The 57671-nt window shown below is 47.0% G+C and carries 48 protein-coding genes, 4 tRNA genes and 1 pseudogene (2 of these 53 cut by a window edge); 28 read left to right on the top strand and 25 right to left on the bottom strand.

Annotation, left to right across the window (positions count from 1 at the left end; all coding sequences use genetic code 11):
* The 9 genes from ACHZA1_RS05865 to queA form a co-directional block, all read left to right on the top strand.
* A protein-coding gene (locus ACHZA1_RS05865; RefSeq protein ID WP_320054297.1) for a phosphatase PAP2 family protein crosses the window boundary here: on the top strand, positions 1 to 1226 show its 3' portion. Its footprint begins 64 nt before the window's first position; only the last 1226 of its 1290 coding nucleotides appear in the window; its start codon lies beyond the left edge, outside the window; its stop codon occupies positions 1224 to 1226.
* Between the two features lie 463 nt (positions 1227 to 1689).
* Positions 1690 to 3006, top strand: a complete 1317-nt coding sequence (locus ACHZA1_RS05860; protein ID WP_320054296.1) for a glycosyltransferase family 4 protein — start codon at positions 1690 to 1692, stop codon at positions 3004 to 3006.
* 144 nt (positions 3007 to 3150) lie between these two features.
* Complete coding sequence (gene wecB / locus ACHZA1_RS05855) at positions 3151 to 4224, top strand: non-hydrolyzing UDP-N-acetylglucosamine 2-epimerase (RefSeq protein ID WP_320054295.1); 1074 nt, start codon at positions 3151 to 3153, stop codon at positions 4222 to 4224.
* 120 nt (positions 4225 to 4344) lie between these two features.
* The gene (locus ACHZA1_RS05850) at positions 4345 to 6789 is read left to right on the top strand and encodes a YfhO family protein (protein ID WP_320054294.1); all 2445 of its coding nucleotides are present in this window, start codon (positions 4345 to 4347) and stop codon (positions 6787 to 6789) included.
* Complete coding sequence (locus ACHZA1_RS05845) at positions 6782 to 7660, top strand: permease-like cell division protein FtsX (protein WP_320054293.1); 879 nt, start codon at positions 6782 to 6784, stop codon at positions 7658 to 7660. Before ACHZA1_RS05850 ends, ACHZA1_RS05845 begins: the two co-directional genes overlap by 8 nt.
* 10 nt (positions 7661 to 7670) lie before the next feature.
* A complete protein-coding gene (locus ACHZA1_RS05840; protein ID WP_320054292.1) occupies positions 7671 to 7922 on the top strand; it encodes a DUF3098 domain-containing protein in 252 nt (83 codons plus the stop codon).
* A gap of 167 nt (positions 7923 to 8089) precedes the next feature.
* Entirely contained in the window at positions 8090 to 8935 is an 846-nt protein-coding gene (locus ACHZA1_RS05835) for an undecaprenyl-diphosphate phosphatase (protein WP_320054291.1), read from the top strand.
* Positions 8936 to 8968: 33 nt separating this feature from the next.
* Positions 8969 to 9694, top strand: coding sequence for a tRNA pseudouridine(55) synthase TruB (truB, locus tag ACHZA1_RS05830; RefSeq protein ID WP_320054290.1), 726 nt, complete (start codon positions 8969 to 8971; stop codon positions 9692 to 9694).
* 42 nt (positions 9695 to 9736) lie between these two features.
* Entirely contained in the window at positions 9737 to 10786 is a 1050-nt protein-coding gene (gene queA, locus ACHZA1_RS05825; RefSeq protein ID WP_320054289.1) for a tRNA preQ1(34) S-adenosylmethionine ribosyltransferase-isomerase QueA, read from the top strand.
* 111 nt (positions 10787 to 10897) lie between these two features.
* On the opposite strand, the gene ACHZA1_RS05820 is transcribed toward queA, so the two are convergent.
* Positions 10898 to 10971 (bottom strand) — tRNA-Asn (locus ACHZA1_RS05820).
* A gap of 63 nt (positions 10972 to 11034) precedes the next feature.
* Positions 11035 to 11108: transfer RNA gene (locus ACHZA1_RS05815), tRNA-Asn, on the bottom strand.
* 250 nt (positions 11109 to 11358) lie between these two features.
* Here ACHZA1_RS05815 and ACHZA1_RS05810 point away from each other — a divergent pair.
* The 3 genes from ACHZA1_RS05810 (at position 11359) to ACHZA1_RS05800 (ending at position 14465) form a co-directional block, all read left to right on the top strand.
* Complete coding sequence (locus ACHZA1_RS05810) at positions 11359 to 12342, top strand: adenosine kinase (protein ID WP_320054288.1); 984 nt, start codon at positions 11359 to 11361, stop codon at positions 12340 to 12342.
* Positions 12343 to 12424: 82 nt separating this feature from the next.
* Positions 12425 to 13816: an aminopeptidase P family protein gene (locus ACHZA1_RS05805; RefSeq protein WP_320054287.1), complete on the top strand. Its 1392-nt coding sequence runs from the start codon at positions 12425 to 12427 to the stop codon at positions 13814 to 13816.
* Between the two features lie 73 nt (positions 13817 to 13889).
* Positions 13890 to 14465 (top strand): TIGR00730 family Rossman fold protein, encoded by a 576-nt coding sequence (locus ACHZA1_RS05800; protein WP_320054286.1) that lies wholly within the window; start codon positions 13890 to 13892, stop codon positions 14463 to 14465.
* Between the two features lie 475 nt (positions 14466 to 14940).
* Here the strand turns inward: ACHZA1_RS05800 and ribD are convergent, their stop codons facing one another.
* Entirely contained in the window at positions 14941 to 16035 is a 1095-nt protein-coding gene (ribD, locus tag ACHZA1_RS05795) for a bifunctional diaminohydroxyphosphoribosylaminopyrimidine deaminase/5-amino-6-(5-phosphoribosylamino)uracil reductase RibD (protein WP_320054285.1), read from the bottom strand.
* A gap of 60 nt (positions 16036 to 16095) precedes the next feature.
* Here ribD and prmC point away from each other — a divergent pair, with 60 nt between their 5' ends.
* Both prmC and ACHZA1_RS05785 read left to right on the top strand, forming a co-directional pair.
* Entirely contained in the window at positions 16096 to 16941 is an 846-nt protein-coding gene (prmC, locus tag ACHZA1_RS05790; RefSeq protein ID WP_320054284.1) for a peptide chain release factor N(5)-glutamine methyltransferase, read from the top strand.
* On the top strand, positions 16932 to 17417 hold the full coding sequence (locus tag ACHZA1_RS05785) for a regulatory protein RecX (protein WP_320054283.1): 486 nt from the start codon (positions 16932 to 16934) through the stop codon (positions 17415 to 17417). Before prmC ends, ACHZA1_RS05785 begins: the two co-directional genes overlap by 10 nt.
* A 27-nt stretch (positions 17418 to 17444) precedes the next feature.
* On the opposite strand, the gene ACHZA1_RS05780 is transcribed toward ACHZA1_RS05785, so the two are convergent.
* Positions 17445 to 17518 (bottom strand) — tRNA-Ala (locus ACHZA1_RS05780).
* Between the two features lie 199 nt (positions 17519 to 17717).
* Between ACHZA1_RS05780 and ACHZA1_RS05775 the strand changes: the two genes are divergently transcribed.
* On the top strand, positions 17718 to 18437 hold the full coding sequence (locus ACHZA1_RS05775; protein ID WP_320054282.1) for an energy transducer TonB: 720 nt from the start codon (positions 17718 to 17720) through the stop codon (positions 18435 to 18437).
* An 83-nt stretch (positions 18438 to 18520) separates the two neighbouring features.
* A complete protein-coding gene (gene hflX / locus ACHZA1_RS05770) occupies positions 18521 to 19717 on the top strand; it encodes a GTPase HflX (RefSeq protein ID WP_320054281.1) in 1197 nt (398 codons plus the stop codon).
* A 106-nt stretch (positions 19718 to 19823) separates the two neighbouring features.
* On the opposite strand, the gene ACHZA1_RS05765 is transcribed toward hflX, so the two are convergent.
* Entirely contained in the window at positions 19824 to 20819 is a 996-nt protein-coding gene (locus tag ACHZA1_RS05765; RefSeq protein ID WP_320054280.1) for an aspartate-semialdehyde dehydrogenase, read from the bottom strand.
* A gap of 122 nt (positions 20820 to 20941) precedes the next feature.
* Here ACHZA1_RS05765 and ACHZA1_RS05760 point away from each other — a divergent pair, with 122 nt between their 5' ends.
* Both ACHZA1_RS05760 and ACHZA1_RS05755 read left to right on the top strand, forming a co-directional pair.
* Entirely contained in the window at positions 20942 to 25642 is a 4701-nt protein-coding gene (locus tag ACHZA1_RS05760; RefSeq protein WP_320054279.1) for a lamin tail domain-containing protein, read from the top strand.
* Between the two features lie 60 nt (positions 25643 to 25702).
* On the top strand, positions 25703 to 27076 hold the full coding sequence (locus ACHZA1_RS05755) for a YihY/virulence factor BrkB family protein (protein WP_320054278.1): 1374 nt from the start codon (positions 25703 to 25705) through the stop codon (positions 27074 to 27076).
* 141 nt (positions 27077 to 27217) lie between these two features.
* On the opposite strand, the gene ACHZA1_RS05750 is transcribed toward ACHZA1_RS05755, so the two are convergent.
* From ACHZA1_RS05750 to sppA, 6 genes are all read right to left on the bottom strand, one after another.
* Positions 27218 to 27616 (bottom strand): hypothetical protein, encoded by a 399-nt coding sequence (locus ACHZA1_RS05750; RefSeq protein WP_320054277.1) that lies wholly within the window; start codon positions 27614 to 27616, stop codon positions 27218 to 27220.
* A 236-nt stretch (positions 27617 to 27852) separates the two neighbouring features.
* Positions 27853 to 28062 carry a hypothetical protein gene (locus tag ACHZA1_RS05745; protein ID WP_320054276.1) on the bottom strand — a complete coding sequence of 70 codons (210 nt, stop codon included), beginning with the start codon at positions 28060 to 28062 and terminating at the stop codon, positions 27853 to 27855.
* A 348-nt stretch (positions 28063 to 28410) separates the two neighbouring features.
* Positions 28411 to 29580, bottom strand: coding sequence for a metallophosphoesterase (locus ACHZA1_RS05740; protein WP_320054275.1), 1170 nt, complete (start codon positions 29578 to 29580; stop codon positions 28411 to 28413).
* A 159-nt stretch (positions 29581 to 29739) separates the two neighbouring features.
* On the bottom strand, positions 29740 to 30549 hold the full coding sequence (locus tag ACHZA1_RS05735) for a purine-nucleoside phosphorylase (RefSeq protein WP_320054274.1): 810 nt from the start codon (positions 30547 to 30549) through the stop codon (positions 29740 to 29742).
* The gene (gene lpxK, locus ACHZA1_RS05730) at positions 30494 to 31585 is read right to left on the bottom strand and encodes a tetraacyldisaccharide 4'-kinase (RefSeq protein WP_320054273.1); all 1092 of its coding nucleotides are present in this window, start codon (positions 31583 to 31585) and stop codon (positions 30494 to 30496) included. The genes ACHZA1_RS05735 and lpxK overlap by 56 nt, the downstream gene beginning before the upstream one ends.
* A gap of 199 nt (positions 31586 to 31784) precedes the next feature.
* Positions 31785 to 33452: a signal peptide peptidase SppA gene (gene sppA / locus ACHZA1_RS05725; protein WP_320054272.1), complete on the bottom strand. Its 1668-nt coding sequence runs from the start codon at positions 33450 to 33452 to the stop codon at positions 31785 to 31787.
* 210 nt (positions 33453 to 33662) lie between these two features.
* Here sppA and folK point away from each other — a divergent pair, with 210 nt between their 5' ends.
* Positions 33663 to 34160: a 2-amino-4-hydroxy-6-hydroxymethyldihydropteridine diphosphokinase gene (folK, locus tag ACHZA1_RS05720; RefSeq protein WP_320054271.1), complete on the top strand. Its 498-nt coding sequence runs from the start codon at positions 33663 to 33665 to the stop codon at positions 34158 to 34160.
* A 53-nt stretch (positions 34161 to 34213) separates the two neighbouring features.
* On the opposite strand, the gene upp is transcribed toward folK, so the two are convergent.
* On the bottom strand, positions 34214 to 34864 hold the full coding sequence (gene upp, locus ACHZA1_RS05715) for a uracil phosphoribosyltransferase (RefSeq protein WP_320054270.1): 651 nt from the start codon (positions 34862 to 34864) through the stop codon (positions 34214 to 34216).
* A gap of 95 nt (positions 34865 to 34959) precedes the next feature.
* The gene (gene radC / locus ACHZA1_RS05710) at positions 34960 to 35577 is read right to left on the bottom strand and encodes a DNA repair protein RadC (protein WP_394701076.1); all 618 of its coding nucleotides are present in this window, start codon (positions 35575 to 35577) and stop codon (positions 34960 to 34962) included.
* On the opposite strand from radC, the pseudogene ACHZA1_RS05705 reads away from it, so the two are divergent.
* Positions 35577 to 35630, top strand: a pseudogene (locus ACHZA1_RS05705) (hypothetical protein); the annotation flags it as partial. The gene radC and the pseudogene ACHZA1_RS05705 sit on opposite strands and share 1 nt — an antisense overlap.
* Before the next feature lie 1002 nt (positions 35631 to 36632).
* Here ACHZA1_RS05705 and rpsT read toward each other — a convergent pair.
* The 3 genes from rpsT to murC all read right to left on the bottom strand — a co-directional run bounded on the left by rpsT (position 36633) and on the right by murC (position 38584).
* Entirely contained in the window at positions 36633 to 36887 is a 255-nt protein-coding gene (gene rpsT, locus ACHZA1_RS05700) for a 30S ribosomal protein S20 (RefSeq protein WP_320054268.1), read from the bottom strand.
* A 25-nt stretch (positions 36888 to 36912) separates the two neighbouring features.
* A tRNA-Glu gene (locus ACHZA1_RS05695) sits at positions 36913 to 36984 on the bottom strand.
* 241 nt (positions 36985 to 37225) lie between these two features.
* Positions 37226 to 38584, bottom strand: a complete 1359-nt coding sequence (gene murC, locus ACHZA1_RS05690) for a Mur ligase family protein (protein WP_320054267.1) — start codon at positions 38582 to 38584, stop codon at positions 37226 to 37228.
* A gap of 151 nt (positions 38585 to 38735) precedes the next feature.
* Between murC and ACHZA1_RS05685 the strand changes: the two genes are divergently transcribed.
* The gene (locus ACHZA1_RS05685; protein WP_320054266.1) at positions 38736 to 39575 is read left to right on the top strand and encodes an MBL fold metallo-hydrolase; all 840 of its coding nucleotides are present in this window, start codon (positions 38736 to 38738) and stop codon (positions 39573 to 39575) included.
* Positions 39576 to 39670: 95 nt separating this feature from the next.
* Here the strand turns inward: ACHZA1_RS05685 and ACHZA1_RS05680 are convergent, their stop codons facing one another.
* From ACHZA1_RS05680 to lysS, 4 genes are all read right to left on the bottom strand, one after another.
* Entirely contained in the window at positions 39671 to 40396 is a 726-nt protein-coding gene (locus tag ACHZA1_RS05680; RefSeq protein WP_320054265.1) for a class I SAM-dependent methyltransferase, read from the bottom strand.
* Between the two features lie 287 nt (positions 40397 to 40683).
* Positions 40684 to 42024 (bottom strand): glucose-6-phosphate isomerase, encoded by a 1341-nt coding sequence (locus ACHZA1_RS05675; protein ID WP_320054264.1) that lies wholly within the window; start codon positions 42022 to 42024, stop codon positions 40684 to 40686.
* 51 nt (positions 42025 to 42075) lie between these two features.
* Positions 42076 to 43071: an NAD(P)H-dependent glycerol-3-phosphate dehydrogenase gene (locus tag ACHZA1_RS05670; protein ID WP_394701075.1), complete on the bottom strand. Its 996-nt coding sequence runs from the start codon at positions 43069 to 43071 to the stop codon at positions 42076 to 42078.
* A gap of 341 nt (positions 43072 to 43412) precedes the next feature.
* Positions 43413 to 45134, bottom strand: a complete 1722-nt coding sequence (gene lysS / locus ACHZA1_RS05665) for a lysine--tRNA ligase (protein WP_320054894.1) — start codon at positions 45132 to 45134, stop codon at positions 43413 to 43415.
* Between the two features lie 353 nt (positions 45135 to 45487).
* On the opposite strand from lysS, the gene ACHZA1_RS05660 reads away from it, so the two are divergent.
* Positions 45488 to 45892, top strand: a complete 405-nt coding sequence (locus ACHZA1_RS05660; protein ID WP_320054262.1) for a hypothetical protein — start codon at positions 45488 to 45490, stop codon at positions 45890 to 45892.
* Positions 45893 to 46088: 196 nt separating this feature from the next.
* Here ACHZA1_RS05660 and ACHZA1_RS05655 read toward each other — a convergent pair whose 3' ends face one another.
* Both ACHZA1_RS05655 and ACHZA1_RS05650 read right to left on the bottom strand, forming a co-directional pair.
* Complete coding sequence (locus tag ACHZA1_RS05655) at positions 46089 to 46847, bottom strand: response regulator transcription factor (protein ID WP_320054261.1); 759 nt, start codon at positions 46845 to 46847, stop codon at positions 46089 to 46091.
* A 2-nt stretch (positions 46848 to 46849) separates the two neighbouring features.
* Entirely contained in the window at positions 46850 to 48628 is a 1779-nt protein-coding gene (locus ACHZA1_RS05650; protein WP_320054260.1) for a histidine kinase, read from the bottom strand.
* Between the two features lie 302 nt (positions 48629 to 48930).
* Here ACHZA1_RS05650 and lipA point away from each other — a divergent pair, with 302 nt between their 5' ends.
* Genes lipA through recJ form a run of 3 tightly spaced genes read left to right on the top strand, consistent with a single transcriptional unit; the run spans position 48931 to position 52250 of the window.
* Positions 48931 to 49815 (top strand): lipoyl synthase, encoded by an 885-nt coding sequence (gene lipA / locus ACHZA1_RS05645; protein WP_320054259.1) that lies wholly within the window; start codon positions 48931 to 48933, stop codon positions 49813 to 49815.
* Between the two features lie 2 nt (positions 49816 to 49817).
* Positions 49818 to 50519, top strand: coding sequence for a lipoyl(octanoyl) transferase LipB (gene lipB / locus ACHZA1_RS05640; RefSeq protein WP_320054258.1), 702 nt, complete (start codon positions 49818 to 49820; stop codon positions 50517 to 50519).
* Positions 50520 to 52250, top strand: a complete 1731-nt coding sequence (gene recJ / locus ACHZA1_RS05635) for a single-stranded-DNA-specific exonuclease RecJ (RefSeq protein WP_320054257.1) — start codon at positions 50520 to 50522, stop codon at positions 52248 to 52250.
* A 4-nt stretch (positions 52251 to 52254) separates the two neighbouring features.
* Here recJ and ACHZA1_RS05630 read toward each other — a convergent pair whose 3' ends face one another.
* The 3 genes from ACHZA1_RS05630 to purE are packed head-to-tail and all read right to left on the bottom strand — an operon-like array spanning position 52255 to position 55644.
* Entirely contained in the window at positions 52255 to 54243 is a 1989-nt protein-coding gene (locus ACHZA1_RS05630) for a helix-hairpin-helix domain-containing protein (RefSeq protein ID WP_320054256.1), read from the bottom strand.
* 15 nt (positions 54244 to 54258) lie between these two features.
* The gene (locus tag ACHZA1_RS05625; RefSeq protein ID WP_320054255.1) at positions 54259 to 55125 is read right to left on the bottom strand and encodes a hypothetical protein; all 867 of its coding nucleotides are present in this window, start codon (positions 55123 to 55125) and stop codon (positions 54259 to 54261) included.
* A gap of 6 nt (positions 55126 to 55131) precedes the next feature.
* Positions 55132 to 55644 carry a 5-(carboxyamino)imidazole ribonucleotide mutase gene (purE, locus tag ACHZA1_RS05620; RefSeq protein WP_320054254.1) on the bottom strand — a complete coding sequence of 171 codons (513 nt, stop codon included), beginning with the start codon at positions 55642 to 55644 and terminating at the stop codon, positions 55132 to 55134.
* 77 nt (positions 55645 to 55721) lie between these two features.
* Between purE and hpt the strand changes: the two genes are divergently transcribed.
* From hpt to obgE, 3 genes are all read left to right on the top strand, one after another.
* The gene (gene hpt / locus ACHZA1_RS05615; RefSeq protein ID WP_320054253.1) at positions 55722 to 56261 is read left to right on the top strand and encodes a hypoxanthine phosphoribosyltransferase; all 540 of its coding nucleotides are present in this window, start codon (positions 55722 to 55724) and stop codon (positions 56259 to 56261) included.
* 25 nt (positions 56262 to 56286) lie between these two features.
* Positions 56287 to 56865: an adenylate kinase gene (locus ACHZA1_RS05610; protein ID WP_320054252.1), complete on the top strand. Its 579-nt coding sequence runs from the start codon at positions 56287 to 56289 to the stop codon at positions 56863 to 56865.
* Between the two features lie 62 nt (positions 56866 to 56927).
* A protein-coding gene (gene obgE / locus ACHZA1_RS05605) for a GTPase ObgE (RefSeq protein WP_320054251.1) crosses the window boundary here: on the top strand, positions 56928 to 57671 show its 5' portion. Its footprint extends 246 nt past the window's final position; only the first 744 of its 990 coding nucleotides appear in the window; the start codon lies at positions 56928 to 56930; the stop codon falls past the right edge of the window.

The raw sequence follows: 57671 nt of genomic DNA, 5'->3' as shown, positions 1-57671 counted from the left end.
GGCTGTTTGTGCTTGCCGATATTGCCTGTCAGGATGACAACTCTGTTCGAACCTCTCGGAACTTTAACATCCCTCAGTTTAGCTACCACTACGACGACTATCTGCAGTATGCCCCAGGGATACTGACCTATGCGCTAAAAGCGTTTGGTGTAGAGGGGCGTAGCTCTTGGGGACGGCTTGCCACGTCTACCGGAATATCGTTGGCCATTATGGGGGCTACCGTAAATACGCTTAAGACAACCATTCACAAGGAGCGCCCCGACAACTCTGCCAATAACTCCTTTCCTTCGGGGCATACCTCCATGGCCTTTATGGCTGCCACCTGGCTCCATAAGGAGTATGGGGTGACGCGAAGCCCTGTATACAGCGTCTTGGGGTATGCTACGGCTACCTCCATTGCCGTTGGCAGGGTTCTGAACAACAAGCATTGGCTGTCGGATGTGCTGACAGGTGCAGGGGTGGGGATTCTTTCGTCGGAGCTGGGCTACTACTTTGGCGATATGATTTACGGCGAAAAGGGGATATCGGGTAGGGCCGTAAACCAGACGCTTCCTCCGATGGATGCTCGGCCCAGCTTTTGGAGCATATCCTCGGGGCACTCGACGCGCAACAACTCGGTAGAACTTGAAGATAATACGGTAATCAGCGTAAAAACGGGCTTCTATGTTGCCACCGAAGGGGCTTGGTTTATTACCCCTTACTTTGGAATAGGGGCTAAAATTGCGGAGCGTACCCATATCCTTGAGCCCGAAAATCCGGAGCTAATCATGAGCCGGCCTTTCCTTAATGGTTCTATCGATCATGTGGAGTCTGGCATTATGTCGGTTTACACCTTTCAGGTTGGCCCCTACTTTTCGTTACCGATAACGCGCCGATTTGCCCTTGGCTGCGATATCATCGGTGGATATTCGGGAGCAACCACCTCCTCTATCATCCTTTCAAAAAAGCCCACTTCGCCGACGGCTCCTGCTCAGACCATTGTGGCCTACCGCTCGAAGTGCAACAATAGCTTTGGGATGGAAGCGGGCATTTCGTGTAGAACTATGGTTGCCCGTAACATGGGCATTAAGTTTTTTACCAACTACTCCGTGGGGATAGCCCGCCCCCGCTATTCGGCAATTGTTGGAATGAACGATGGTACTCCAGTATACTCCAGTTACAAAAATGCTCGGGATGCCTCCCAGAACCTTATCATCGGTATTGGAATAAACGGGTACTTCTGGTAGCCGGAAAAGCTTCGTAGGGCGTAAGGCCCACTCCCTGATGGTGCATCCTCATCCCCAAGTGGTATACCCTTTTCCCCAGGCGGTATACCCCCATCCCCGAGTGGTATACCCTCGTTCCCGAGCCGTATAGCCCCATTCCCGAATGGTATACCCTCATCCCCAAGTGGTATACCCTCTTCCCCAGGCGGTATACCCCCATCCCCGAGTGGTGTACCCTCGTTCCCGACCCGTATAGCCCCATTCCCGAATGGTATACCCTCATCCCCAAGTGGTATAACCTTGCTCCCGGATCGTATGCTCTTCTTCCCGCACGGTGTTGCCTTTTTCTCCGTTGTTGCCTCGCCTACCCTGTTGGGTTGATGCCTGCTGCTGCTGGGGACGGTTTGTCTCCCATATTTGAGGATGCTGTGGCATCCCGAAGCTCTATTTTTCCTACCTTCGCAGCCTAAAGCAACAGACGCTAATGGGTTTAAAACGAGCGCTAATTCTTACCTACTACTGGCCGCCAAGCGGTGGGGCAGGGGTGCAACGCTGGCTGAAGTTCGTGAAGTACCTTCGCGAATACGGCTACGAGCCTGTGGTTTACACCGCAGCGAACGGCGAAATGCCGGTGTATGATCCGACGCTGGCCGACGACATCCCCGCAGGGGTAGAGGTCGTTCGTACGGAGATTTGGGAGCCCTACCACCTCTACAAGAAGCTGGTTGGGGGCAAGTCGAAGGAGAAGATCAATACCGGATTCCTATCCGAAACGGGTAAGCCGAAGCTCACCCAGAAGCTAGGCGTATGGATTCGCGGCAACTTCTTCATCCCCGATGCCCGATGCTTTTGGATAAAGCCTTCGGTGAAGTACCTCGCTGGCTACCTAAAGGATCATCCGGTTGATATCGTCATCTCCACCGGACCTCCGCACACCATGCACATGATTGCCCTCGGGCTCAAGCACCGGCTCAACATCCCGTGGGTGGCCGATTTCCGCGATCCGTGGACCAACATCGACTTCTACAAGGATTTGATGCTAACCCGGCTGGCCGACTGGCGCCACCACAGCATGGAGCGGCGCGTGATCCGCCATGCCGACTACGTGGTTACCGTTACCAAGCAGGATCGCGACGACTACCTGCGCATGGGGGCGAAAAAGGCTGTAACCATCACCAACGGCTACGACGAGGACGACTTTAAGGTGGATGGCGTAGCGCTCGACGCGCAGTTTACCCTCTCGCATATCGGAACCATCCCGCCATCGCGCAACCCCGAGGCGCTCTGGAAGGCCATATCATCCCTGGTAAAAAAGGATGATGCCTTTGCCCGCGACTTTCGGCTTAAGCTGGTGGGTAAGGTTGATGTCTCGGTTCGCCAGATGATTGCCAAGTATGGGCTTGATGCCAGCGTTACCTTTATCGACTACCTGCCGCATGCCGAGGCGGTGCGGCAGCAGCTGCAGTCGCGGGCATTGCTGCTGCTCGTAAACAATACGCCCAACGCCAAGGGCATCCTCACCGGGAAGTTCTTCGAGTACCTGGCAACGGGTAGGCCTGTGGTGGCCATCGGTCCTACAGATGGCGAGGTGGCAGCCGTGCTTCGCAGTACAGGTGCCGGCTTGTGCTCCGACTTCGAGGATGCCGATACGTTGGCTCAAAATATCGAGGCCCTATACCGTCAGCTTAAGGAGCATGGCGACTGCAGCAATGCATCGTCGGGTGCCAGCCAGTTCTCGCGCCGGAACCTTACCGCCGAGATGGCAAAGGTGATGGATGAGGTGGTTGGATGTAGACTTTAGACTTTAGACCTTAGACCTTAGACTTTAGATGCTAGATATTAGATGACAGCTAGAGAAAAGAGTAGATTTTCTCTAGGTCCTCCGATTCGTTTTTTGAGGGGGGCTCTAACGTCTAAACTCTAATATCTCAATACTAAATTTTGTATGAAAAAAATAGTTACCATAGTGGGGGCGCGCCCACAGTTTGTAAAGGCAGCAGCCGTTTCGCGCGCCATTGCTCAGACCAGCATTCAAGAGGTGATTGTCCATACTGGGCAGCACTTCGATAAGAACATGTCGGAGGTGTTTTTTCAGGAAATGGAAATACCCCAGCCCGACTACATGCTCGACATCCACAGCCTCAGCCATGGGGCAATGACCGGGCGTATGATCGAGAAGATCGAAGAAGTTCTTCTGAAAGAGAAGCCCGACGGGCTGATGGTTTACGGCGATACCAACTCTACCTTAGCAGGCGCCATTGCGGCATCGAAGCTGCACATCCCAATCATCCATGTGGAGGCCGGCCTACGCTCGTTCAACATGATGATGCCCGAGGAGGTTAACCGTATCCTCACCGACAGGATCTCTAGTCTACTCTTTTGTCCCACCGATGCCGCTATCGAAAACCTGAAGAAGGAAGGATTTGGTGGCTACAGCGCAAAAATCGTAAAGAATGGCGATGTGATGCAGGATGCCGCCATATTCTACGCCGCCCGCTCGGCGGAGAAGTCGAAGGCTATTGCATCGCTTGGCGTAGCGGATGGTTTTGTGCTTGCCACCATTCACCGCCAGGAGAACACCGACGATCCCGCAAAGCTCCGTGCCATTGTCGATGGCTTGAACATCATCAACCGCGAGCGTAAGGTTATCGTGCCGCTGCATCCTCGTACACGAGGGATATTGGCCGCACAGGGCATTGCCCCAGAGTTTACCATTATCGATCCGGTTGGATACTTCGATATGGTAGAGCTGCTCAAGCATTGCGCCCTGGTTGTAACCGATAGCGGTGGCGTGCAGAAGGAGGCTTTCTTCTTCGGAAAGCCCTGCATCACCGCCCGCGAGCAAACCGAATGGGTGGAGCTTGTGGAGAAAAACTTCAATATTCTCGTTGGTTCCGATACCGAAAAGATGGTGGAAGCCTACCGTCAATCCATGCAGCGCCGCTACGATTTCGACGTCAACCTTTACGGAAACGGTAAGGCTTCGGCTGTTGTTGCGCAGGAGATTGAACACTTTTAGCGGTTTTACGTCAAATCCATCGGCGTAAAACGAAATGTTTTTTACTTTTACCGACTAGTTGTTAAGATGATGCTCGAAAGAACATTATCATCAAAAATATAATTGAAAAGGAAAGAGCCAATGCATCCAATTTTGAAGAAGTCGTTGCCCCACATTGCGGCAATTCTATTTTTCTTAGTGTTATCGTACGTTTTGTTTGCGCCACAGCTACAGGGAATGCAGCTACAGCAAAGCGATAATCAGCAGTTTCAGGGAATGTCGAAGGAGCTAAACGACTACCGCGCTAGAACAGGCGAGGAGGCGCTTTGGACCAACAGCATGTTTGGTGGAATGCCCTCGTACCTTATATCAACGGTGTATAAGACCAACTACATCCGCTATGTCGATAATTTTCTTCAGCTAGGGCAGTCGCGCCCTGCCAGCTTCCTTTTCATCATGCTTCTGGGAAGCTACATCCTGATGCTTGCCTTTGGAATGAATCCATGGCTGGGAGTTGTTGGCTCGTTGGCGCTTTCGCTTTCGTCGTACTACTTCATTATTATAGCCGTTGGGCACAACTCCAAGATGATTGCCATTGCCTATCTCGTGCCGCTTATCGGGAGCATTATCTTGGCATATCGAAAGAAGCTTTGGTTGGGAGTGGCGCTGGCTAGCCTATTCCTAGGACTGGAACTCTATGCAGGGCATCCCCAGATTACCTACTACGGTGCATTCATTATTTTCTTCTTCATAGTTGCAGAGGCAATTCGCTCGTATCACGAAAAAATCCTAAAGCATTTTGCAAAGGTGTCGGCTGCACTTTGTATTGCTCTGGTGTTGGGCATAGGAGCAAATTTCTCGCACTTGTATCTCGTGTGGGATTATGGAAAGGACTCAATTCGTGGTAAAAGCGAGCTAACCCATAATGCCGAAAATAAAACGTCGGGTCTCGATAAGGATTATGCGCTAAGCTGGAGTTACGGCATTGCTGAAACCTTCGACCTGTTTATCCCAAACCTAATGGGAGGCTCATCGACGATCGGTCTTAAGTCTGATGGCGAAACAGCCAAGACGCTTACCACAATGGGGCAACCTGCCGAGATTGCCGCGCAGATTCCTTCCTACTGGGGGCCGCAGCCTAGCACCTCGGGACCTGTATATGTAGGAGCCGTTGTCGTATTCTTTTTTGTGCTGGGGCTATTCTTCATTCAGGGGGTAACCCGTTGGTGGCTTGTTTGTGCTACCGTGCTGTCCTTCTTGCTGGCATGGGGAAGCAACTTCTTGGGATTCTCCGAGTTCTTCCTCCAGCATGTTCCTATGTACAATAAGTTCCGCACCGTTTCAATGATACTGGTGATAGCCGAAATTACGATTCCAATTGTTGCGCTGCTAGGTCTGAGAAACTTGCTAGAAGGAGAAATATCGAAGGAGCGTGCTTTAAAAGGATTAAAGTGGGCGGCTGGTATTGCAGGAGGTATCGCCTTGTTCTTTGTGCTAATGGGTGGCTCGCTATTCAGCTTCATATCCGAAAACGATAAGCAGATGTTGCCTCAGGAGGCATTAAATATGCTTGGCTCCGCAATTGCCGCCGATAGGGCATCGCTGCTAACTGCCGATGCATGGCGAACATTCATCTTTGTAGCCCTATCAGCAGGTTTAGCATGGTTGGTTATTGCTAAGAAGATAAAGCCAACCTACTTTATGCTTGCACTTGGTGTTCTTATCCTAGTTGATATGGTTCCAGTTAATCATCGTTACCTAAATAAGGACAATTGGGTTCCTGAGGCTCAGGCGCAGGTGCCATTTACTCCAACGCCAGCCGATCTTCAGATTATGAAAGATCCCGGTAACTACAGGGTGCTAAATCTTTCGGTTAGCCCATTTAATGATGCATCAACTTCGTACTTCCATAAGTCGGTTGGTGGATATCATGGGGCTAAGATGCGCCGTTACCAGGAACTGATTGACTTCCACTTGTCGCAAAATAATATGGCGGCATTCAACATGCTTAATACCAAGTATATTATTGTACCGAATCAGAAGACGCAAACGTTGGAAGTACAGCAAAATCCAGGTGCTCTAGGAAATGCTTGGTTTGTGAATTCCATTAAGGTTGTTCCAAATGCTGATGCCGAAATCGAGGCGCTTAAAGGATTCGATCCTCGTCATTTGGCAGTTGTTGATAAAAGGTTCGATAAAGAGCTTGCAGGATTCACTTCAAATGCTGATACTACCGCAAAAATTGAGCTAGTAAAGTACGAACCAAACCATCTCACCTATAAGTCGAACAATAAATCGGCACAGCTAGCCGTTTTCTCCGAGATATACTACAACAAAGGTTGGAATGCGTATGTAAACGGAAAGTTGGCGCCATACCTTCGTGCCAACTACGTGCTTAGGGCAATGGTTGTTCCTGCTGGTGATAATACCGTAGAGTTTAAGTTCGAACCTAAAATGTTCAAGGTTGGCAAATCGATCGATTTGGTTAGCTCATTGTCGATTTTGCTGCTTGCATTCGGTTTGATTGGATACGAGCTTTTCAAACTACTTCGAGATCAAAAACTAGATAGCAAAACCAATGGTTAAAAGCGAAACAAAATCCATTCGAAGGGGCATTCGTAACTCCTATCTATCGTCGATAGTAAGCGTTACGCTGGTACTTTTTCTGCTTGGTACTATGGGGCTAATAATGCTTAACGCCAAGCAACTTTCCGATAATATTCGTGAGACCGTTGGTTTCAACATCTTCCTAAACGAAAACTTATCGGATGCAGAAGTTAACCAATTTAATAGGGCACTTAAAAGTAAACCCTACGTTTTTGATACCAAGCTAACTACCAAAGGTGAGGCTGCTCGTCAGTTCTCACAAGAGTTGGGAGAGGACTTTGTCTCCTTCTTGGGGAAGAATCCGCTGCCAGCCTCTATAACGGTGCAGCTTAAGGCGCAATACTTGGTTGATGCAAACCTTAAAAAAGTTCAAACTGAAATAGAACGAATGCCACAGGTGCAGGAGGTTGTTTTTCAGGATAATTTGGTTGAGACAATAAATGCTAACGTGAAAAAGGTGAGCCTGATTCTTATGGTATTTGCAGGCTTGCTTCTTTTTGTGTCGTTGGTGCTGATAAACAATACCATTCGACTAGCGGTATATGCTCGCAGGCAAATAATAAATACCATGAAACTGGTAGGAGCAACTTCGAGGTTTATACGTCGTCCGTTTTTACTTCGAGGAGTAGCCCACGGACTTTATGCAGGGATGTTTGCCGTTATGATGCTTGTTGGGTTATACTTCTTGGCAAAAGAGGAGGTTGGAGATGTAATTTATCTTAACAACATCCAGTGGATCATTATCCTGTTTGGGGCAATCATCGGCATCGGTGTTGTAATAAACTTTATTTGCACTTACTTTGCAGTGAATAAATTTCTTCGACTAAGGTCGGACGAGATACATTATTAAAACTAGGATTATGGCTAACGAAACAAATAACGAGCGCAAAAATTTTGCAGTTGGTAAAGAGAACCTAAAACTAATTCTAATAGGCTTTATTATAGTTGTTATTGGGTTTGTTTTGATGTCGGGTGGTGGTTCTTCCGATCCAAATGTCTTTGACGAGAGTATTTTTAGTTTCAGGAGAATTACGCTAGCACCAATCGTTGTGCTTGCAGGTTTTGGCTTTGTGATTTACGCAATCATGAAAAAGCCCAAAGGAGGAGAGTAGAAGTTTGATGCTAGTGAGGGAGTAGATGATGTCTTTACATAAGTCTTTTGTCTAATGTCTAAAATCTAGTGTCTATTAAAGGTATTATAGTCTTGTCATATCAACTTTCAGGTATTCCTGTTTGAGAACCTGAAAGATGGTATGGCATATTTTTTAAAATAGTATTGATGAATACTTTACAGGCAATTATTATTTCTATTGTTGAGGGAATTACAGAGTTTCTTCCTATTTCGTCTACAGGTCATATGATTATTACCCAAAAGTTGTTGGGGATAGAGAGCACGGAATTTGTAAAAGCCTTTACGGTGAATATACAATTCGGTGCTATTCTTTCGGTTGTAGTGCTGTATTGGCGTAGGTTTATACCTACATTAAAAACGCTTGGGGTTGATAGTCCTTCTCAAGAATTATCAAAATCACCAATGGAACAGCTTGTGAAATTTTACTTGAAACTACTGGTTGCTTTTCTTCCTGCAGCCGTTATTGGCTTTACGCTTAGCGATTATATTGACAGCTTGCTGGAGAATGTTGTGGTTGTTGCTATATCGCTTGTTTTAGGTGGAATTGTACTGCTGTTTATTGATAATATGTTTGGTAAAGCTGGTGACGATCAAGAGGTAACTTATAAAAAGGCACTCAAGATTGGCTTCTTTCAATGTATTGCGATGGTTCCTGGCGTATCGCGCTCTGCTGCAACAATAATTGGCGGCATGGCTTCGAAGTTAACCCGTCAAAATGCAGCTGAATTTTCGTTTTTCCTGGCAGTTCCAACTATGTTTGCTGCATCGGCATACAAGTTGCTTAAGGACTATCAAGTCCTGCTCGAGGGAAATAACTTGTATATTTTGGTTTTAGGTAACGTTGCCTCCTTTATTGTTGCAATGATATCCATAAAGTACTTGATGAAATATCTTACCAACCATGGCTTCAGAATGTTCGGTTGGTACCGTATTATTGTGGGAACGGTTATCCTTATTTTGGTGGCATTGGGGATTGACTTACAGGTAATGTAATGGCTGCAGAATTGCCTAAATGCATATTTTTTGATGATTATAAACCAGATTGATAGCACTACCAAATTCGAAGAAGGGGTAGTGATTACCATTGATAAACCTTACAAATGGACCTCCTTCGATGTGATTCGAAAAGTTCAATCTATGTTGAGGTATAAGTTAGGAATTAAGAAGATTAAGGTTGGTCATGCAGGTACGCTTGATCCGCTTGCAACAGGTTTGCTGATTGTTTGTATTGGAAAGGCAACAAAAAAAATAGAAAGTTTACAGGCGGAGGAGAAGGAGTACATGGCAAATGTTTGCTTTGGAGCAACAACCCCCTGCTTCGACCTAGAAAAGCCTATTGATGCTGAATATCCTTTTGAACACATCACTGAGGAGAAATTACAACAGATCATTCCCCAGTTTCTTGGCGAACAGGATCAAGTTGCACCGCTCTTTTCGGCGAAGTTGGTGGACGGTGTTCGAGCGTATGAGTTGGCTCGTGGAGGTTCGGATATGGAGTTGAAGCCCCACCGAATCACTATCCACGAGTTGAGGTTGCTTCAGTATAACACTCCTGTTGCCGATTTTATGGTTAGGTGCAGTAAAGGAACGTACATTCGTTCACTTGCACGCGATCTGGGATTAGCCCTTGATAGTGGTGCACACCTTACCGGTTTACGTCGAACTTCCAGTGGAAACTTTCGGGTGGAGGATGCTTATTCGATGGAAAAAATCGAAGAAATGTTTGAAGAACTGAAACAAACAAGAAATTGACACGTACAAAGGACACTTATTGTACCATATAAAGTATCACTAATGAAGCTTTCGCAATACAAATTTGATCTGCCAGCTGAATTAATCGCCAAATTTCCAACCCCAAATCGTGATGAATCAAGGTTGATGGTGCTTAATAGAAAGGATAAAACTATTGAGCATAAAGTTTTTAAAGATTTAATCGACTATTTTGACGATGGCGACGTCATGGTTTTTAATAACACCAAAGTTTTTCCTGCTCGCTTGTATGGAAACAAGGAGAAAACTGGGGCTCAAATTGAGGTGTTCCTATTACGCGAGCTAAATCGTGAACAGCGTCTTTGGGATGTGCTTGTTGATCCTGCGCGGAAAATACGTATTGGAAATAAGCTTTACTTTGGCGATGATGATCTATTAGTCGCTGAGGTAATCGACAATACCACCTCGCGTGGAAGAACTCTTCGTTTTCTTTTTGATGGAAATTACGAGGAATTTAAGGATGTACTCTACAAGTTAGGCGAAACCCCTCTTCCAAAATGGGTGCGTAAAGAGGTTGTTCCAGAGGATGCCGAACGATATCAAACTATATTTGCGAAGCATGAGGGGGCTGTTGCTGCTCCAACTGCAGGTCTTCACTTTAGCCGTGAACTAATGAAGCGTATGGAGATTAAAGGTGTTGATTTTGCAGAAATAACTCTTCACGTTGGGCTTGGTAACTTCCGTACAGTTGATGTGGAAGATCTTACCAAACATAAAATGGATTCCGAGCAGATCATTATTCCTGAGGAGGCTGTTGGTACGATAAATAAGGCAAAGGATGCAAAGAAAAATATTTGTGCTGTTGGAACTACTGTTCTTAGAACGCTCGAAAGTTCTGTTGCCACAAATGGACATCTTAAGCCTTACGATGGTTGGACAAACAAGTTTATTTTTCCACCTTACGAATTCTCTGTGCCAACCAGCATGGTTACAAACTTCCACTTGCCATTATCGACGCTGCTAATGATGGTGTCGGCATTTGCTGGTTACGATTTTCTTTTTGAAGCCTATGAAGTTGCGCTTAAGGAGAAGTACCGTTTTGGGACATATGGTGATGCAATGCTTATTCTCTAATCTTTAACGAATCGAATATATAAAAGCCCGCTGTTGCGGGCTTTTTTGTTGTATAGGGGTTGTTCGTGCGATTTGTGATAATAAAAAAAGGCGTCTATTAAGACGCCTTTGCTCCTCAACTAGGACTTGAACCTAGGACCCCCTGATTAACAGTCAGGTGCTCTAACCAACTGAGCTATTGAGGAATGTTGATGGTTTGAGTAAAACCCAATGTTGTTGCACTTTTTTAATTTGCAAATTTAGGCTTGCTCCTCAACTAGGACTTGAACCTAGGACCCCCTGATTAACAGTCAGGTGCTCTAACCAACTGAGCTATTGAGGAATAGTGTGCTTGATCTCTCAAATGCGTTGCAAATATAGCTGCTCTATTTTAATCTTGCAAACATTTAGAAAGTAAATGAGATAAGCACAATTGGTAAAATTTTTCAATGTTGCGATGTCATTCTGTTATTCAGCCCCTTGTGGTGGGGGTGAAATAGAATAAAATATGTGTCGCTAATTCTGATTTCGGCTAAAGTAAGTATCTTTGGCGCTTCTTTGATCTCGAATAAAACAGAAACAAGATTTACTAGATGACATCAGTTTTAGGCTTGGGCAATGCTCTTGTGGACATTCTTTGTGGCGTACCTAATGACGATTTTCTTAGTCAGTTTGATTTGCCTAAAGGTAGCATGCAGCTAATAGATGAGAATACTGCGCTGAAGATATCTCAGCACGTAAAAAAGTACGAGTTGCGCAAAGCGCCAGGAGGCTCGGCTGCAAATACCATTAATGGACTAGCAAAGTTGGGCGTAAAAACCGGCTTTATAGGTAAGATTGGGAACGACGAGGTTGGTACATTCTTTAAGGAAGATATGATACGAAGTGGTATCATTCCCAACTTAACAATAGGAAAAGCCCCATCGGGTAGAGCCCTGGTTTTTGTAACTCCCGATTCGGAGCGTACGTTTGCTACTTACCTAGGAGCGGCTGTTGAGCTGGTTCCTGATGAACTCGACGAGAAGGAGTTTAAGGGGCATGGATATTTCCATATTGAAGGATACTTGGTGCAAAACCACGACTTGGTGCGTCAGGCTGTTAAGATTGCCAAGAAGCATGGGCTTAAGGTTACCCTAGATTTGGCTAGCTACAATGTGGTGGAGCAAAATATGGAATTCCTTGATGAGATTATTCGCGACTATGTTGATATCGTATTTGCCAACCAGGATGAGGCAAAAGCGTTCACCGGTCTTGATCCAGAAGGTGCCTTGTCGGAACTTGCAGGTTTGTGCGATATTGCCATTGTAAAGGTTGGAAGGAAGGGATCGTTTATCCAACGTGGCAGGGAGGTTCATAAAATTGGTATCATAGAAGCAACGCCACTTGATAAAACTGGTGCGGGGGATTTGTATGCCTCTGGGTTTATCTACGGGTTAATCAATAAGTATCCGCTTAGCGTTTGTGGGGAAATTGGGTCGATTCTTTCGGGTAAGGTAATTGAGGTTGTTGGTCCTAAAATGGACGATCATATTTGGGAAAACATCAAGGAGATGATCTCTGAGGTTACGCCAAAATAAGGGTTGATCTTTGCGAACGTTTCTATATATTTGAGATGAAATGTTACTCTCAAATATTTACAAAACGTAATCTTTTCAAGCTATGTTTCCAAAAGAAGTCTATATAGAGCGTCGAAGCCGTCTCCGTAGCAAAATGCGTTCGGGAATTGCACTGTTTGTTGGTAATTTTGAAATGCCAATGAACTATCCATCCAACACCTACCGATTCCGTCAGGATAGTAACTTCCTTTACTTCTTCGGGCTCGATAATCCCGAATTGGTGGGGGTAATGGATTTTGATGCCGGTGTTGATAGCATCTACGGTAACGATATCGATATTGAGGACATCATCTGGATGGGACCTCAGCCAACTCTTAAAGAGCAAGCCGCTCAGGTAGGCGTTGCTGCGACTAGCCCTTTGGCAGAGCTTCAGGGAAAAATCAGCGCCGCCATCAAGGCTGGTCGTAAGATTCACTTCTTGCCACCCTATCGCCATCAGAATATGATGGTGCTTAGCGATCTTTTGGGCATTAGTTACAGCGTGCTGCGTGCGTATGCCTCTGTGGAATTGGTGAAGGCTGTTGTAAGCCTCCGTTCGATTAAGGATAGCTACGAGATTGCCGAAATCGATTTTGCCTGTAACGTTGGCTATCAGATGCACGTTGCCGCAATGAGGATGTGCAAGCCTGGCGTTTACGAGCGTGAGATTGCCGGATTTATAGAGGGTGTTGCGCTTCAGGGCGGCGGTGGCGTTTCTTTCCCCGTAATCCTATCGCAGCATGGCGAGACGCTGCACAACCACTACCATGGCAACTTGCTAGAGAGCGGTAGGCTGATGATTACCGATGCGGGGGCAGAGCTTGCATCGGGCTACGCATCAGATTTTACCCGTGTAACTCCTATTAGCGGTAAGTTCACCCAAAAGCAGAAGGACATTTACAACATTGTGCTTGCTGCGAATAATAATACAGCGATGCTGGCTAAGCCTGGTGTTAAGTATCAGGATGTGCACTTTGCTGCTGCCAAGACGATCACCGAAGGGCTGATGGCGCTTGGGCTTATGCAGGGCAACGCTGACGAGGCGGTGATGAATGGGGCGCATGCGCTATTCCTCCCTCATGGTTTGGGGCACATGATGGGGCTCGATGTTCACGATATGGAGGATCTTGGAGAGAACTTCGTTGGCTACGACGAGGAAACCTCGCGCATCGACCAGTTCGGAACGGCCTACCTTCGCCTAGGACGCCGTCTTGAGCCTGGTTTTGTGATCACCAACGAGCCTGGAATCTACTTCATCCCTGCTCTTATAGCGAAGTGGAAGAGCGAAAAGATCAACTCCTCGTTCATCAACTTCAGCAAGGTGGAGGAGTACCTCGACTTTGGAGGTATTCGCCTGGAGGATGACCTGCTGATCACCAGCACGGGATGCCGCCTTTTGGGCGAAAAGCGCGTGCCAATTACCATCGAAGAGGTGGAAGAGGCTGCTAAAAGCTAACGATATATTGTAGTTAATGGTGGAGAGCTGCTCGCGGTTGCGGGTGGCTCTTTGCTTTCAATCTGTAGAAATAATGAAGATTTGTGTTTACTGCGCATCGAGCAATAAGGTTGCCGAAAAGTACTTCGGCGTAGCCGAAATATTGGGCAGCCAAATGGCTAAGGAGGGGCATACCCTCGTGTACGGAGGCGGTTCGATGGGGCTTATGGGGCGCATTGCCGATGTTATGCTGGCGAATGGGGGACATGTTCGCGGGGTAATGCCCCGGTTTATGGACCAGGTGGAGTGGAGCCATAAGCGCATCAGCGAGATGGTGCTTGTTGAGGATATGCACGAGCGCAAGAAGCTCCTCGTAGAGGGTGTCGATGCCGTTGTGGCGCTTCCCGGTGGCTGCGGAACCCTGGAGGAGCTGTCGGAGGTGATTACCCTTAAGCGCTTGGGCAAGTTCACCAAGCCCATCATCATCCTTAACCTTGACGGGTTTTACGATCCGCTCCAGCTGCTGCTCGATAGGATGGTGGAGGAGCGCTTCATGCGCCCCGAGCATCAGCGCATGTACACCTTTGTTGAAAGGGCTGAGGATATCATCCCTGCCATAAAGAGCGCTCCCGTTTGGGATGTCGATGCCATAGCCTTCGCAGCGGTGTAGCTGCTGGCTGATAAGATATGGTCATCCACCGGCGGTCGAGCATTTTTTAGAGCGTTTGAGTGGTCACCCCTCAGCGGTCGAGCATTTTTTAGAGCATTTAAGTGGTCACCCCTCGGCGGTTGAGTATTTTTTAGAGCATTTAAGAGGTCACCCCTCGGCGGTCGAGCATTTTTCGGAGCATTTGAGTGGTCACCCCTCAGCGGTCGAGCATTTTTTAGAGCATTTAGGTGGTCACTCCTCGACGGGTGAGCATTTTTTAGAGCGTTTAAGTGGTCACCCCTCGACGGTTTAGCATTTTTTAGAGCATTTAAGTGGTCACCCCTCGGTGGTCGAGCATTTTTTAGGGCATTTAGGTGGTCATCCATCGGCAGCCATCAATTTTCTAGAATCTGGAGTAGCCATCAGTCCCATGGTGCCCGCATGCCAGAAGAGCCAGCACGTAAACGGGCTGGCTCTTCTGGCATGCGGTATTGGGCTACTGCTTGTCTGCAGCGGTGCTGTTGACTAGGTAGAAGAGGCGGGTGCCGTCGATCTCCTCGCTGCCAATGGGCTCTCCAACGATGGATGGCGCTTTCACCCCCTTAAAGAACAGCTTAGGGCCGTAGAAGATGCGCGCCTCGTCCCAGTAGCCAAGCGTAATTAGATTCTGCAGCGTTTTCGCTCCACCTTCGACGATGATGGACTGAATGTTTTTCTGGGTAAGGTAGTCGAGCATCTGCACTTCGGCATCCTTGGCGAAGTCGATGGACACCATTGTAAGATTGTCGATGTTTCCGAAGAGGTCTTTTCGGTTACTCGATCCCGAGTTTTTTCCGGTGAATACCACGGTTGGCTGGGAGCCATCGAAGATAGCCCTATCGTTTGGGGTAGCCAGCGTCCGATCAATAAGGATGCGGGTTGGGTTGCTCCCATGCCAGTAGCGCACGTTTAGCTGGGGATTGTCGTTAATGACAGTCTTGTTGCCTACGAGTATGCCATTTTCCTCGCTTCTCCAGCGGTGCACCAGCGTTCGGCAGGCGTTGTTGGTAATCCAGTTGGGCTCTATGGGCGAGTCTGGGGTGCGCTCGATGTCGATGAAGCCATCGAGGGTTTGCGCCCACTTTAGGATGATGTAGGGGCGCTTTTTGGTGTGGAAGGTGATGAACCTGCGGTTTAGCCACCTTGCCTCATCCTCAAGAACGCCAACGGTAACGTCTACCCCGTTGTCCCGCAGCTTTTGGATTCCGCTGCCGGCCACCTTCTCGAATGGGTCAACCATGGCAATAACAACCCTAGGAATCTGGTGCTCGATGATCAGGTCGGTGCAGGGCGGGGTTTTTCCGGTATGGCTGCAGGGCTCAAGCGACACGTAGAGGGTCGAATCGCGCAGCAGCGCCTTGTCCTCAACCGCATTTATCGCGTTCACCTCGGCATGCGCCTCCCCGTATTTGCGGTGATATCCTTCGCCAATGATTCTGCCGTTGTAAACAACCGCAGCTCCAACCATCGGATTTGGGGCCACGTTGCCCAATCCACCTTCAGCCAGCTCGAGGCAGCGCCTCATGTATTGCTCATGAACTTTGTTAGCCATCCCTTTTTATCTTACTTTTAAGAGCCGAAATTAGCAGATTTAGCAACGTAATCAAAGCCAATGAGCATAAAGAATCGCACCATATTTTGCCGCTACCAAAAGATGCTGGAAGCCATTTACCCAAGCCAGGAGGCGAAGGAGATTGTCTACAGGCTTGCCGAACATTTTTGGGGGATAAGTAGACCGAAGCTGCTCTTGATGCTCGACGAGGATGAAGATGCCGCCTTGGCTAAATATATTGATGCCTGTACAGAGCGGCTGCTCCAGCACGAGCCCCTGCAGTATGTGATAGGCGAGGTGGAGTTCTACGGATGCCGATTTAAGGTGAGCCGCAGCGTGCTCATCCCTCGCCCCGAAACGGAGGAGCTGGTGGATATCATCGTAAAGGATTGGGAGGGGAAAGCTCCAAGGATTGCCGATTTTGGAACCGGCAGCGGCTGCATTCCCGTATCGCTGGCAAAGGCGCTGCCCCATTCCGCTGTGCGCAGCATCGATATTTCTGCCGAAGCCCTAGAAATCGCCCGCGAAAACGCGCAGCTAAACGGTGCGGATGTCGATTTTGTGCTGGCAGATATGCGAGCCTACAGCGACAGCAGCAGCTACGACATCATCGTAAGCAACCCTCCCTACGTGATGAATTCCGAAAAGGAGCAGATGCGCGATAACGTGCTCCGCCACGAGCCCCATCTGGCGCTTTTTGTTGAAGATGGCAACCCGCTTGAGTTCTACATTCCGATAGCCGAATTTGCCTCCCGCTCGCTAGCTGCCGATGGAGTCGTCTATTTGGAAATAAACCAGCAGCTGGGGCCGCAAACCGCCGAGCTGTTTAGGGCAAAGGGAATGTGTGCCGAGGTGCGACAGGATATGTTTGGGGTCGATCGATTTGTAGTTGCGCGATGGAAGTAGAACGTCAGGGGAAAAGCCTCTCAAAGAAGGAGGCGCTAGAGCGCCTCGGGCAGCTGTGCTCAAAGCGCGAGGTGTGCATCTCGCAGGTAGAGGAGAAGCTCTACCGATGGAATGTAGATCTGAGCGATCGACCTAGCATCGTTGAGTTTCTTGTAGTCAATAGGTATGTTGATGATCGGAGGTTTGCCGTTGCCTTTGCCCGCGATAAGTTCCGATTCAGCAAGTGGGGCCCGCAGAAGATAAAGGTGCACCTACAGGCAAAGCGCATAGATGCCGAATACGTAGCCGAAGCGCTGCTGGAAGTTGATATGGATGAGCTGCCATCGGCTGTGGTTCGGGAGCTGCAGCGCAAGTCCGAGACGGTAAAAGCAAAGAACTCGTACGAGCTAAAGATGAAGCTGATTGCCGTAGGGTTGCGCAAAGGCTTTGCGTACGATCTTGTGAGCAGGGCGGTAGATCAAATCCTCGAAAAATAGAAAAGGCTTACCGAGGTAAGCCTTTTGTGGAGAATATCGGAATCGAACCGATGACCTCTTGCATGCCATGCAAGCGCTCTAGCCAACTGAGCTAATCCCCCATTGATTTGGTGATGCAAATGTATACCTTTTTTCGAATAGCACAAGAGGCTAGGTTGCTTTTTTTGGAAAAGGGAACTTCCGTGATGGTGCTATAAGAAATCTTGATCTATGTTTTAGCCTAAATTCTATTGCGAAGGCTGTAGAACAAAGGTATAGTACGGGCTGTTATTGGAATAAGGAGTTCTTAATAGAGCAGTCATGGAAATCAAAAAGTCACCAGTGGCAGATCTTGAGAATAAGCGATCTTTATTTCTTCAGCTAGGATTTGTTATGGCAATTGGCTTCTCCCTCTTTGCTTTCGAATTTGATTTTGGGGAGAAGCAAGACGCTCAGAACTACGAAGCCAAAGCCGTTGTGGCAGAAGAGGAGATTATTCCCCAAACTCAGCAAGAGCAGCAGGTACAGCAACAGCAGCCCCAATTTGTTCCTCAGCAGATCATGTCGGACGTGCTAAAAATTGTTCGGGATGAGGTAATGGTAAGCGATGAGATAAATCTTAACATGGAAGACACCAAGGAGGCTGCCCCAATCTCAATACCTACAGCAACTACAGTTACTGCAATAGCGGCAAAAAAGGAGGAGCCCATAGAAGAGGAGGAGGTCTTTTTTATTGCGGAGGATATGCCGTTGTTTAATGGGAAGGATGCTTCCGATAGTTTTAGGGAGTATGTGGCGAAGAACCTAAAGTATCCAGATGTTGCTGCTGAAAATGGCATTCAGGGAACGGTGTATATCCAGTTTGTTGTCGAACCTTCAGGAGCAGTATCGAATGTGAAGGTTCTTCGGGGTGTAGATCCTTCGCTAGACAAGGAGGCTGTTCGTATCGTTCAAGGTTCACCTAAGTGGACTCCCGGCAAGCAACGCGGAAAGCCTGTTCGTGTATCCTTTACCTTTCCCATAACATTCAAGTTGAACTAATCTTATAAAAGCGATACTAGGGAAAAGCGCTGAATTTCTCAGTGCTTTTTTGTTTACCTTTGTGCCATATTTAATCTGTAAGTATGGGATTTGAACCAACCAGCAACGCGCCAGTTCAGGAGACCGCCATTCTTGTTGGCGTAATTACCGACACGCAAACCGACTTCCAAACAAAGGAGTACCTCGATGAGCTTGAGTTCCTGGCTGAGACAGCCGGTGCTCGTACCATGAAAAAGTTCATCCAGCGCATGCATTATACAAACTCGAAGACATACGTTGGTTCTGGTAAACTTGATGAGATAAAGGCTTACATCGACGAGAACGAGATAGGGATGGCTATTTTTGATGATGAGCTTACCCCTTCGCAGCTAAGAAATGTGGAGCGCCATCTTAACTGTAAGGTGCTGGATCGAACCAACCTTATCCTCGACATATTTGCAGCACGGGCACAAACAGCCTATGCCAAAACTCAGGTAGAACTGGCGCAATACCAGTACTTACTTCCCCGATTGACCCGAATGTGGACGCACCTTGAGCGTCAGCGAGGGGGGATTGGCATGCGTGGTCCTGGTGAATCGCAGATTGAGACCGACCGCCGTATTATTCTCGATAAGATTTCGAGGCTAAAGGAGCAGCTGAAGAAAATAGACAAGCAGATGGCGGTGCAACGCGGCAATCGAGGAAGCCTTGTGCGTGTTGCGCTAGTTGGGTATACCAATGTGGGAAAATCGACCCTGATGAACTTGATTAGCAAGTCGGAGGTGTTTGCCGAGAATAAGTTGTTCGCAACACTCGACACAACGGTTAGAAAGGTCGTATTCGAAAACCTTCCCTTCTTGCTTTCCGATACGGTTGGTTTTATCCGAAAACTTCCACACCAGCTGGTAGAATCGTTTAAGTCTACGCTCGACGAGGTTCGTGAGGCTGATTTGCTCATTCACGTGGTGGATATCTCGCATCCAAACTTCGAGGAGCAGCTGAATGTGGTGAAGGAAACGTTGGCAGAGATCAAAGCTGGCGATAAGCCCGTTTACCTCGTGTTTAACAAGATTGATGCATATACCTACGTCCAAAAGGCAGAGGATGATCTTACTCCTGTGACAAAGGAGAACTGGAGCCTCGATGATCTTATGAATAGTTGGATGTACAAGGAGAATAATCCGGCAATCTTTATGTCGGCAAAGGAAAAGATGAACCTCGAAAAGTTCCGAACTGATCTGTATAAGATGGTGGCAGAGATTAGCCAGGGAAGGTACCCGTTTGGGAACTTCCTTTGGTAGGTTTGTTGCTTGTAATTCTTTTGAGGAAAGTAGAAAAGCAGTAGATATAAATGAAAGAAACCAGAATTCGTTAGAGTTCTGGCTTCTTTTATGGCGGTTAGTTTTGTTAAGCCTTAATAAAACCTTGCTTTAGCAGGTATATCGCAATTTGAACTGCGTTGGTTGCAGCACCTTTGCGGAGGTTATCGGCAACAATCCACATGTTAAGGGTGTTTGGGTGCGATAAGTCGCGACGAAGACGTCCAACAAACACATCGTTCTTGCCTTCGGCATAAAGTGGCATTGGGTAAACCTTGTTTGCAGGGTCGTCTTGAACAACAATGCCTTCGGTTTTCGAAAGAATATCGCGAATTTCATCAAGATCGTAGTCATTTGCGAACTCAACGTTTACCGCTTCGGAGTGACCTCCCTTTACGGGAACACGAACCGTTGTTGGAGATACGTTAATGGTATCGTCGCCTAGGATTTTACGAGTCTCGTTGATCATCTTAAGTTCCTCCTTGGTGTAGCCGCTTTCGGTAAACACGTCGATATGGGGAAGGCAGTTCATGTCGATAGGGTAAGGGTATACCATGTCGGCTTCCTCTCCGCTTCTTTCGGCAGACATCTGCTTAAGAGCTTTTGCCCCAGTTCCCGAAACGGACTGATAGGTGGAAACTACAACGCGCTTAATCTGATACTTTCTATGAAGTGGCGCCAACGCAAGTACCATCTGGATGGTAGAGCAGTTTGGATTGGCAATGATCTTGTCTTCGGCAGTTAGTTCTCCTGCATTGATTTCTGGAACAACCAACTTCTTAGTAGGATCCATGCGCCAAGCGGAGCTGTTGTCAACAACATAGCAACCGATCTCTGCAAACTTAGGAGCCCACTCTTTGGAAGCGTCTCCACCTGCAGAAAATATTGCAAGAACAGGTTTCATCCCCAAACCAGTTTGTGCATTAACTACTTTGTATGGTTTCCCTTTAAAGGTTACCTCTTTACCAACCGAACGCTCAGATGCGATTGGAATTAGTTCGCTTACCGGGAAATTCATTTCGTCGAGGACCTTGAGCATGACGCTTCCTACAAGCCCTGTCGCACCAAATACTGCTACTTTCATCGATTTTACTTTGATAGTGTGATAAATACTAGACAATTGTTTGGGGAAGTCAAAACAATTGCCGTAAATTTATGAAACTCATTAGAGGATGGAACAGTCTTAACTATATTTATTAATAACATATGGGATGTCGCTTTTTGCTGCTTGCATTACTGGGGTGTATTCCTTTCTCTTCTTTTAGCCAGTTTAATGATGATTTTTCGAAGAATTCTCTCGAAGGCTGGATTCAAAGCCCATCGAATAGGTGGAGTACGACTTTGGATAATATTAACCTTGTTCTCCATCATAGTTACGATAATTCTTCCTCTGGGCGTGACTATATTACGTCGAAGGTTACAGTTTCCTCCTATGAGAATGGCAAACTTACTTGGCGATTTCGGGTCAAGCATGGCTATTCGCCTTCTGCAAGTAACGGTTGGGCGTTTATATTGGCGTCAGATGCAGATGCTGCGCAGCTAAACGCATCTTCTCCTAGTCGAGCACTGGTTGTTGGTGTGAACCTTTCGGGTTCTGATGATTTGCTAAAGATTTGGGAGCAAACAACCTCTTCGGCAGGGAGTAAATCTGTTAAATTAATTGCAGTTACTACTCTAAACTGGGAAACCAGCATTGGAGCATCAATGTATGGTTACGTTGAGGTGGTTCGTAATGCTAATGGCGAGTGGAATGTTGGCTATTCAAAGGTGTCGTTTGAAGATATCACACGGCTAGCAGCATTCACTTATACTTCCACAATTCCTATTGGAAATCTTGGTGTTGTTTATTGGTATACCACTACTGCCGATCAAAAACTGTGGGTTGACGATGTGTCTCTTTCGTATACTGGGACGAATGTTGTCGATAAGAAGCCTGATTTTTCCAACGATACAACGTCTGTAATATCTGGCGTTGCAGTGGAAACTCTTGAGGCAACAGTTAAGAACGCACTCCCCGAAAGTGGAGTTGCCATTGCTTCCTTTAGTCTTAGTGATAGTAGCGGCGATAAGTTGCTTACTACCGTTAAATCTTTTGACCTTGCAATTACCTCCTCGAAGGTAGATGCTACGAAGGTAATTGCTGGTGCTACTTTACGGGTTGGTGATGAACGTAAGAGCTGCCGTATAGCCCAGTTGGCAAAAGATTTCTTACGAATCGAGGTCTTTGATGGTGCTCTTAAGGTTAACGAAGGCTGTAGCGCAGATGTTTCTCTTGGTCTGTACTTCAAACCTGAGGAGTTTACTGATTTAGGGAGCCTTTCCTTTACACTTAAAGGAGTATTTGCCGACAGCGCAGGTTCTATCTTCTCTACATTTAGACCAATTCATGTAAATACACTTAAGTTTCTTGTGCATGCTGATACGCTTATCTTCTCGAAAGTTCCATCGGCAGTTAAGCCCAACACCCTTTTTGATGTTACTGTAAAAGCGTGCGATAGTTTTGGTAATACTGATGCCGATTACGAGGGAAGCTGCCATCTACTTATTAAAGGAGCAAGCATTGCTCCGCAGAACCAGAAGTTTTCTTCTGGAATCGCCAAGTTTGCAGGAGTAAGGCTCTCAAAAAGTGGGGAATATTCGGTTGATGCATCTTCCGGTGATTTGAAGGTAACGAGAAAGCTTATTGTTGCTGATGACGATTCGTATTTAAAGGTGTCTTCTGCGGCGATTCCTGCTGTTGCTGCTACTTCTACATCCAGTTTCATCGATGTTCTAAAATTTTGGGTGGTGGATACAGGCTTTAGCGATACGCTTTGTACCCGTATTGCGCAGCTTACGCTACAAGCGGCAGATTCTCTCGGAAACCTTCTTTCAACACGGAGGGTAGATAGCGTGAAGATTTTTCTAAATGAAAGGCTGATTAACTTCTCTGGTATGTCTTTTACAGGAGGAAAGGTCGTTCTAAAGTTTACAGATCCGTTGTTGGTTATTCCCAACCGATCGCAGGGCGAGGTTACGGTAAAGATTAGGCTCTCGAAGCAACAGCAGATGATACCTTTCACTCTTTCGGTGCCTACCGACGGGATTGCTGTTAGCACAGGCTCTTCTCTTATTTCGAAAACTTGCAGCTACCCCATTCGCTCGTCGGTTATTCGCTACAATGTAGCTGCCGAGCGAATCCTAGTTGCTCCGCATCTTATTTTAACTACGTTGGATTCGCCAATCAACCTAAAGTGCCAGATATCCAATCGTGAGGGTGGCTTTGTTACTTCTTTTGCTGGGAAGGTGTCAACAGAACAGGTGGGCTTCCCAAAAGTGCAGCCAATCTTAAATCATGGTGCAATCAGTATTGGACCATTAAGGGCTAACAGAATTGGAGAATCTAGTATTCGAGTTGTGGTGAATGATTCTATTTCGCATAAAGCCCTGTTCTGCGTGGTTCGGCAGGTTGATACGCTGGTATCTCCTAGTGCAATTGCTGCAAAAATGGAGGGCTGGCAGCGGCAGACATTGGGTGGATACATACATTCGGGTGGCGAAGGTCAATCGCTGCTCTGCTACGCCATTCCGCCTACAGTAGGAGCGCGAAACACCCAATGGCATCTTCGCTTTAAGCTCGATAATGCGAATTTCTCCTCCGAAAACTACATGCGAATAGTTCTTCTTTCTGATAAAATGCCCCATAAGGATTCATCCTATAATGCAGTTGTTCTATCATATAAGAAAAGTGGAAGCAAGACTCTTTTTCATCTCGAAAACATTGTAAATGGACGAGTAATCAGCCGTTCCGACCCACTTTTTACCGATCGAATTGATGGAAAGGAGGCGGAAGCATACCTTCTTAAGGATGCTGATGGGCGTTGGAGTGGTGATTTCTATACGAATGGCTATTCATGTTGCCATTTTGAAAATATTTCAATGCCATTTGCTTCTGTTGCAGGATATAGCGGTGTTGAATACCATTGCTCTTCCTCGAATGTGGGGAAGATGCTGGTAGAAGCTTTTGATCTGGTAGGGTCGGAGCAGCATTTAAAAATTCTAGAAGGCTACTACTCCTCTAAGGGAAATGCCGAGTTGACGGTAAATCTGCCATTATCGGCTGGAGAGGGAGTGAAAGTGACTGCAACAGACTTGCAAGGTAGTACATCGCCAGTCTCCAATATTTCAGCAGAGGGCTGCAAACTGCATTTTCGTTTAGGCGATGCTGCTGCAATATCATCCTACAAGGTAAAGGTAATCTGTAGCGTAAATGGGCAAGCAGAATCAGATTCCGCTAACATTCATATCCGATCGGGATTAGAGTTGGGCGATGTTACCATTTCGGAGATCATGTCCGATCCTTCTCCTTCTGTAGGATTGCCCGAAGTGGAATACCTTGAGCTGTACAATCGCGTTGCCGATACGCTGCGTATCGATGGTTGGACGATTCGGGTTAATGGTAAAACGTGGCGATGCAACCATGCAAAGATAAATCCCTGCGGGTATCTTGCTATTTCTTCTACAAGTGGGGCTGCTGCTCTTGGCGCTTACTGCAATGCTGCCAGCGTCACCTATTTTGATGGACTGCCCAACGAAAAGGCTGATATTGCCATCATCAATTCACGGGGGAAGGTTATTGCTACATCAAGTTATAGCGGCGATTATCTTACAAAGGAAGGAATTCAAGGAGGTGTATCCCTCGAAAAGATTGATGTTGCCAGTATGGCAGAATGCCGAGAGAATTGGGTAGCCTCAAAGGATACACGGGGAGGTACTCCTGGCGCCGCAAATTCGGTCTCTGGAGAAATTGCAGATACGGCACCTCCTGAAGTAGAGAAGGTAACCATCGAAGGGGTAAATGTCGTGAGCCTTACCTTTAATGAGCCTGTTGTAGTAGGCGAACATTTCGCCATTCAGCTAGGAGATCGGTACGAAAAGGCTACATTCAGGCATAGTCCAGAGGCACCTCGGACGATTGTGATTACCCTGTTGAACGATTTGGAGCCGAATGTTTGTCAATTGCTTATGCTATCCGATGTTGTAGACTATTCGGGCAACACTTTTGCCTCGGAGATTCAGGTGGCGCTATGTCAGCCTCCCGTTAAGGGCGATCTAATCATTAACGAGGTGCTCTTTAATCCCGAAGGAGAATGCTCCGATTACGTTGAACTAGTAAATGCTTCTTCTAACCCTATCGATCTAGGCGAAGTCGTTCTTTGCCGAAGGAATGCAGCAGGAAAACTGGAGGAGGTTAAGCGGATTGCCGAGGCTTCGTACATTCTTCCATCGCAAGGATATGTGCTGCTTTGCTCCACTCCCGAAATTGTTGCGTTAAAGTATCCGCGAAGTAATCCAAAGTGCTTTAAAAAGCTTCTATCCATGCCGTCCTATCCTAATGAAGGGGGAGTGGTGGTGGTTGCCGATACGGCGTTAAGCGTTATCGACGAATTTGCCTACTCCGAAAAGATGCATTTTAAAATGCTTCCCACATTCGATGGCGTAAGCCTCGAGCGGATCAGCCTTTCGGAGCCGAAGTGGCAGTCGGCATCAAAGGAGTCGGGCTACGGAACACCTGGCGTTGAGAACTCGCAGCTGCTAACGTTCAGAAATACCGAGCATATTTTAAATCTGTCGTCAACAGTAATATCTCCCGATGGCGATGGAGTGAATGACTACCTCGCCGCATCGTATCTCCTGGCATCTGCCGGAACTGTGGCGGATGTCGATATCTTTACAGGCGAAGGCGTGCCGGTAAAGAAGCTCTGCCGCAACGAGCTGCTCGGAACTTCCGGGACAATCGTATGGGATGGCATCGCCGATAGCGGTGTTCGAGCATCGCGGGGAATCTATATTATGGTTACGAAGCTGGTTTATGCCGATGGACGCTGCAGCGAGGCACGGCAAGTTTTCTCGGTGGCCTATCGTTAGTCAACTTTTTTGGCCATATTTATGCTGGAATTACTCGAACATCACAATAAAGATGAATTTATGAAGATCACGTGGGCTAAACAAAAGAATAGGCGAAAACTCGGTGAACGCATTAAGGCCGCCAACCAATTCTTATTCTCGGATATTTGGAAGATATCGCTTGCCCAGCATCCTAAGCAAAAAGGTAATCGGTGGATACAATCTCTTCGGATTGCCATGCTCGCCGTCAGAGGATTTAAGGAGGATAACGTGGCGATACGGGCTTCTGCGCTTTCCTTCTTCACCACCATTGCCATTGTGCCCATCTTTGCAATGTTCTTTGGTGTTGCCAAGGGGTTTAACCTCGACAAAAATCTGGATGCCTTCCTAAGAAGCAAGTTTGAGGGGCAGCAGGAGGTGCTAACCTGGATTATAAGCTTCTCCAACTCTCTTCTTGAGAAAACAATGGGGGGGCTTTTGGCGGGAATCGGATTTGTCGTTCTGCTTTGGTCGGTACTAAGGGTGTTCGCCAATATAGAGCTTTCGTTTAATGCCATTTGGCATCTCGAAAAGGGGCGAAACCTTACCCGTAAGTTCAGCGACTACTTTTCGCTGATCCTTGTCGTGCCTATCCTGCTTATTGCATCGAGTAGCGCCAACGTCTTTTTGGCAACAACCCTGCATAGCATTGCCAAGCAGTACCAGCTTTTTGGATATGTTGCCCCCCTTTTCCTGTTTCTGCTAAAGCTGGTTCCGTATCTTTTAGTTGGCATCCTGTTCACCATTATTTATGTGGTGATGCCCAACACCAAGGTCAACTTTAAGGCAGCTTTGATAGCGGGGATAATTGCCGGATCGGCGTTTGAACTGGTTCAGTGGGGGTATATCCACTTCCAGGTGGGGATGTCGCGCAACAACGCCATCTACGGCAGCTTTGCCGCGCTTCCGCTGTTCATGGTTTGGCAGCAAACCAGCTGGATTATTGTGCTGGTGGGGGCCGAAATCTCGTTTGCCATACAAAACGCGCATCTCTACGAGTACGAGTACGAAATTGAGAATGTGAGCAACAACGATCGTAGAACGCTCTCGGTGCTGCTGATGTCGAAGATCGTAAGGCAGCACATCAACGGGGCAACACCTTACACCTGCGAGGAGCTTTCGGAGGAGCTGCAGATGCCGGTTCGAATGGTAAGGCTGCTGCTAGGCAACCTGGTTAAGGGGAACCTGTTGGTTGAGACGTATACCGATGATCCTAAGAGTAGGGGGTATGTTCCCGCCGTTTCGGACGATTCGATTACCATTTGTAGGATCTACGACATCCTCGATCACCTCGGGGTCGACGATGTTATCCAGCCCTCGGTTGAGGCGTATGCCCGAATCTGCTCCATTACCGATGAGATGGATCAAAAGATCATCAATAGCGATTTAAATGTTCGGGTGATGGATCTGAGCTAGCCCTACCCTAGGCATAAAAAGCAAAAGCTACCTGACGGGTAGCTTTTGCTTTTTATGGGGATCTTGGTTTTATGCCTGATGCCTTACGGGAAATTTTCTCCTTTCGATGCTCCGAGGCCCGCTTCTTACGAAGGAGTCGGCTTAACGGTTGTAGCTTTCCTGGCGATGTCTCTTCTCCCTAAAGTGGCTTGCAATAAAGAGGATGCCTACAACAAATATCGGGAAGGTAATCATCATGATGATGCCAATACTCATGCTAACCGAGTGGTTTATGCCGTAGTTGTGCTGGTAGATCATGGGGCTTACCGCAATGGCAGCAAGGGTAAAGATGATGCCGCCAACCAGCTCCCTCCTCCATGCGATGATGAGGAAGATTATCAGAAGGAACGTTGGCGTGAGGTTGACAAAGAAGTGGGCAAGCTGCATCAAAACGATGTCGTTGGGCGAGAAGGCATCGAATGCAAATATGCTTATGAAGATAATGTCCAGAATGCAGATGATTCGTGGAATCCAGTGAAAATTCGAGATGGAATCTTTCATAGTATTCAGCTGTTTAGTGCAACCGTTGGCTAATAACGCGAGCATGCGTGGTTTTATTTCGCTAGCTGACATAAATGTAGCAATAAAACGCAATTGGGCGAAAGCGTTAATCGTTAAATGTGATTTTTTTTGATCGCGCATGCTGCCGGCACCTATTGTAGGCATGCTGGCAAGGTGCTGATGACCTGCAAGTCGGAGGCTGTCATCCTGCCTATCCAGCGGAGATTGCCATCCAGCTAGGTAATCGACGAAACGGGCGAGCCTGCCCTGCCCCAGCTGCCACCCCCGCCGTTGCCTGCTACAGCCTCGAGGGGCAAGCGCTGTGGCTCTCGACTCTCCGTCTGAGCGACATTTTGGTTGTTGGCACGTAGTAAAAGGTGCTGTGGATGCCTAAAACCGTACTTCCGAAGTAGTAAAAAGTACTTTCCAGGTAAGATGCCGTACATCGGGAGGTATATTTCTACCTTCTCATTGCATAAATATTACATGGAAAGGTATTAAAATACATTCGTAGGTAATAAATATACCTTGGTTAGGTATATTTATACTTCCCAGAGGTATAAATATACCATGTTAAGGTATAATAATACCTCGAGAGGTAAGATTTATTACTTGCCAGGTAAGAGCGCGGCGGTTGAAGCTCTGGCTTTGATGTTTTTTCCTTCGGTTTTCTAGTTTCCAGCCGCAGCGTTGAGGTTGGCGACAACGGGCTCGACGCTTTTTGCTGCTCCGTCGAGGTTTCTAGGTACAAGCTGGTTGCTGGAAGGTAGAAAAAGGGGGTGGCCGAGCATCTCCTAGCGCTTGGCACCCGTAAAGGTGACGTCGATGACGATGATCTCTGGTCGGTTGCCGATTCTTACGGGCGGCCCCCACGAGCCGTAGCCGTTGGATACGATGATGCTGGTGTTCCCCTTCTTCAGGTAGCCGCTGCTTACTTCGAATATGGCTTTGGTGAGGTAGTTGAAGGGCCACAGCTGCCCGTGGTGGGTGTGCCCCGAGAGCTGGATGTCTACATTTGCCGCCGCAGCCTTGCCTAGCTCGAAGGGTTGGTGGTCGAGCAGGATGATGGGCTTCGAGGTATCCACCTTGTCGAGCAGTTCGGCAACCTCCTTGCGCTTGTGTCCTGTTGTTCGGGCGCTTTCCCTGTCGTCGCGACCCGCGATGTAGAACGAGCCGTCGATAAGGGCAACGGAGTCGCGGAGCACCGTTATCCCGTGGTTCTTTAGGTACATCACGGCGGCTTCGGCTCCGCCAATGTACTCGTGGTTGCCGGTTATGGCGTAAACCCCATCCTTCGCAGCGAGCTGCTCCAGCTTTCGTCCGAGGTTGCGGCGGATCACCGGACCCAAATCCTCGTCGACAATATCGCCGGCAAATAGAACGATGTCGGGCTTCTGCTCGTTAATGAGCCTAACCAGCTTGCCCACCCTCCGCTGGGCGATAATGGTGCCCATGTGGATGTCGGAGGCGGCAACAATCCGTAGCTGCTTGCGGGGGCCTCCCTCTTTTGCGATGCTGATGTTGTAGTGGCTCACCCTGGTCCATACGGCATTGATATGCCCAATAACGATGATAAGAAAAACAAGTGCTGCAGCTCCGCCCAAAGTCCATAGGCGAACGGAGGGGAGGTTGTCGCCAAAGGCTTTCGCCATCCACGGGTAGGCGACGTTGGATAGGCGGGCAATATCTACTAGTAGGACAATCAGAAAGAGGTAGAGCATGGCCGCCAGCCAAAACGAGCCAACCCAAACGACGGCATCCGTAACGGGCGATGTCCAGTAGCGCTCGACGATTCGGCCTAGCGGGAAGCAGATAGCCAGCGCCCAGAAGATCCAAACAAAGGAGGTGCGTAGCTGCGTGCCTTTAGGGAGCGCCATCAGCCCATGCCTGTAGATGTAGAAGTTTACCAAAAAGTAGATGGTAAGTACAATGGAGAAGAAGATGAGGAATGCCGATGCTTTCATGATGTGCAGCTTGTTTACTGGCGACAAATGTAGCAAATAGCCGATGAGAACCGCCTCGCGGAAATTACACTATGGCTTTAGGTCGAGAAGTTTATTTCTGGATGGTAAAGAAAAAAGGGTAGCCTTAGTGGGCTACCCTCGCTCTGTATCTAAAAGGGATTAAATCCGCTCTAGTAGCTTGGTCATAATCTGGGTCATCTTTGCCTCAGCTTTTTTGCCAACTTCCTGAACCTCCTCGTGCGATACCTCTACAATCTTGCCGGGTACGCCTAAGTCGGTAATGATGGACATCGCAAACACGGGAATGTCCATATGGCGGGCTACGATAACTTCTGGAACGGTCGACATGCCTACGGCATCGCCTCCGATGATGCGGAAGTACTGGTATTCCTTAGGAGTTTCAAAGGTTGGTCCGGTTGTTCCCACGTAGCACCCACGCATAACCCTAATGCCTAGCTCCTTTGCAATAGCATCAGCCTTGTCCATCAGCTCGTAGTCGTAGGGCTTGCTCATGTCGGGGAAACGAGGTCCTAGCTCGTTAATGTTTGATCCAATAAGTGGGTTAGGGAGCAGGTTGATGTGGTCGTTGATAATCATCAACTCACCGATCTCGAATTCGGGATTCATTCCACCGCTGGCGTTCGAAACAAAAAGGGTTCTGATGCCAAGAAGCTTCATAACGCGAACTGGGAAGGTTACCTGGTTCATGTTATATCCCTCGTAGAAGTGGAAACGACCCTTCATTGCCACTACATTTTTGCCGCCAAGCTTGCCAAATATTAGCTTCCCAGAGTGTCCTTCCACGGTTGATATTGGGAAGTTGGGTATTTCGGTGTATTCGAGTTCTTTCTCTACTTCAATTTTGGTTGCTAATCCACCTAATCCAGTACCTAAGATGATACCTACCTCTGGCTCATTTTGAATTCGTTGTTTTATGAATTCTGCCGTAGCTTGAATTTTCTCTAACATACCTTACTATTTTGTTGAGTAAAACATTATCGGTACTATCCGACAATTTTGCTTTAATCGGCACAAAATACAAATAATTTTTGACTTCTTCGGGCAGGTCTAGATCCAGAAGGCGCTTGGCATCCTTTTCGGTGGTTATCAGGTTTGCCTGCTGATCGTACTTTTTGAATGTACTTACAATAAGGTTGATGTCTTTCGGGGTGAAGTTGTGGTGGTCGGGGAATATTAGCGGTTGTACGGTTGTGCCCGCCGATTCCACATGGTTTACAAAGGGTTTTGGGGCCGCAATTCCTGCAATTACGATGGTGTTTTCGCTCGTTTTGTAGGGCGCCGCAGCTGCGAATAGCGGTTTGGGTAGGTCGTAGTCAATATGCGAGAAGAGGAGCGTCTGGTAAGGGTAAAGCTGCAGCTTCTTCGTCAGAATTCGCTTGTCCATCGGCGACAGAGTTGGCGGACATTTGGTGATGATGACCACGTTTGCTCTGTGAATTTGGTCGTAGGAGTCGCGTAGATTCCCGATGGGCAGCATGGTGTCCTCCCAAGCGGGTCGGTTGAAGTCGATGAGGATGATGTTTAGCCCTGCTGATATTTTTCTATGCTGAAAGGCATCGTCGAGTAGGATGATGTCAACATCGGGGTATGCTTCGGTGATTTGGGAAACACCTTCAACGCGATTGGCATTTACGAATACGGGGATGGATGGGAATTTTTGCTTGATCTGAAGCGGCTCGTCGCCTACTTTTGATGAGTTATCTGTCGAGAGTACCTCGCAGCTTCCCTTATGCTTCCGCTTGTAGCCACGTGAAAGAACGGCAAGCTTATAATCTTTGGAAAGAAGTTCGATGAGCAGCTCAATATGTGGAGTCTTTCCTGTTCCTCCGACGGTAAGGTTTCCTACGCAGATGGTAGGTGTCGAAGGTGCGTGACTTTTTAGAATCTTAGTGTTGTAAAGGATGTGGCGTCCTTTAACTACTAAATAGAACAACCCTGCAAGCGGTGATAGAAGTACCTTTCCTAAGCCTTTATCTCTTTCCACAATTCAGTTTTTTTTCAAATGTATCAAATATACTTGGGGAAAGGGAAATGTCATTTAGGTCTTGATAGACTTCACAATAAAAAAACACCCACCAGGTTAATACCAGTGGGCGTTTTATATCAATTGTTTATTGACGATTTAGTTTGAAATGCCGCCGTTTAACGGTATTGTGCATTTAGCAATGTTTAATTATTGGTGTTTACTTCATTTGTATCCAGAAAGGCATGCGAGTCTGTACACCCTGGTTCTTTACAAAGCTGCGGATTTCGTTGTAGCTCTCAAATGCGTCGCCAAGTTGCCCCTTTGCAAAGTAGGTGCTGATCGATTCGCCTGTGAAATCCTCAAGTATTTCCGAAAATGCATCTTTCTGTTCGGGAAGTTCCACAACTCGGTATTCTTTTACTCTGGCGAGTTTGGCAGCCTCCGCAATAGCATCGGTAAGCCCACCAATCTTATCAACAAGCTTCAGCTTTTGAGCCATTAACCCACTCCAAACTCGGCCTTGTCCAATGCTGTCGACGTAGGATGCGGGTAACCTACGTCCGGCAGATACGTGACCGGTGAAGGTTTTGTAGACACGCTCGATTTCCATCTGGATAACCTGATTCTCATTGGATGATAGCGAGCGGAATGGAGTGCCTAGATCGGCATGTTCATTGGTTTTTGCAACATCAACCGATATGCCTAGCTTATCCTTAAGCCCTTTCTGTACGTCAAAGAGAACGCCGAATACGCCAATTGATCCGGTAAGCGTTGTTGGTTGCGCATAGATAACGTTGGCAGGCGCTGTAATGTAGTATCCGCCCGATGCTGCATAATCTCCCATCGATACCACAACAGGTTTTACTTTGCGGGCAAGATCCATCTCCCTCCAAATAATATCGGATGCAAGCGCGCTACCTCCAGGTGAGTTTACGCGAAGCACGATAGCTTTGGTGTTCTCATCTTTGCGTGCTGCTCTAATCGCGTTGCTGATTTCTTTTTCCGATAGGTTTTGTGAATCAGATCCCATCACCACTTCGCCATTTGCATAGATGACGGATATTTTTTCGTGGGAGAATTTTTCATCTTTCGCTGCCACCTGATCGTACTTGGTAATGCTAATGGCTTCCGGTTCTTTGCCTTTTTCTAGCTTCGCAAAGGTGGAGAGCTTCTTGATAAGCTCATCTTTGTAAAGAAGCCCATCAACAAGCTTTGCTTTTACGGCAGATTCTCCATCGGATACTGACATGTTGTTGGCAATGCTGTTAAGTTCCTCAGTTGAGATGTTGCGGCTTTTGCCAATTTCTGAGGTAATGCTTCCCCATATCGAGTTGAGCAGCACATCGAATTGCTCGCGGTTGGCAGGACTCATCTTGTCGAGCATAAAGGGTTCAACAGCGCTCTTAAACTTGCCGTGGCGGATGATTTGAGCGTTGATGCCCAACTTTTCCAGTGCACCTTTATAAAACATCACCTGAGCCTTTAGTCCAAGCATTTCGAGGTTGCCCTCTGGGTTAAGGTAAACTTTGTCAGCCGCAGATGCTAGATAGTAAGCAATCTGGGTGTAGGTGTCGCTGTAGGCAACTACAAACTTTCCCGACTTTTTAAAGTCGAGGATTGCATTGCGGATCTCCTGAACAGTTGCAAATCCTCCAGCGTTTATGGTGGATAAATCCATGTAAACACCGACTATGTTTTCGTCGTTTTTGGCTTTCTTGAGGTTGTTGACTATTGTGTTCAGCCCAATAGACTTGTTGCTTCTTAGTCTTTTTATGTCGAGGTTCTCGAATGGATTTTTGGATGACCTTTCAACGATCGGACGATCCAGTTCCAGCTTCAGTATGGTCTTGGGGGATATTTTTACCTCCTCTTCGGCACTTGACATAATTGCACTTATGATACCTAACCCTATAAGGATCAGTAATCCGAGAGAGATTAAAACTCCTAAGCAGGAGCCTAAAAAGGCTCTAAAGAATTCTTTCATTGCGCTTAACAGTTAAGTTGTTAAATTTGACTCAATTTAGCGAATATAATTGAGTTGCTAAGTTAGGTAAGATAAGATTATTACCAAAATATAACTTGAGGAATAAAGCAGATGAAACTATACCTGCTAATTGGCGGAAATCAGGGCGATAGATTGTACATGGTGAATGAGGCTAAGCGGCTAATTTCGATTTATATTGGATCGATATTGCAGGAGTCGAAGGTGTACGAAACTGCTCCGTGGGGATTCGAGGCAGCCGAAGGTTTTCTTAACATGGCTCTGCTGGTGGATACCAACTTAGATGTTGTAGAGGCAATTGCAGCCTGTCATAGGGTAGAAGATATGCTGGGGAGAGTTCGTAATGCTGTTGAAAGATACTCTTCTCGAACTATGGATGTGGATATCATTTTTGCCGATGATATGGTGGTAAATACACCTTTGCTGCAAATACCCCATCCTCGGATGCAGGATCGGAGATTTGTACTAGTGCCGTTAAATGATATTGCGTCAAATTTTGTTCATCCGATCTTTAGGAAAAGTGTTAGTACTATGCTTGCCGAGTGTAAGGATGATGGAGATGTTGTCGTATTTGGTTCAACCCCAAAATAAGAAAAGCGCCATGATAAATATCTGGCGCTTTTTTATGGAAGAAAAAGAAATTTCTATAGTTTTTTGCCGAAGGCAAGATCGCCGGCATCGCCAAGTCCTGGAACGATGTACTTCTTTGGCGATAAAACGGGGTCTACAGCTCCTGTCCAAATGGTGACATTCTTTGGATCTGTGTTTGCTACGGTGTAGTCTAACCCATCTTTACTTGCAATAACCGAAACGATATGGATGTGCTCTGGCGTTCCGCGTTCGAGAAGTGCATTAAGGGCAAGCACCATCGATGATCCTGTTGCGAGCATTGGATCTACCAAAATAAGGTGCTTTTTATCTACGCTTGGGCTCGACAGATTGTCGAATTGAATGTGGAACGTGCCGTCTGGATTGTAAACGCGGGCTGCGGAAATGAATGCGTTCTCGGCTTTGTCGAAGTAGTTGAGGAGTCCGTCGTGAAGAGGAAGACCTGCTCTGAGGATTGAAGCAATAACTGGGGGCGGAGATGGAATCTTGACTTTGGCAATGCCTAGTGGAGTTTGAACCTCCTCGATACCCGATGGCATCGTTTTGCTAATCTCATACGCGAAAACTTCGCCAATTCGCTCTAGGTTTCTTCTAAATCTGAGGCTGTCGCCTTGGATGTTAACATCCCGAAGTTCAGCTATAAACTGGTTTAGGAGAGAACTTTGCTCCCCAAGATTGATGACCATATTTTTTTGTTGTAAAAAATCCTCCAAAGGTATTAATTTCTTGCTGCATCCATCTTGATGGTGTTAGATTGTAAGGTTTTCTAAGATAATTTCACCTAAAGGAGGCCCTCGTCAGCGAAGCTGAAGTATTGCCCATGTGCTACAATCACGTGGTCGAGCAGCTGGATGTCGAAGGTTGCCGCTGCGTGCTTAAGCTTTTCTGTGATGTTTTTATCCGCATCAGAAGGAAATCTGTTTCCCGAAGGGTGGTTGTGTATGGCGATGATGCCGCTAGCAAGGTTGTCTAGTGCTAGCTTCATGATAATGCGGATGTCGGTTACTGTGCCGCTCATGCCACCCTGAGATATCCGGTGCTTGTCGAGAATCTTATTGGAGCGATTGAGGTACATCACCCAGAACTCTTCGTGAGGGAGGTCGGCAAGTAGCGGCTGGAATATCTCTGCAACATCGCTGCTGGCGGAGATGCGCTTGCGTTCGAGGGGTTCTACGACGCTTCGGCGTCGACCAAGTTCGAGTGCTGCAACAATGGCAATGGCTCGTGCTTCCCCAATCCCCTTTACTTTGCAAAGGTCTTTTATGGATTGTTTTCCGAGCTCGGCAAGGTTGTTGTTGCAGCCGTAAAGTATCCGCTTTGCAACCTCTACAGCTGTTTCGTCTTTAGTTCCGGAACCGATAAGAATAGCTAAGATTTCGGCATCGCCAAGGGCAGAAATGCCTTTGGCGAGGAGTTTTTCGCGAGGACGATCTTCAACTGACCATTCCTTAATGCTTAGCTTTTTGGAGATGTAGCTATCGTTCATACATATTGATATTGGTATGGTAAAGATAGCATTTTCGGATCAAGCGGAAAAGTTGGGAATCAGCCAAAGAATCGCTCCCTTTGCGATTGTGGGCATACCGAACAGCTCCCCGAAGGGGCTTGTGCCGAGATGTAGCTAGGTGGTCTTTCCATCTGCAGTTCGGGAAGGAGGATGGCCTAAAAACCCTCGTCGAGGAGCCAGCTCGAATAGGTGTTTTTTTGCTGCGTTTAGGTTCGGAACCTAAACGCTTCGGCTCAGAGACGAGGCGTTTATCCAGAACGTCGGGGCATTTCGTCAAAATGTCGCAACGAATGTCTGCTGCAACCCATTCTTTCGGCTAAATGACGGTTGCTTTCGGTTCGTTGGCGCTCTGAATGGTCGAAATGATCCAACGAATCGCTGTTTTAACGAAAACCCGCGACTCGGAAACCAAACAGTCCGTTCGAACGTCGAATCATGCCGATGAAATGGAGGTTCTACCCGATGTTTCGGCGAGTCCTTTCGATAATTTGGAGGTTTACCCCGATAATGCTACGAATGGGGTCGATGAAACGGCGCTTCGGCCTCATAAATCGCCGAACATCTTCGGTGAAACACCAGAAGTGTCCGTCATCCATATGATCTGCCTGGGCTAAATGCCGAAACCGATCGGCTGGGAGTTTCTCCCCATCTACGGTACGTCCTAACGGATGGGCTCGTATCCTATAGCGAATGGCGCTGTGTCGAGGCACCAGCATGCCCGGTAACGCAGAGGACTCCCAAAATCCTTCAACGCCAAAATCAAGGTGTTTCGTGCGCAGATCGGGGGGCACGAAATATTTACTCCTTCCTGTTATGGTAAGCCAATCTACGTGTAATGCGGTAAATCCCCTGCCTTTCCGCTTGATCTATTTTTACTTGGCGCTGCACCAAAACAAGTTAGGCCGTACTTTATAGTACAGCCTAAAATTCATATTGTAAAGGGTAAGTTATGCTAACTTGTTAACGTGAAGTTGAATGCTGCTTTTAAGGTTTGCAGCCTTATTCGTATGAATCACATTAATTTTTGCTAGCTTATCAAGCATAGCGCTAACCTTTGGAAGGAGTTTTACAGCAGCTTCCTTTTCGGTAGTGTTTCTCAATGCCTTTAGAGCATTACGAGTCGTCTTAGCATAATATCTGTTGTGCAGTCTCTTAGCGATGCTTTGACGGTTTCTTTTTTCAGCTGACTTATGATTTGCCATTGTACAAAACTTGCTTTTGAATTAGTAGTCCATAGGGGAATCGAACCCCTGTTACAAGAATGAAAATCTTGCGTCCTAACCCCTAGACGAATGGACCGTTCTGTTTTTGCAATCCCTAGTAGGGCATTGCGGGTGCAAAGGTAAGTCAAAAAATTATATCTGCAAGTATTCTGATAAAAAAAATAGAAGAGGTGCCATGCGGATATTTAGGTCGACATTTCAGTTATAATGTTATCTGTATTTAATTGCAGGCTAATTCAGATGAAATGTTTATGGAGGTGTGTTAGGAGATGGATTAGTCCTAGTGTGTCTCTGTTGGGGCTAATCCATCTCCAAGTTTATTTGTTTGAGATTTCCAGAGCAAACGCCTTTAGGTCAACACCAGAGAAGTTTCCTGATGTCATAATTAGCAGGTTCGCATTGGTGTAATCTTGTTGTCTGAGTACGCCAATAAGTTTTTCGCTTTCGGTGAAAACTTCAACATTACCGCCAAACGATGCCTTTACCTCATCTGGGTTGATCTCTGGCAGTTGTTTGTGCTTAATGGTTTCTGGGTTGAAGTAAACGTAGGCAACATCCGCTTTGCTCATTGTTCCGTTATACTCTGAGAGAAAGTCCTTGTTTAAGCTGCTAAAGGTATGGAGTTCCATGCAGGCAACTAGTTTGCGGTTGGGGAATTGCTCCTTGACTGCTTTGGTTGTTGCCATCAGTTTAGATGGTGAGTGGGCAAAGTCAAGGTAAATGTTTGACGACTTGTTGGAGGCAAGAAGTTGAAGGCGTTTAGCCGCTCCAGCAAAGGTTGCTATTGCATTGTAGAAGGTGTTATCGCTAACGCCTATCGCATTGCATATAGCTTTTGCACCTGCAATATTCTGTAGGTTGTGCTCCCCAAAAATTTTGAGAGGTATCCTTAAATCTCCAGCGATAAGTTGGCAGATGCCGTCAACGATTTCGTAGGGATGCGTGGCGTAAGCCTCCGTCTTGATGGTTGATTTGGCGTTGGCAGCAATCTTCGAGAGATGCGCATCGTTGCCAAAGTAGATAAATGTACCTCCATCTTCAACTAAATCCGAGAAGATCTCGAACTGCTTAACGTAGAAATCGAAGGTGGGGAAAACGTTGATGTGATCCCATGCAATCCCGGTTACGAGTCCAATGTTGGGTTTGTATAGGTGGAACTTTGGTCGTCTGTCAATAGGAGATGTAAGGTATTCGTCGCCCTCGAAAACTGCGTATTTGGCATCGTCGCTAAGGCTAACCATGGTGTCGAATCCGTCGAGTTGGGCACCAACCATGTAGTCAAACTTTATGTTGGCGTGGCGAAGAACGTGCATTACCATTGCGGTGGTCGATGTTTTACCGTGGCTCCCTCCAACTACAATACGGCATTTATTCTTGGTTTGCTCGTAAAGATATTCTGGGTAGGAGTAGATTTTTACGCCCAACTCTTTGGCTCTAACTAGTTCCGGATTGTCTTCTCTCGCGTGCATGCCAAGGATGACTGCGTCAAGATCAGTGGTGATTCTTTCGGGAAACCATCCCATTTGAGAAGGAAGTATTCCTTTTTGTTCGAGTCTGGTACGCGAAGGTTCGAATATTTCGTCATCGGAACCCGTAATGGTGTATCCCTTTTGATGTAGGGCTAATGCGAGGTTGTGCATTGCGCTACCGCCTATGGCAATAAAATGTACTCTCATAGCTTTTGTGGAGGTTACCTTGCTGCTGCAAGTTTTCGGTTGTCAAAGATAAGCGAAACGGCAATTGGGCGGATGCAACTGCTAATATTTATCGCTGTAATTCGGTGAATAGGCTTATTTTTACCTTCAAATAAACCTAATTTTAGCGACGATGAAGCTTTTCCCTCTTAATATTACCAACTTTAAAATAGATGGTGGTGCCATGTTTGGCGTTGTGCCAAAGACGCTTTGGCAGCGAACTTATCCTGCTGACGATGCAAACCTATGCTCTTGGGCATTGCGGAGCATGGTTATTGTAGTTGGTAGGCGTGTCATCCTTATTGACGATGGCTTTGGCGATAAGCAGGATGATAAATTTTTCAGCCACTTCCACCTTTTTGGAGGAGAGGGGCTACTTGATGGTTTAGCAAAACTTGGTTATCATGCGGATGAAATTACCGATGTTGTTTTAACCCATCTTCACTACGACCATTGCGGTGGAGGAATACGAACGAATCCTATAGATGGACGCTACGAAACCGCTTTCTCCAATGCGAAGTTTCATATTTCGCGTGCTCAGTGGGAGTGGGCCGTTAATCCTAATGCTCGTGAGGCTGATTCGTTTCTTAAGGAAAATATTCTGCCTATGCATGAGTTGGGCTTGGTGAACTTCATAGATGGTCACTGTTTCTTAACCGATGAGGTTGAACTTCGGATCTTTAATGGTCATACTAAGGGGCAGATTATCCCAATTATTCACCATCCGAAAGGTAGTCTTGTCTTTGTTGCCGACTTATTTCCTTCTACTGCCCATATTCCACTTCCGTATATAATGAGCTACGATGTTGAGCCAATGGTAACGCTTCGCGAGAAGGAAGATTTTTTGGAGGAGTCGTTGTTAAAAGGGTACACCTATTTCTTTCAGCACGATTTTTACACCGAGTGCTGTACGCTGCATCGGACAAAAAAGGGGATTAGAGTCGATCGGCGATTTTCACTAGATGAATTCTAATGATGAAGCACGTAGTTGCTTTTATAAAAAGAGCCCAAGCGTTTTTCCTTTTATGAAAAATGCTTGGGCTGTACTTTTTGTGTGGAAATTCAGTTTTATCTGGCAACAAAGATAAACGAGTAACTGTCGGAAAGAAGTCCGTCTCCGTTAAATGCTCCATAGAGGTCAATGTCGTAAAAGCCGGCATTCTCAAGAAAGAATAGGGCTTCTTCTGGTAGAAGAGGGTAAAGCTTTTCTTGGTTCTCAAGAATCTTTCCATCTTTTTTAGTGAGAAGTCTTGTCTTAAAATAGAGAGGTTCCCCTGGCCCTGTAAACTGGTAGCCTCGCTCGAAGCTGATGTGCTCGTTGTCAATTGTTGGAAGACCAGTTACCATCTTGTCGAAAATGCGACGATAGTTGATGATCTGTCCGAAAAACGTACCTCCTGGTTTAAGAAGCGTTTTGGCCGTCTGGAAAAGGTTCTCGATAGCGTCTGGGTCGCCAAGATGTACCAAGGAGTTCCCAAAACTGAAAATGGCATCAAACGACTCGGCTTTGAAACTCCGTTGGAGTTTAGTCATGTCTTCAACTAAAAAGACAGGATTCTTCCCCTTAAATTTGGATTGTGCGACATCGATCATTTTGGGATCGTTGTCGATTCCTACGACTTTGTAGTCTTCTTCAGCCAACGCTATGGCTAAACTCCCTGTTCCACAACCTAAATCTAATACCGAGATGTTTTTGTCAGATGGAAATCTGTTTGTCAAAAACATCTTTTGTAGCGGATTTAGCGGGAATATGTAGTCGTAATTGTCCGCAATACTGCTATATGAGTCACTCATCGTTTTTGGTTTTAATATTTGGTCATTGGTAGCTATAAAATTTCTTCGTTAAATTAATGCAAAATTCGGCAAGATGCCATTCTGGATTAATTATTTTTTCATAATGATGATAATCATCATTGTGCGATTAAAAATTGATGCATGACTGTAACGTCATGCATGTAACGTATACAAAGGTATACCTAATTGGCTTTGATTTAAAGGGGGTGTATTACACTATATTTAAAGTTGCTGAATATTATATGTTAAATAAAAAAGGTGGCATGCGCCACCTTTTTTATTTTAGGTTATAGTCTTGCTCTAATTTTCTTTCCTTCTTCTTCAAATCCGGGCTTTTCGAGTAGCGCAAACATGTTTGCCTTGTAGGCTTCAACGCCTGGTTGGTTAAATGGGTTGACGCCAAGCATGTATCCACTGATTCCACAGGCTTTTTCGAAGAAGTAGATAAGGGCACCAAGGTTTACCTCGTCGACTTTCTCGATGTTGAGGCGGATAGCAGGAACTCCACCGTCGATGTGGGCTAGGATTGTGCCAAGTTCTGCCATCTTATTTACATAGTCGATATGTTTATCAGCAAGGAAGTTTAGCTTGTCGAGGTTTTCCTTATCGGCAGGAACACGAAGGTCGCGGTTTACGCTTCCAATGCCTAGGAATGTTTCAAATAGGATTCTTTCTCCTTCTTGGATGTATTGTCCCATTGAGTGAAGGTCGGTAGAAAAATCTGCTGCAGCAGGGAAAATACCTTTATTTTCCTTGCCCTCGCTTTCGCCGTAGAGTTGCTTCCACCACTCAGCCATAAAGTGCAGCTTAGGGTTGAAGTTTACAAGCATTTCTACTTTTTTGCCTTTGCCATAAAGTACGTTGCGGATGGCTGCATACTGCTCTGCTGGGTTTTGTGCAAACGCGACTTCTGGTTTGCATTGCTCTGCCATTTGTTTTGCACCATCAACAAGCTTGGCAATGTCGAATCCTGCAACAGCAATTGGTAGCAGGCCAACTGGGGTGAGCACGGAGTAGCGTCCACCTACATTATCTGGAATTACGAATGTTTTGTACCCTTCGGTATCGGCTAGCTGGCGAAGCGCACCTTTCGATTCGTCGGTGATGGCTACGATTCTGCGTTTTGCCTCTTCTTTTCCGTATTTTTCCTCAATATGTTGCTTGATTAGTCGGAATGCGATGGCAGGTTCGGTTGTTGTACCCGATTTCGAAATCACGATGCAGCCAGCTGACTGTGTTTTTATGTAGTCAAGTAGCTCGGCGTGGTATTCTTCGCCAATGTTGTGACCGGCATAAACGATATGTGGGTGTGCTCCCTTTGTATATTGTGTGAAGCTATTCGAAAGCGCATCGATAACCGCTTTTGCACCTAGGTATGAGCCGCCAATGCCGATGACAACCACTACGTCAACACCCTTTGAAAGGGTTGCTGCTGCCTGCTTAATGTCGGCGATGTGCTCGCTTGAAATTTCGTATGGGAGGTTAACCCATCCTAGGAAATCGTTGCCTTTTCCGGTGCCATCATGCAATGCCTTGTTGCTCTCCTTTGCAAGTTGGCTCAATCCTTCAATCTCCTGAGCAGCCGCAAATGCTGCGGTTTTGCTGAGATCTACATTGACTTTTACCATTGTGATAATCTTTTGTTTTGTTGAAAAATATGATCGCTCTTACTTTGAATTCTATTTAAGCTGGTCTACCAATCTTTTTATGGTTGGTCTTGGGTTTGCTTCTTGGTAGAGGATGCTGTAAACGGCATCGGCGATGGGCATATTTATGTGATACTTGTCGTTGATGGCGTAGATGCAGCTGCTGGCATAGTATCCTTCGGCAACCATGTTCATTTCGGCCATTGTTGCTTTAACGGTGTATCCTTTCCCAATCATGCTGCCGAAAGTTCGGTTTCGGCTAAAGTTGGAGTAGCAGGTAACCAGTAAATCTCCAAGGTAGGCTGATGTGTCGACCTTGCGCTTGCTCGGATAGGTGCCGTCGAGGAAGCGCTTTATCTCTCGCTGAGCATTTGACACCAGCACCGCTTGGAAGTTGTCGCCATAGCCTAGCCCGTGGCAGATGCCCGAGGCAATTGCATAGATGTTTTTCAAAACGGCGGCGTACTCTACTCCGTAGATGTCGGTTGTGGTGGTCGTCTTGATGAACTGGCATTCGAACTTATCGGCGAGCATTTGCGCATTGTCGCGACTTTTGCAGGCCAGCGTAAGGTAGGATAGGCGTTCGAGGGCTACCTCTTCGGCGTGGCAGGGGCCTGTTACTACCCCGATATTGTCGAAGGGTATTCCGTAATGCTGGTTGAAGTATTCGGCAATCGTAAGGTTGCAGTCGGGAACTATTCCTTTAACTGCAGATACGATGAACTTATTCTTTATAGAGCCGGTGATTTGCTTGAGAGAGTCGACCAGAAATGCCGATGGAATAACCACGATCAGCACATCCGCCTCCTCAATAATTCGGTTGATGTCGTTGGTGAGCCATACCTTCTTCGTGTCGATGTTTATCGAGCTTAGGTATTTTGGGTTATGCCCAAACTGTTCGATGTGCCTTAGGGCATCCTCTGATCTTACGTACCAGCCGAGCGAATCTATGCTGTAGCTGAGAATCTTTACGATGGCGGTAGCCCAGCTTCCGCTTCCGAGAACGGCGTAGCGCGAGGTGGGAGACAGGGATATGCTGCTTTTTCGTTGCATCAGTGTGTGTTTAGTAGTGCTTTCGTGGTTCACCAAACCGTTTGGTCTTAAACGTGGGGCAGTCGCACGCTTTCTTCTTGCTGGCAGTGCTGCTGGGGTGGGTGGCAGAGCAACCGGCTCCAACGAGAAGTGCCGCTGCCAGAATTGCTAGGTGTCGGCATAGCTGTTTGGTATGGTGTACCATTTTTGCCTGTAAATTTACGATAAAACGATCGATAAGTGGTCGAGCTGAGCCCGTAACCTTTCGTTCAACTTGTGCGAGCATTAAAAAAACAAAAAGGCACCCATTAGTGCCTTTTTGCAGCGGTAGGTATCGTTTAGGCTTCAACCCAGCCCTTAACAGCGTCGGCTGTTGGGTTGGTTAGCCCTAGCTTGTGCTTCTTGTTCATGCCGCAAAGCTCGTTGAAGAGCTTGCCTGCAGGAATTTTTTTCATCGACTCAACCGTTAGGTAGCCCATCTTCTGGATTACGGCAACCCACTCTTCTGGAACTCCGATGGCGGTGTAGGCGGCGGCATCATCTTTAACCAGCTTCTTTTCGGGGCGCATTTGTGGGAAGAAAAGAACGTCCTGAATGGATGGCTGGTTGGTCATGAGCATGGCGAGGCGGTCGATGCCGATGCCCATACCCGAGCAGGTTGGCATACCAAATTCCAGCGCACGCACGAAGTCCATGTCGATGAACATCGCCTCGTCGTCGCCCTTCTCCGAAAGCTTCATCTGATCATGGAAGCGCGCTAGCTGGTCGATGGGGTCGTTCAGCTCCGAGTAGGCGTTGCAGAGCTCCTTGCCGTTCACCATCAGCTCGAATCGCTCGGTGAGGGCGGGGTTGCTGCGGTGGCGCTTGCACAGCGGCGACATCTCGATGGGGTAGTCCGTCACGAAGGTGGGCTGGATGAAGTTGCCCTCGCACTTCTCGCCGAAGATCTCGTCGATCAGCTTGGCCTTGCCGAAGGTCTCGTCAACCTCTACGTCCAGGTTCTTGCAAACGGCTCTTAGCTCATCCTCGTTCATCGCCGAGATGTCGATGCCGGTGTACTCCTTGATGGCGTCGAGCATGGTGATGCGGCGGAAGGGCGCCTTAAAGTCGATCGTCTTGTCGCCGACCTGCACCTGGGTGGTGCCGTGCAGCGCCATGGCTACCTTCTCGAGCATCTGCTCGGTGAACTCCATCATCCAGAAGTAGTCCTTGTAGGCCACGTATATCTCCATTACCGTAAACTCGGGGTTGTGGGTGCGGTCCATTCCCTCGTTGCGGAAGTCCTTGGCGAACTCGTACACGCCGTCGAAGCCGCCCACGATGAGCCTCTTCAGGTAAAGCTCGTTGGCGATGCGGAGGTAGAGCGGTATGTCGAGCGCATTATGATGCGTGATAAATGGTCTTGCCGATGCACCTCCAGGGATTGGCTGAAGGATGGGGGTTTCCACCTCTAGGTAACCCTTCGAGTTGAAGAACTCGCGCATGGTGCTGATGATCTTGGCGCGCTGGATGAACACCTCCCTTACCTGAGGGTTCACGATCAGGTCCACGTAGCGCTGGCGGTAGCGCTGCTCGGGATCGGTGAAGGCGTCAAACACCTGCCCCTCCTTCTCCTTTACGATAGGGAGTGGACGGAGCGACTTGGAGAGCAGCTTGAGCTCGCTTGTGTGGATGGAGAGTTCTCCCGTTTTGGTGATGAAGACAAAGCCCTTAACGCCGACGATGTCGCCAATGTCCAGCAGCTTCTTGAAGAAGGTGTTGTACAGCGTTGGGTCGCCCTCTGGGCAGATGTCATCGCGGCGAACGTACACCTGGATCTTCCCCTTTTCGTCCTGCAACTCGAAGAACGACGCGCTGCCCATAATGCGGCGGGTCATCATTCTACCGGCGATGCTTACCTCCTGGAAGTTGCCCTTTTCGGGGTCGAACTGGGTGCGGATTGCTTCGGTGTTGGCGTTAACTTCGAACCGTTCTGCGGGGTATGGGTTGATGCCCAGCTTTTGCAGCTCCTCCAACGAGTTGCGGCGTATTATCTCCTGCTCGCTTAAGTCTAAATTGATCATCTTGGGATTGACAATTTTTGTTTGAATCGCAAATATAGTAATTATTAGTCTTTTTGTATTTCGAAGATGCGGCATGCCGGATTTCGCGCCTCGGATTTTCGATCTGGACGCGGTCGCCCCCAAAAGCATCGGGCGAGTAGTGCCATTAGGCGCGGGCCAAGCGGGGTGAGGCGCCACGTTTTTCAGCGGTGACGCGCTTTGGATCGGGTGCGACGCTGCCTTTCTGTCATGTAATAGGCTTTGGATCGGGTGCGTCAGCCTATTTTTGGGTTGTGATGCTGTATTTCTGACAGGTGACGGTCTTTGAATCGGTTGTGACACCGCCTTTCTGTCATGTAACGGCCTTTGGATTGGATGTGACACTGCATTTCTGTCATGTGACGAACCCTTTTTGGGGTGTGACAGACGTTGGAACGGTTGTGACGATTCATTTTCTGCCTTCGACAGTCATTGGAACGGTTGTGACAGCTCATTTTCTGCCTTCGACAGGCTTTGGGACGGTTGTGACGATTCATTTTCTGCCTTCGACAGTCATTGGAACGGTTGTGACAGCTCATTTTCTGCCTTCGACAGGCTTTGGGACGGTTGTGACAGCTCATTTTCTGCCTTTGACAATCGTTGGAGCGGGTGTGACAGCTCGTTTTCTGACATTTACGCGCTTTGGAGCACTTTTGCCGGCGGGAGACCCCCCTAAAATGATGAAAGGGCAACCTCACGGTGGCCCTTTCATGCTGGCTGTTGGATTTATTTGCTAGCAACAGATAATGGGATTTAATCTGTTGCCCTTTCTTCGTAAGTAATTCTTGAACGAAGAATAACTTAAGAGGGAATTCTTATGTTACAAAAGTAGCGATTCTTGCAATGTTTTTTCACGATTGCGACAATTATTTTGGTAAGTGGTCGGTTTTTGCCGATAACTGGTCGGTTTTTGCCGATAAGTGGTCGAAAATTCTACATTTTTGAAGTGCTCTCCAAAAAATCGGCTTTTCGCCTTCGCGAGATCTCAACTTTCGATCCGTCGCTCATAACGGCGTATCCGCCAGTGCCGTTGATGTACGCTTTGACGTGGCTGATGTTGATTATCGCAGAAACGTTAACTCGCATGCAATTGTACTCGGACAGCATTTCGTCGAGGTCTTTTAGCGTTTTTGAGCTGTGGAATATCCGATTGTCGGTGAGGTAGACGGCGGTGCTCGTGTCGTCGTATTCGCAGCGGATGATCTCCCTTATTTCCGCGAATATGGTTTGCTTTGCCCCTGTAATCGCAACCTTTTTGGAGTCGGATTTGATGTTGCGGAGGTTGTCGAGCAGGTTCCCAATCTCGGGGACGTTGATGATGCTTTCGGTGCGAAGCTTCTGCATGATCTTCTTAACGGCAGCCTCTAGCTCGTTCAGGTTTATGGGCTTTAGGATGTAGTCGATGGCGTTAAACTTGATCGCCTTCAGCGCGTAGCTTTCGTGGGCGGTTATGAACACAACATGGAAGTTGTGCTTCCCGATGTTCAGCAGAAAGTCGAAGCCGGTTCCCGAGGGCATCTCAACGTCCAGAAATACTACTTGAGGGTTGTACAGCTCCATGCACTCCATGGCTTGCGGTATCGACGTGCATTTCGCCACAACTCGGATCTCGGTGCCAAACTTTCTTTCCAGAATTAGGGATAAAGTGTCTATGCAGTTTACCTCATCGTCAAGGATCAATGCTTTTATCATGACTAGTAGATTTCTTCGTAGGGAATTAGAATTGTGGCTATGGTGCCATGCTTGCTGGGGTCGCATTCGGCGATATCCGTAATCGTAATGTGGTTGACGCTCCTGCTGCCGCTGACCTTATGCGCCATCTTAAGGCGCTCGGCGGTAATTGTCATTCCTGCTGACTCGTGGGGGGCTAGCAGCGACTTGTTCGACTTGGACTGGTTGATGCCAACCCCGTTGTCCTCTATCCGTGCAACCAAGAAGGGGCTATCCAAGGTGCAGGTTATCGTGATTTCGCCCTTGCACTCGTGCGAGATCGGTGCAATGCCGTGCCAGATCGCGTTTTCGACAAACGGCTGGATGGCAAGCGGCGGGATGGCAATGTTGTCGGGGTCGAGGTTGTGCTGGATGCTGATGCTGTATTCGAAGCTGTTCGACAGCCGTTGCTTCTCGAGCTCGAGGTAGAGCTTCAGGTGCTCGATGTCCTTCGAGAGCGGCGTGAGGTTCTTTTTCATCGACTCCATGGTTTTGCGCATGAGCATGGAGAAGTTCGACAGGTATACCGATGCCTGCTCGGGCTTGTTCGACCATATGAACTTCTGGATGGAGTTGAGCGAGTTGAAGATGAAGTGGGGGTTGATCTGCGAGCGCAGAAGCTTAAGCTCGAAATCGTTGGATGCTTGAATCGCCTTACTGGTGATTTTTCGCGAGAAAATAAAGGTGATCAGCAGCGCCAGCGTCGAGCAAAGCACCACAATGATGAGGGAGTGCTCGCTTTTCGATCGCTCTAGCTCCTTTATTCGGTTTTCGGTGATGAGCTGCTTTATCCGGGTATCCCTCTTCTCGATCTCTGATATTTGCTGCAGCTCGGCAATCTCTTTTTGCGCATACTCTCGGCTAACCGAGTCTTGGAACTTCAGGGTCTGCTCGTAGGCGTTGAGGTAAGCCGTGTGCCTGTTTGTGGATTTGTAAACTGACGAGAGAAAGCTGTAGGCCTCGTAGGCGGTGCTTTTCGACTTTATGCGTTGCCCAATTTGCGCTGCCTTTAGGGCGTTGTTTTCGCAAAGCGCATATTCCTTTTGGGCGAGGTTGATTCTAGCAAGAGCAAGGTAGAAGTTGGCAGAGTCAATAGGTATGGTTTCTCCGCTCTCCGAGAGCGCCAGCTTGGCAAAATAGATAGCCTTATCCGTCTTGTTGATCTTTAGGAAAACGTTGCAAATGTCAGAATAGCAAATGCGGATACCTCGCTTGTTGCGTAGCTGCCTGTTGATGTTGAGCGATTTGAAGTAGTGGCTGATTGCCTGCTTGTGATCTTTCTTTAGCGCGTATGCGGCTCCAATATTTTCTAGGTTTATTGCCTCGCCAAGAAGGTTTCCGCTTGAGTGGGCAATTCGTAGCGATTCATTGAATATCTCAATTGCCTTGTCAGGTTGGCTTAGCGTAAGGTGTATGTTGCCAAGCCCGTTGAGGGCGTACCCTTTTATTCTGGAGTCTCCAATTGCCGTCGCAGTCTCAAGTGCTTTTTTATGGTTGATGTAAGCGTTTTTTAAATCGTCGAGTTGCCTGTAGGATGATCCGATGCTGTTGTAGTTGATGGCAATAAGCCTGTAGTTTTTTACCAGGCGTGCATACTCAATAGATTTGATGTAGTACGATACCGCAAGGTGGTAGTAGGCTTCGTCGTATCTGGTTGACGCAATTTTAGAGTAGGCAAGAGCGGATAATGAGGTGTTTTTGAGTAGAAAGGAGCTGTCGAGTAGGTGCTGTAGATAGTCCGATTTTTGTTTAGGCGTTTTCAAGTGCGATGGAATGGCTAAGCAGCCATCGTTGTCGGTTTCAATTCCATATCCGTTTGTCGCGAAAATTAGAGATAAAAGAGCTATAGGCATTAGGAAAATGCAGAAAGTACGGGCTAGGTAGAAGGTCGGTTTATAATATTTGCGCATAGAGAAGAGAAATCGTAGTCACAAATTTAAAAGTATTTAGTTAACCTGAGAGTTTTTTACCTTGGGAAATTAACAAATTCCATTTTAAGGTATATTTAAGATAAGGGCACGTATCTATTTTTTTGTTTACTTTGCTACTTTAAAAAAGTAATAACTTGGAAAACCGCCAGCAACGATTAAAGAAACCTGAATGGCTTAAAATAAAACTTACCGAAGGCGAAAACTACGCAAGCACTAGCGAAACCGTTAAGGCGCACAACCTGCATACGATTTGTAGCAGTGGACGATGTCCAAATATTGGTGAATGCTGGGGAAAAGGCACGGCAACATTTATGGTGCTGGGTGAAATATGTACCCGATCTTGCAAGTTTTGCGCAACCCATTCGGGGCGCCCTCTTCCTGTTGATAGGGAGGAACCATCGCGTGTTGCACAGTCGGTGCGCTTGATGGGGGTAAAGTATTGCGTAATAACATCTGTAGATAGGGACGACCTCCCCGATGGAGGAGCCTCTCATTGGTCCTCCGTGATTTCGGAGGTAAAGCGCGTTAACCCCAATACAGCAGTTGAAGTTCTAATCCCCGATTTCGATGGTCGTAGCGATCTTATCGATATCGTTCTCGCTGCAAATCCCGATGTAGTTGGGCATAACCTCGAAACCGTAAAGCGGCTAACGCCTTCGGTGCGTAGTCGTGCGCAGTACGATGTCAGCCTAAAAACTCTTAGCCACATTGCAGAAAGAGGAGCGGTGGCAAAATCTTCGTTAATGCTAGGTCTTGGAGAGACGGAGGAGGAGATTTTAGAAGCCATGGACGATATGCTTGCTGCAGGCTGTCGGTTGCTAACCCTAGGGCAGTATCTTCAACCAACGCACAAGCATCTTCCTGTTCAAGCCTATATTCATCCCGATAAGTTTGCCGAACTGAAGGAAATTGCGTTGCAGAAGGGGTTTAAGTATGTGGAGAGCGGACCTCTAGTGCGTTCGTCATATATGGCAGAACGTGCCTATGTCGGTATGACAAATTCATCAATTCTTCCTTAGCGATGAAACGAGAAGTTGCATACGTAGATTTTGGTCTTATCGATTACCAGGAGGCTTGGGATAAGCAGCGAGTTCTCTTTAACCAACTCCTCAACCGGAAAGTGCATCCTACGGAGGAGGGGCATGATTGCTTTATCCTATGTGAACATTCGCATGTTTACACTCTTGGGAAGAGTGGCGTAGATGCTAATCTTCTTATATCCGATGATTTTCTTCAAAAGATAGGGGCAACTTACTACAAAATTGATAGAGGAGGGGATATAACCTATCATGGACCTGGGCAAATTGTTGGTTATCCAATAATAGATCTCGAAAAGTTCGAGGTATCGTTAAAGGATTATATCCACAAAATTGAGGATATGATTATTCTTACAATTGCCGAATATGGAATTGTAGGAGAAAGGCTTGACGGTGCAACTGGAGTTTGGATAGATTCATGCATCCCCGGTAAAGCACGCAAGATATGCGCCATTGGCGTTAAGGCTAGTCGTTTTATTACGATGCATGGTTTTGCCCTTAACGTCAATACTAACCTCGATTACTTTACCTACATAAATCCTTGCGGATTTGTAGATAAAGGGGTGACCTCAATGGAAGTAGAGTTGGGGAGAACGTTGGATTTTGAAGAGGTGAAAAAAGTAACCGCTGAAAAATTCGAATCAGTATTTAATGCAAATTTATATAATAGCGCGGAGGTAAAGTAGATGGTAAAATCTTGGGTTTTGAAGGAACAAGGCAATCCTGAAATTGTAGTTAATTTGGCTGCATCCTTGGGTATTGACTCTGTTTTAGCCAATCTACTTGTTCAGCGAGGGGTAACCAATTTCGACGATGCAAAAGCGTTTTTTCGTCCATCGTTAAGTGACTTGCACGACCCGTTTTTGCTTGCTGATATGGATAAGGCGGTAGAGCGACTTCATTCAGCAATGTTCAACAATGAGCGAATACTTGTTTATGGCGATTACGATGTAGATGGTACAACTGCAGTTGCTTTAATGTACTCGTTTCTTCGTGAAAGGTACCCTAATGTGTCGTATTACATACCCGATAGATATAGCGAAGGGTATGGTGTTTCATTTAAGAGCATTGAGTATGCTGCTCAAAATGGGTATACCCTTTTTATAACTCTCGACTGTGGCATAAAGGCTGTAGAAAAAGTCGCTCATGCTAAAACGTTGGGAATTGACTTTGTTATCTGCGATCACCACTTCCCCAGCGAGGTTATACCTGATGCTGTTGCTGTACTTGATCCAAAGCGAATCGACTGCTCATACCCATTTGGTGATCTGTCAGGTTGCGGGGTTGGTTTTAAGCTACTTCAGGCATACTGCTTGAAGTATAATATTCCATTTTCGGAATTAGAGGTATTGCTCGATCTTGTGGCAGTGAGCATTGCTTCCGACATTGTCCCTGTGATTGGTGAAAATAGGGTGCTTGCCTATTTTGGATTAAAGCGGTTGAACGAAAAACCACGCTATGGGCTTAAATCAATTATTAAGCTTTCGGGACTTGATCATCACAGTATTGCAATTGACGATATCGTATTTAAGATAGGACCTCGAATCAACGCGGCTGGTCGCATGGAATCTGGTAAAACCGCGGTGGATTTGCTTACTGCACCCAACGAGGAGGTAGCAAAGGAGATTGCGGACATCATCAACGAATGCAATAACGACCGTAAGAATGTCGATAGAACGATTACGCTTGATGCCTTTAATTTCATAGAAAGCAATCCTGAATTTGCCAAACGTAAAAGTACGGTGCTCTTTAATCCTACTTGGCATAAGGGGGTTGTAGGGATTGTAGCGTCTCGCTTAATAGAGACTTACTATAGACCTACTGTGGTGCTTACGCTGTCAAGCAATGGCTTTGCTACAGGTTCGGCTCGAAGCGTTCCTGGTTTTGACCTTTACCAAGCAGTTGAGACATGTTCTGATTTACTTGAAAATTTTGGGGGACACATGTATGCAGCAGGGCTAACGCTTAAGGTGGAGAATGTAGAGAAATTTTCTAAGCGGTTTGAGGAGGTGGTTAGCGCTATTATAAAGCCAGAAATGCTCGTGCCTCAAATTGAAATAGACTCGAAGTTAAACTTAGAGGAGATATCTCCTAAGTTCTACAGAATACTTAAGCAGTTTCAACCTTTTGGACCTGGAAATATGTCGCCTGTTTTTCTTACCGAAGAAGTGTACGATAATGGCGATGGTAGAAAAGTTGGTACAGGAGAAGAACACCTTAAGCTAGACTTAATTCAGGAGAATAATCCTTATAAGCCAATAGGAGCTATAGGTTTTGGACTTGCCAATCACTACGATAATATTAAGAATGGAATGGCGTTAAAGGTTTGCTATGCAATCGTGGAAAACCATTTTAGGGGAGTTTCTACCATTCAACTCAGATTGAAGGATGTTAAGTTGCAGAGTGAGCCGCTTTAGAACGTTACAAATCTAAGGTGGCTTGCAATCTTACATCTGTTTTCCTATTCCCGTTAATTTTATCTACTCCATCTCCTATGCTTGCTTTTGTTGATGAGTAAAATGTCTCTGCTATTTTCAACCACAGGCTAAGCTGCTTCCCTAGTTTTGCACGTAACATCAAATAGGTTCTGCTCCCTTTTTGGTGGAAAGAGGACGATGCGTACATTCCTGGTAGATCATTTTCGTAGCAGTAAAGGGCAACATCCCAAGTGGGAGCGTCGAAGGTTGCAAATCGAGTATAGAGCCTAATAGGCAATCTGTCAAAGTTGAATTGGAAGTCGGCATAGGTTAAATATCCCAGCTTTGAACTTTGTGATTCTGTAGCGTAGTAGCTAATGGCTCCGCTAAGTCTAAATTCAATCTTCTTATCGGGCACGTACCGCAGATTAGCATCACCCTTGTAACTTTTTACGCGTTCGGTAAGCGCATAATTGCCGCTTGGTTGAGGTATATCCATCTCCTTTGTCTTGTACCTAAACCTGATTCGACTCTCGATAGACGATCCAATAATACCCGAAAGGCTTATGCCTGCTTCTGTTCCATCCGATGGCTTGCTTACCCGGTATTTTGGAGCAGGCGATTGGAACATGTCAACATAGGCTAATACGGAATACTTATATCTTGGTGAAATTTTGATTCCGAGATATACCCCCTCTTCATTTGTGGCATTAGAACTTTCTCCAAAGGAGTTGTTGGATTTTATGGAAAATGATTTTGGGTATTTCCGATACGATGCTGTTAAAAGTGTTTGGTAGCTTAACTTGATGGTGGTCCCTATAAATGTTGCAATGTTCTTGTTTTGATCAACAGCAACCTCGCCAAAAGTTGAGTATTTTCCCCACTTCCCGTAAAAATCGATACTCGCCCCCTGTTCACTGCTAGAAAGTGTGCTTACGTTAGTTTCTTTAGAAAAGAGATTTAGGCTGATGACGCTTTGCTTGTACGTATAAGAAACTCTTGATGCAAGCATTTGTTGCTGTACTGCAGATCTACTTAGCAGCTCTTTCGAATTGCGGTGTAAGCCGCTTGTGGGTATTACAATTCCCAAAGAATCGGTAGTTGATGGGTGCCCGTCGAGCCATCTCTTTGATGCTGCTACTACTATTGAGATAGGCTTGTAGTTGACTTCTATAGCTGCACCTCTGTAGAAGTTAATCTCATCAAATGATTTGAACGTGTTGATGCTCGACTTTCGCCTTAGCAGGGTAGGGTCGCTACTTTTACTGGTAGAAAAGCCCGACCAGGAAAGAAGCCCCTGACCTAGATTGATGCGATAATCGCCAACGATTAATCGGCTTACATGCTTTATTGGCTCGACAGCCATAACGCTTCCTCCAAAGCTATCGAAATATGCTCTGTTGATAGTGGCACGTTCTCCTGCATCTTTCTCGGAGTGGATGTTGATGAAGATGCTTTTCCCAAGAGAAATGTTGCTGGCTAGTGCATATTGAGATTTTTTTCCTAAAAAGTGGGTGCTTGATGTATCATTAAACCCTCTTGAATTTTGGATTGTGTAGCTGCTTCGAACCATATAGTTCGAGCGAATTTTCTGTAGATCGGCTAGGGTTATGTGCTTCTTTTCGGGAATGGTTAAGGTGATGAATGGGACGATTAATTCCGATAGTTCTGTATCGAATCCGGGGACGTACTGCAGCTCATTAAGCGATTTGATCTCTCCATTTGCTGCAACGTATTCTGTGATGCTCTCTATTTGAAAATCGGATAGCACCAGTAACTTTTCGAGATGTTGGGCTGTGGGTTGGTTGATGCAGATTGGGGTGGAACGAAGAGCCTCGAAATGGTTCGATAGCTCTTCGACATCAGAAGGGGAGTCTGTATTTATATTTAGCACGTATTCCACAATCTGCTTTACAGGGTCGTGGCTGGTAACTTGTGCTTGAGTGGTGGTGATAGAGGTTGAGAAGCAAATTAGGTAGAGGATTCTTCTCATTTATGTGTTATTCGTTTATTTAGTTTTTCTGTTGAACCATATTGTTGTGGAGGCTTGTGGTGAGTAGCCTAATGTTTGATGCTTGGACACCGAGATGTCGAATGTAAGAAAGTTGGTTGTGTAGCCAAATCCAAAGCTTAGCAGGTTTGGAGAAGACCGAAATCCTGCCCGAGCGCAAAGCCCTTTATATATACTCCATTCGAAACCTGAATGAAATGCGAGTTTTTGTTCAAGCGGTTTATCAATATCCGAAAAAAGAGTAATGCCAAATGGTGATAGGTACGATATGCCAAGAACAAGCGCCGAGGGGAGCGTTTCCTTTACCTCTTTCCCAATCTTCTCGTGCGTAGGATTTTTTACGTGGGCTCCAAGCGTAATGCGGTTGGATATTTGTGCGTTGATGCCGAATTCGCCAGTAAATGCTGCAACAGAACCATATCCATCAGCAACCTGAATGAAGTTGTAGCATATCTTTCCACCGACACTGATGCTTTTCCATATGTTCTTGCCAACGATAAGTGCAGCGTTTCCTTGGTTGTAGGAGGTTATACCATAGCGCGACAGGAAGAACCCTGCGTTTAGATGCTTTGAGGCGTACGACAAGCCAACGCTCGAAAGGTTTAGCTCTTTAATAAGGTATGAGTTCTCGTAGTATACCCCAGCGGTGTATTGGTTTGTTTGGCGGGCTATGTTGGCGGGATTGTTAAGCGACGACCAAAAGTCGGTTAGCGTTACATAAGCGGAGCCAAGTGCGGTCGAGCGACTTCCGTAGGGGCTAACTTCGGTGAGGATTTGACCTTTTACTGGTAATGGAAAGAAGAAAGGGATGGCTACCGAAATAATCAGCATGCTAATTTTCGATATGCCACCCCTTGTATGCATTTGCTGTTAATTCGTTTTGTAGTCGTATTTTACTTTGGCAAGCTCGTTGTTGGCAGAACTTATTTTGTTTGCTAAATCTGCCTTGAAAACTTTAATTTTTTCAAAAATGGAGGCATCTCCTGTGCCAATAATCTGAGCGGCAAGTATGGCTGCGTTCTTAGCCCCGTCAAGAGCTACGGTTGCAACGGGAATGCCTGAGGGCATTTGAAGGATTGAGAGTATAGAGTCCCAGCCGTCTATGGAGTTGGAGGATTTGATGGGAACCCCAACTACTGGAAGCGGCGTGAGGGCTGCAATAACCCCTGGAAGATGAGCTGCGCCACCGGCACCTGCAATAACAACCTTTACGCCTCGGGTGTGGGCATTCTTGGCGAAGTCTAGTACCATCTCGGGTACGCGATGTGCTGATAATGCATTTATTTCGAACGGGATTTGCATTTCGTTTAGGAACTTTGCTGCTTCTTCCATAATCTTAAGGTCGGAAGTGCTCCCCATGATGATGCTTACTTTTGGTTGCATAGCGCGCTCAATCTTTTAAATTGAAATTAAACAATTATTCTTACTTTCGCAAGATACTTAAAATTTCTACTCTCCTTATGGAACGTATTAAACTTCACGATAAAGTTTTTGAGGTGTCAATCCCATCGGATCGAATTCAAGAGGCTGTTAGGAATGTTGCAAACCAGATTAATAGTGAGTATACCGATGCCGATTGCCCCATCTTTCTAAGCGTCTTAAATGGCTCGTTTATGTTTGCGGCTGACCTGATTAAGAACATCAACTTTCAATGCGAAATATCGTTTACCAAGCTGGCTTCGTACAATGGAACGTCATCTACCGGTAAGGTGAACGAGCTGATTGGGCTAACGAAGAGCCTTAAAGATAGGGTCGTGATTATTGTTGAAGATATTATCGATACAGGAACTACCCTAGAGAAATTGCTGGAGGTGGTAGGCGCTCAGGAGCCTAGAGAGGTGAAAATTGCAACGTTCCTCTTTAAGCCCGATGCCTATAAGAAGGATCTGAAAATAGACTATGTGGCGATGGAGATCCCCAACGATTTTATCGTAGGGTATGGGCTGGACTACCAAGAGTTGGGTAGGAACTACAAGAGCATTTACACGGTAGTAGAATAGTCAAACTTAAGCTCGCTTTTTAATCATGCTAAATGTTGTCCTATTTGGAGCTCCTGGTGCCGGTAAGGGTACGCAGGCAGACCTGCTTGCAAAAGAGTTTGGGTTGATCCACCTGTCTACCGGTGATATGCTCCGCGAGGAGATCGCCAAGGGGACGGAGCTGGGGATGCGCGCAAAAAGCATCGAGGGCGGGAATTTTGCCCCCGACGAGGTGGTGATTACGCTGCTTGAGAACGCGGTTCGGGAGAATAGGCATGGTAACGGCTTCGTTTTCGACGGATTTCCGCGTACCATTGCTCAGGTGGATGTGCTGGATGTCATTCTTGCATCGGTAGGCTCGTCGGTAACCATGATGGTGTCGCTTGATGTTGCCGAGAGCGAGCTGGTGCAGCGCCTGCTGAAGCGCGGCGAGGAGAGCCATCGGCTGGACGACCGAAACATCGATATCATAAAAAAGCGTATTGGAATCTACCACGAGCGAACCGAGGCCGTAATGGACCTCTACAAACTTGCCGGGAAGTACCACGCGGTGGACGGCATCGGAACCCTCGACGAGATCCTTAACAGGATTAAGGAGCAGGTAGGTGTGGCCGCCTCGAAATGACGGGGTTAGCTGCTAAATTTATTATTCGTACCTTTGCCGTTCAGTTTCCGAAAAAATAGCACATGCAATCTAACTTTGTAGATTACGTTAAGGTCTTTCTGCGCTCTGGTAATGGTGGCGCTGGTTCTTCGCACTTTCGTCGCGAGAAGTTTGTTGAGTTTGGTGGTCCCGATGGCGGCGATGGCGGCATTGGGGGGAGCATCATCCTTCGTGGTAGCCATCAGCACTGGACGCTTATCCACCTAAAGTACCGCAAGCACATCATTGCCGATAATGGCGATTGCGGCCACGGGCAGCGCCGTAGCGGTAAGGCCGGCACCGATGTGATTCTTGAGGTGCCGCTTGGCACTATTGCCAGGGATGCCGAAACCGGCGAGGTGCTCCTTGAGGTAACCGAAGATGGCGAGGAGAAGGTGCTTGCCCCAGGCGGGATAGGCGGCTTAGGGAACTGGCATTTTAGAACGGCAACTAACCAGGCGCCCCGCTACTCGCAACCCGGTATGCCGGGAATCGAAGGCTGGTTTATCCTTGAACTTAAGATTCTGGCCGATGTGGGGCTCGTTGGATTCCCCAATGCCGGAAAGTCGACGCTGCTTTCGGCAATATCAGCGGCGCGGCCTAAGATTGCCGACTACGCCTTTACCACCTTGGAACCCAACATCGGAATTGTGGAGTACCGCGACGGCAAGTCGTTTGTGATGGCCGATATTCCGGGGATCATCGAGGGGGCCCACGAGGGGCGCGGCCTTGGGCTTCGCTTCCTGCGCCACATCGAGCGGAACTCCATGCTCCTTTACATGGTGCCT

Origin of the sequence: uncultured Acetobacteroides sp., assembly GCF_963667355.2 — a bacterium.
Taxonomy (GTDB): Bacteria; Bacteroidota; Bacteroidia; order Bacteroidales; family ZOR0009; genus Acetobacteroides.
Note: the sequence above shows the minus strand (reverse complement) of the source record. Positions and strands in the feature narration are given on the sequence as shown.

Excerpts from the sequence above, each read along its gene's own strand:
- ACHZA1_RS05680 (WP_320054265.1), bottom strand. The coding sequence starts at position 40,396 with ATGAGTGACTCATATAGCAGTATTGCGGACAATTACGACTACATATTC.
- ACHZA1_RS05845 (WP_320054293.1), top strand. The coding sequence starts at position 6,782 with ATGGTTAAAAGCGAAACAAAATCCATTCGAAGGGGCATTCGTAACTCC.
- prmC (WP_320054284.1), top strand. The coding sequence starts at position 16,096 with ATGAGCATAAAGAATCGCACCATATTTTGCCGCTACCAAAAGATGCTG.
- ACHZA1_RS05840 (WP_320054292.1), top strand. The coding sequence starts at position 7,671 with ATGGCTAACGAAACAAATAACGAGCGCAAAAATTTTGCAGTTGGTAAA.
- lipB (WP_320054258.1), top strand. The coding sequence starts at position 49,818 with ATGAAACGAGAAGTTGCATACGTAGATTTTGGTCTTATCGATTACCAG.
- folK (WP_320054271.1), top strand. The coding sequence starts at position 33,663 with ATGAAACTATACCTGCTAATTGGCGGAAATCAGGGCGATAGATTGTAC.
- ACHZA1_RS05625 (WP_320054255.1), bottom strand. The coding sequence starts at position 55,125 with ATGCATACAAGGGGTGGCATATCGAAAATTAGCATGCTGATTATTTCG.
- wecB (WP_320054295.1), top strand. The coding sequence starts at position 3,151 with ATGAAAAAAATAGTTACCATAGTGGGGGCGCGCCCACAGTTTGTAAAG.
- ACHZA1_RS05675 (WP_320054264.1), bottom strand. The coding sequence starts at position 42,024 with ATGGTAAAAGTCAATGTAGATCTCAGCAAAACCGCAGCATTTGCGGCT.
- ACHZA1_RS05745 (WP_320054276.1), bottom strand. The coding sequence starts at position 28,062 with ATGTACGGCATCTTACCTGGAAAGTACTTTTTACTACTTCGGAAGTAC.
- ACHZA1_RS05760 (WP_320054279.1), top strand. The coding sequence starts at position 20,942 with ATGGGATGTCGCTTTTTGCTGCTTGCATTACTGGGGTGTATTCCTTTC.
- sppA (WP_320054272.1), bottom strand. The coding sequence starts at position 33,452 with ATGTCAAGTGCCGAAGAGGAGGTAAAAATATCCCCCAAGACCATACTG.
- ACHZA1_RS05800 (WP_320054286.1), top strand. The coding sequence starts at position 13,890 with ATGAAGATTTGTGTTTACTGCGCATCGAGCAATAAGGTTGCCGAAAAG.
- ACHZA1_RS05810 (WP_320054288.1), top strand. The coding sequence starts at position 11,359 with ATGACATCAGTTTTAGGCTTGGGCAATGCTCTTGTGGACATTCTTTGT.
- ACHZA1_RS05740 (WP_320054275.1), bottom strand. The coding sequence starts at position 29,580 with ATGAAAGCATCGGCATTCCTCATCTTCTTCTCCATTGTACTTACCATC.
- ACHZA1_RS05735 (WP_320054274.1), bottom strand. The coding sequence starts at position 30,549 with ATGTTAGAGAAAATTCAAGCTACGGCAGAATTCATAAAACAACGAATT.
- ACHZA1_RS05610 (WP_320054252.1), top strand. The coding sequence starts at position 56,287 with ATGCTAAATGTTGTCCTATTTGGAGCTCCTGGTGCCGGTAAGGGTACG.
- hpt (WP_320054253.1), top strand. The coding sequence starts at position 55,722 with ATGGAACGTATTAAACTTCACGATAAAGTTTTTGAGGTGTCAATCCCA.
- queA (WP_320054289.1), top strand. The coding sequence starts at position 9,737 with ATGAAGCTTTCGCAATACAAATTTGATCTGCCAGCTGAATTAATCGCC.
- ACHZA1_RS05785 (WP_320054283.1), top strand. The coding sequence starts at position 16,932 with ATGGAAGTAGAACGTCAGGGGAAAAGCCTCTCAAAGAAGGAGGCGCTA.
- rpsT (WP_320054268.1), bottom strand. The coding sequence starts at position 36,887 with ATGGCAAATCATAAGTCAGCTGAAAAAAGAAACCGTCAAAGCATCGCT.
- ACHZA1_RS05860 (WP_320054296.1), top strand. The coding sequence starts at position 1,690 with ATGGGTTTAAAACGAGCGCTAATTCTTACCTACTACTGGCCGCCAAGC.
- recJ (WP_320054257.1), top strand. The coding sequence starts at position 50,520 with ATGGTAAAATCTTGGGTTTTGAAGGAACAAGGCAATCCTGAAATTGTA.
- murC (WP_320054267.1), bottom strand. The coding sequence starts at position 38,584 with ATGAGAGTACATTTTATTGCCATAGGCGGTAGCGCAATGCACAACCTC.
- ACHZA1_RS05755 (WP_320054278.1), top strand. The coding sequence starts at position 25,703 with ATGAAGATCACGTGGGCTAAACAAAAGAATAGGCGAAAACTCGGTGAA.
- ACHZA1_RS05750 (WP_320054277.1), bottom strand. The coding sequence starts at position 27,616 with ATGAAAGATTCCATCTCGAATTTTCACTGGATTCCACGAATCATCTGC.
- ACHZA1_RS05775 (WP_320054282.1), top strand. The coding sequence starts at position 17,718 with ATGGAAATCAAAAAGTCACCAGTGGCAGATCTTGAGAATAAGCGATCT.
- ACHZA1_RS05655 (WP_320054261.1), bottom strand. The coding sequence starts at position 46,847 with ATGATAAAAGCATTGATCCTTGACGATGAGGTAAACTGCATAGACACT.
- ACHZA1_RS05850 (WP_320054294.1), top strand. The coding sequence starts at position 4,345 with ATGCATCCAATTTTGAAGAAGTCGTTGCCCCACATTGCGGCAATTCTA.
- ribD (WP_320054285.1), bottom strand. The coding sequence starts at position 16,035 with ATGGCTAACAAAGTTCATGAGCAATACATGAGGCGCTGCCTCGAGCTG.
- purE (WP_320054254.1), bottom strand. The coding sequence starts at position 55,644 with ATGCAACCAAAAGTAAGCATCATCATGGGGAGCACTTCCGACCTTAAG.
- ACHZA1_RS05805 (WP_320054287.1), top strand. The coding sequence starts at position 12,425 with ATGTTTCCAAAAGAAGTCTATATAGAGCGTCGAAGCCGTCTCCGTAGC.
- ACHZA1_RS05765 (WP_320054280.1), bottom strand. The coding sequence starts at position 20,819 with ATGAAAGTAGCAGTATTTGGTGCGACAGGGCTTGTAGGAAGCGTCATG.
- ACHZA1_RS05835 (WP_320054291.1), top strand. The coding sequence starts at position 8,090 with ATGAATACTTTACAGGCAATTATTATTTCTATTGTTGAGGGAATTACA.
- truB (WP_320054290.1), top strand. The coding sequence starts at position 8,969 with ATGATTATAAACCAGATTGATAGCACTACCAAATTCGAAGAAGGGGTA.
- upp (WP_320054270.1), bottom strand. The coding sequence starts at position 34,864 with ATGGTCATCAATCTTGGGGAGCAAAGTTCTCTCCTAAACCAGTTTATA.
- hflX (WP_320054281.1), top strand. The coding sequence starts at position 18,521 with ATGGGATTTGAACCAACCAGCAACGCGCCAGTTCAGGAGACCGCCATT.
- ACHZA1_RS05685 (WP_320054266.1), top strand. The coding sequence starts at position 38,736 with ATGAAGCTTTTCCCTCTTAATATTACCAACTTTAAAATAGATGGTGGT.
- ACHZA1_RS05630 (WP_320054256.1), bottom strand. The coding sequence starts at position 54,243 with ATGAGAAGAATCCTCTACCTAATTTGCTTCTCAACCTCTATCACCACC.